This is a genomic window from Pseudomonas sp. P116 (assembly GCF_020149425.1).
GTDB classification, from domain to species: Bacteria; Pseudomonadota; Gammaproteobacteria; order Pseudomonadales; family Pseudomonadaceae; genus Aquipseudomonas; species Aquipseudomonas anatoliensis.
Genome location: NZ_JACVHB010000004.1, coordinates 345459 through 400954, shown reverse-complemented (window position 1 = coordinate 400954; position 55496 = coordinate 345459). Strand labels below are relative to the sequence as shown.

Here is a 55496-nt window from a genome sequence, read left to right as displayed (position 1 = left end):
TTCGAGCACGCTGCGCAGGACATTCAGATCAACGCTGTCCATCAGGCTTGTGCCTTCTGCCAGCCCTGCAACTGATAACGCACCGGCAGGTTGCGGATGCGTTTGCCGGTAGCGGCGAAGATCGCATTGCACAGTGCCGGCGCAATTGGCGGTACGCCCGGCTCACCGACGCCGCCCAACGGCACATCGCCCGGTGGTGTGACCAGATGCACGGCAACTTCCTTCGGCGCCAGCGACATGCGCGCCACTTCGTACATATGGAAATTGTCCTGCTGGACCTTGCCGTCCTTGAAGCTGATTTCACCCAGCACGGCATTGCTCAGGCCCATCACGCAAGCGCCTTCGAACTGCGAGCGGATACGTTCAGGATTGATCTGCGGCCCGCAATCCACGGCGATGTCGGCCTTGTGCACGATCAGCGTGCCATCGTCCTTGACCTCGACTTCAATCACCGCCGCCACGTAAGTGACGAAACTGTAATGCACCGCCAGCCCCAGGCCACGACCCTTTGGCAGTTGACGACCCCAACCGGCTGCCTTGGCCGCGGTTTCCAGCACTGCGCGCATACGACCGGTGTCGATCGGATAACGCTCAGGGGATTCGCCGTAGTTCCACTCTTCGCTCAAGGTGCGCGGGTCGATCTGCCGGTCCGGGCCAAGCAGCTTGATCTGATATTTGAGTGGATCCACACCGGCCTTGTGCGCCAGTTCATCGACGAAACTCTGGATCGCGAAACCATGAGGAATGTTCGACACCGAGCGATACCAGCCGACCCGCGTGTGCACCCTCGCTTCCGGGTTTTCCAGACGCACATTGGGAATTGCGTAGGCCATGTTGGTGAAGCCCATGCCCAGTTCGAACGCCGCTTCATGGTTCATGCCCGGCGCAAACAGCGCGGTGATGCTCGGCGCCACGGTGCGATGCAACCAGCCGGACGGCATGCCGTCCTTGCCCACGCCCGCCTTCAGGTATTCGGCGGACACGGTATGGAAATACGAGTTGTGCACGTCGTCCTCGCGCGTCCACTGCACCCGCACTGCCTTGCCAGGAAACTCCTTGGCGAGGATGGCCGCTTCAATGACGAAGTCCGGTTTCGACTTGCGCCCGAAACCACCACCCAGCAGCGTCACATTGACGGTGACGTTATCGAATGGCAGCCCCAGGCGCTCGGCGATGCGCTCACGCGTCACCTGCGGTGCCTGACTCGGCGCCCACGCCTCGCAAACGCCGTTGTTGAAACGGGCGATGGCCACCATCGGCTCCATCGGTGCCTGCGCCAGATGCGGCAAATAATAAGAGGCTTCCAAGGTGCTGGCAGCACTGCTCAGCGCCTTGTCGATATCGCCGGTGTTGCGCACCACTTTGCCGGGCTTCAGCGACGCCGCTTCCAGCTCCTTGCGATAAGCGATCGAGTCGTAACTGGCGTTCGGGCCGTCGTCCCACTCGATCTTCAGCGCCTCGCGGCCCTTGATTGCCGCCCAGGTGTTGCTGGCAACCACGGCAACACCGCCCAACGGTTGAAACTCCGAAGGCAGTGGACGGCCTTCGATCTGCATGACTTTTATCACGCCGGGCACTTTCAGCGCCGCGCTGTCATCCACGGATTTGACCTTGCCGCCGTACACCGCTGGACGGGCGATGGTCGCGTACAGCATGCCGTCGAAATGCACGTCGGCGCCGTATACCGCGCGGCCTTTGACGATGTCGTCACCGTCGATGGCTTTGGTACCTTCCTTGCCGATGTAGCGAAATTCCGACGGCTGCTTGAGGCGCAGACTGTCGCGCGCCGGTACCCCCAACGCACTGGCCGCAGCGGCGAGCTCGCCATAACCCAGCTCACGCCCGGACGGCTTGTGAATGACTTTGTGCAATTGCGCATGACATTCGCCCACCGGCACTTTCCATTGCGCAGCCGCCGCTTGCTCAAGCATCGTACGGGCTGCCGCGCCGCAACGGCGCATCGGCTCGTACCAGTGACGCATGCTGCGCGAACCGTCGGTGTCCTGATTGCCGAAACGCACTTCATCGCCCGGCGCCTGCTGCACTTTGACGTGCGCCCAATCAGCTTCCAGTTCGTCGGCGACAACCATGGTCAGACTGGTGCGCACGCCCTGGCCCATCTCGGAGCGGTTGCACACGACAGTCACCGTGCCGTCGCTGGCGATGCTGACGTAGACCTTCGGATCATCGATCCAGCCGTTGGGCATGCCATCGGCACCGAACTGTTTCGGCTTGTCTTCGGCGAACGCATCCTGCCAACCCCAGCTCGCCGCCAGCACCAATGCACCAGTGGCGGTTGCGCCTTTAAGGAAGCCACGGCGACTGAGATTGCTCAGAGCGAAATCATTCGGCAGGCGACTCATGCCTTGGCCTCCTTCAGGTGGGTGGAAGCCTGGCGAATTGCGGTTTTGATCCGGTTATAGGTGCCGCAGCGGCAAATGTTGCCGACCATGGCCTCTTCGATCTGCTCGTCGCTCGGGTTTGGATTGGTTTTGAGCAACGCCGTGGCCGACATGATCTGCCCGCCCTGACAAAAACCGCACTGGGCCACGGCGCTGTCGAGCCAGGCTTGCTGGACGACTTGCCCGACCGGGTCAGCGTGCAGGTTGTCGATAGTGGTGACGTTCTGGCCGACTACCGAGCCGATCGGCGTGATGCAACTGCGCGCCGGCAAACCATCGATATGAATGGTGCACGCGCCGCACAGGCCCATGCCGCAACCGAATTTGGTGCCGTTGTAACCGGCGACATCACGAATCGCCCACAACAGCGGCATGTCTTCGGTGACATCGAGTGGATGGTCTTGGCCATTGAGTTTCAGGGTAATCATGGGCACGCCCGCATATTTTTGGAGGTTATGGGGTCGAGCAATCTGCCGCCGGAAAGTCAGCGGTGGGTTCGCGCAGATCGACTCAGGCTAATGGGCTCTCTTGTGCCGACGGGAAGGTCTGCACCGGGCATTTGGTGGAGCAAATGAACAGCATCGTTAGCTCGCTAAGTTAAGCCAGCATTAACAAAAAAGCCCTGCACTTTTTAATCAGTGCAGGGCTTTGGATGACGCTCAGCAAGCGTAGCTTCAATAGCGGTTGGGCTCCATTTCCAGTTCGACATTGAAACGTTCGCTAATGTCTTTCTGAATACGCTGCGCCAAGTCGAGCAACTGCAGGCCGGTCGCCGCGCCGTAGTTGACCAGCACCAGCGCCTGCAATTTATGCACGCCGGCATCGGCCTCACGAAACCCCTTCCAGCCGGCGCGTTCGATCAGCCAACCGGCGGCGAGTTTCATCTGCCCGTCCGGTTGGGCGTAGGCCACCAGATCCGGATGCTGCGCCTTGATCTGCGCCACCAGCGCTGCCGGTACCAACGGATTCTTGAAGAAGCTGCCGGCATTGCCGAGCACCGCCGGGTCCGGCAGTTTTTCGCTGCGGATGCTGCAGATTGCGCGGCTGACGTCAGTGGGCGTCGGTTGCTCGATGCCCTGTTCGGTCAGGCGCTGACGCACCGGGCCGTATTCCAGATGCAGATGCGCGACGCGGTCGAGCGTAAAACGCACGCGCAGAATCAGCCAACGCCCCGGTTGCTGCTTGAACACACTGTCACGGTAGGCAAAGTTGCATTCTTCCAGACTGAAGTCGCGCAGTTCGCCCGTCTGGCGATCCAGCGCGGTGAGCCCGGCGAATACATCCTTGATCTCGACGCCGTAGGCACCGATGTTTTGCATCGGCGCAGCGCCAACGGTGCCAGGGATCAGGCTGAGATTTTCCAGTCCGGAAAAACCCTGCGCCAACGTGTGCTGCACAAAGGGATGCCACGGCTCGCCCGCTTCGGCTTCGATCACCACGCGACTGCCGTCATCGCTGATCACGCGGATACCGCGCGTGGCCATGCGCAGCACCAGCGCCTTAATGTCAGCGGTCAGCAGCAAGTTGCTGCCGCCACCGATTACCAGCAAAGGCACATCGTGAGACTCGGCATACGCCAGCGCTTCGCGGACATCGGCGTCGCAGTGGGCTTCGGCGAACAGCTGCGCGTGAACGTCCACGCCAAAACTGTTGAACGGTTTCAGGGAAACCCGGGATTGCACCAGCAGACTCATAACCGGCCCTTCACTTCGATCAGCAGTTGGTCACAGGCCGCTTCGATCAGATCCAGCACCTGCTCGAAGCCCTGGTCGCCGTCGTAATACGGATCCGGCACTTCATCGACGACACCGGCATAACGACGCAGGAAAAGATCCAGCTCGGCCTTGCCAGTGGACGGTTGCAGCGCCTTGAGGTTGCGCAGGTTGCTGTTGTCCATGGCCAGGATCAAATCGTAACTGGCGAAATCGGCACGGCTGACTTGCTGCGCGCGTTGCGCCGACAAATCATATCCGCGCACCTTGGCCGCAGCCTGGCTGCGTTTGTCCGGCGAGTTGCCAACGTGCCAGTCACCGGTGCCGGCGGAGGCCACTTCGACCTGATCCGCAAGCCCCGCTTCACGCAGCTTGCGGCGCAACACGCCTTCGGCGGTGGGTGACCGGCAAATGTTGCCCAGGCACACGAACAAAACCCGCATCAGGCCTCCAGCAGGCGACGAACGCGCTCGAGGTCTTCGACTGTGTCAACGCCGGTTGGCGGCGCGATCAGTGCGTCGGCGACATGAATGCGCACGCCGTGCCACAGGGCACGCAGTTGCTCCAGCGATTCAGTGTTTTCCAGCCAGCACGGGCCCCAACTGACGAAGTCCTGGAGGAACCCGGCGCGGTAGGCATAAATGCCGATGTGGCGACGATAAGGCACGCCATCAGGCAACTGCTCGCGGCTCTTGGCAAACGCATCGCGGGCCCACGGCAAGGTTGCACGGCTGAAGGTCAGCGCCAAGCCATTAAGGTCGCTGACGACCTTGACCACGTTCGGGTTGAACAGGGTTTCCACGTCTTCGATCGGCTCGGCCAGCGTGGCCATGCGCGCTTCAGTGTGGGCCGCGAGGTTGGCGGCGACCTGATCGATCACGCTTGGCGGAATCAGCGGCTCGTCGCCCTGCACGTTGACCACGATCGCGTCAGGCTCAAGGCCCAGTTTCGCCGCGACTTCGGCCAGACGATCGGTGCCGGAGTTGTGATCTTCACGGGTCAGCACCACTTCGGCGCCAAAGCTTTTGCAGGCCTCGACGATGCGCGGATCGTCGGTTGCCACTACCACACGAGTGGCGCTGCTCTTGCTCGCCTGTTCCCAGACGTGCTGGATCATCGGCTTGCCGGCAATGTCCAGCAGCGGTTTACCCGGCAGCCGGGTCGACGCGTAACGCGACGGAATGACAACGGTGAAGGCAGTGGTCATTTATCCAGACGCTCATCGGTGGTCAGGGTGCGGGCTTCACTTTCGAGCATGACCGGGATGCCGTCACGGATCGGGTACGCCAGGCCGGCGCCCTTGCTGATCAGTTCGGTCTTGTCGGCGCTGAGCTTGAGCGGGCCTTTGCAGATAGGGCACGCGAGGATGTCGAGCAATTTGGTGTCCATGAACATTCCCTGGATAAAAGAGTTAAGGCAAAAGACGATCCGGCATCAGGCGCATCAGCTGTGTGTCGAACCAGGCCACGAAGGCCGGCGACGGCACGGCATCGACCGCCAGATACCACCAGTCGGCAGCCGCGAAGGCACGGCACTTCACCGCGTCCTTTTCAGTCATCACCAACGGCAATGACGGTGTGAAATTCAAGGCCTGCACGCTGTACTCGGCGTGGTCGGCAAACGCATGAGGGACTGGTCGCCAGTCTAGCGCTTCGAGGGTATTGAAGAAACGTTGCGGATTACCGATCCCGGCCACTGCATGCAGCGCCTGACCGCCCGAAAAATGATCGAGCGGCTTGCGTTCGCCACTGCGCAGATTGATCAGCGCGGTGGGTTGCAGGCGGAAAGCGAAACCGTCGTCGCGGTCCTCGGTGGCACCGTTGAACAGCACACCGTCAACGCTTTGCAGACGTTCGATCGGCTCGCGCAACGGACCTGCCGGCAAGCAGCGTTTATTGCCCAGGCCACGAGCGGCGTCGATCAGCACCAGTTCCAGATCCCGCGCCAGGCGGTAGTGCTGCATGCCGTCGTCGGAGAGGATCAGATCCAGCGGTTCACTGGCGCACAAGGCTCTGACGGCGGCGCTGCGATTGGGGTCGATCATCAGCGGCACGCCGGTTCGTTGCACGATCAGCAATGGTTCGTCGCCAGCAATGTCGGCGCTTTGATCGGCCTCGACTCGCCAGGGCAACTGCGGCGGTTTGGCGCCGTAACCACGACTGACCACGCCGACGCGCAAACCGCTGCGGCGACAATGTTCGATCAACCAGAGGATCATCGGCGTCTTGCCGGTGCCGCCAACCGTGATGTTGCCCACCACAATCAATGGCACCGGCGGCTGATAGATTTCGCCTTCACCGTCGAGAAAACGCTGGCGCTTGCCGATGACGACGCGCCGATAAAGCATTTCCAGCGGCCGCAACAGCGTCAGGGCCGGGTGCCCCTGATACCACGCGGCAAGCAAACGATCGGACAGGCTCATCAGGATTTAGGCGCCGCCTCGACCGTGGTCATGCGCAGATGGCTGAAACCGAGCTTGCCGGCCGCGTCCATGGCAGTGATCACTGATTGATGCTGAGCCTTGCCATCGGCACTGATCGACAACGGCATGTTGGTATCGCCGTTGGATTCCTTCTGCATGGCTTCCATCAACGTCGCCAGATCGTTTTTCGGCAGAATCTTGTTATTCACCGAAAACACGCCTTCGGCGCTGATGGCGATATCCAGTTGCTTGAGTTGCTGATCTTCGGCCGGCGAGCCGCTGACCGCTTCCGGCAGATCCACGCGCAATTGGGTTTCGCGAGTAAATGTGGTGGTCACGACGAAAAACAGCAGGAGGATGAACACCACGTCGATCAGCGACGCGAGGTTGATGTCTACGGTTTCCCGGGGTTTGCGACGGAATTTCACGCGCGGCCCTCAGCCAGGTCGACGTCACGGTCGCCCTGCACCACTTCAACCAGTTTGATCGCTTCCTGCTCCATGCCCACCACCAGTTCATCGATGCGGCGTTGCAGGAAACGGTGGAAGAACACGGCCGGAATACCGACCATCAGACCCGCAGCCGTGGTAATCAGCGCTTTGGAGATACCACCGGCCAGAACCGAGGCGTTGGTGGTCATGCCGGAACCGGTGAACGCGCTGAAAATGTCGATCATGCCGAGCACGGTGCCGAGCAAACCCAGCAACGGTGCCATGGCGGCGATGGTGCCGAGTGCATTGATGTAGCGTTCGAGCTCGTGAATGACCCGGGCGGCGGCCTCTTCGATGCACTCTTTCATGATCTCGCGACCATGCTTGGAGTTGGCCAGGCCTGCGGCGAGGATTTCCCCCAGCGGCGAATTGGCGCGCAATTCCTTGAGTTTTTCTTTATTGAGCTGCTTGTCCTTGATCCAGACCCAGACCTGGCCCAACAAGTGCTCGGGGGTGACGCGACTGGCGCGCAGGGTCCACAGGCGCTCGGCGACAATCGCCATGGCCGCGATGGAACTCAGAATGATCGGCAGCATCATCCAGCCGCCGGATTTGACCAATTCCCACACAGTGACAGTCCCCTCGAAAAAGTGCGCCACTTTACCATACCGGTTCGCGATTAAGACCCGCCGCTCCGACGACCGTGATGTCGCCTTCACGCTTGCCCCGTTCAATGGGAGGACAGCGGCGGTTCACGCCAGAAACGCGGGTACTGGCGCATTGTCCACGGTGGTTTGAACGTGCCCAGTTGCAGATGAATGGCACCTTGCTCGGCGCTGTCGTAGATACGCAGGCCCTGCTGTCGATAACGCGCCATGACAATCGGATGCGGATGGCCGAACGAGTTGCCCTGGCCAAGGGATATCAAGACGGCATTGGGTTTCAACGCTTTGAGCAGTGCCATCGACGATGAACTGCGGCTGCCGTGGTGCGGGGCTTGCAGCCATTGCGTTGCTACGTTCAGAGGGCTTTGCAGCAAGACTCTTTCAGCGTGTGTATCAATATCGCCGGTCAGCAGCAGGCGCTCGCCATTGGCCTCGATCTGCAACACGCAGGAGCGCTGATTGCTGTCGTGAGCGTCCGCCCATTGCCAGAGTTGAAAACTGACACCGTCCCACTGCCATTGCTGGCCACTTTCACACGCCTGCGCGTTGAGTTCGGCTGGCAGCCCCGGCGGATCGCCGCTGATGACTTGCTTCACCTGCAAACGGCGCGCAACGGCCAAAGCACCACCGGCATGATCGGCGTCGGCATGGCTGAGCAGCATCAGGTCCAGTGTCTCGACATTCAGTTTGCGCAAGGCCGGCAGGACAACACGCTCGCCAAGATCGAAATCGCGAAACCGCGGCCCGGCATCGTAGAGCAGCGCGTGATGACGAGTACGGATCAGAATCGCCAGGCCTTGGCCGACATCGAGTTGCCAGACATCGGCCAGTCCGGCGTCCAGCCGCTCCCGTGGCGGCACGACCAGAATCAACAATAATGGCCAGCCCAACGGACGCAGGGGCACGCCCCGCGGTAGCAACAACAGCACGGCACCGAGGCTGCCGATAGCCAACGCCCACGCGGGAAGCGACGGCGTAATCCACGCCGGCCACTGTCCGGCGATCAGCGCCAGGCCTTGGAACAGCCAGTCGATCAAACCGCCCGCCAGCCACAACAGCCCTTCGCCGACATACGGCACTGGCAACAACAGCGTCCCGAGCAATGCCGGGGGCAGTACCACCAGACTGACCCAAGGCACCGCCAGCAAATTCGCCAACGGCCCACTGAGGCTGATCGGCAGATTCAGCGCCAACAACATCGGGCAGAGACCAATCGCGATCAACCATTGCGCCCGCGTCCAGGTCTGCCACCAGCGCCATGCCCCGAGACGCCCGCCAAAGGTGAAGATCAGCACCGCCACCGCCGCGAAGGACAACCAGAAACCGGGGCGCAGACTGGCCAGCGGATCCAGCAACAGCACGCCATTGAACGCCAGCAACAGTGGCCACCAGGCGCCGAGATGGCGAAAGCGCAGACGCCACAACAGTACCAGCCCGACCATCACGCAGGCCCGTCGCACCGGCACATCAAATCCGGCGAGTAACCCGTAACCGAGTGCCGCGGCGAAGGCCAGGCCACAGGCCCAAGGCAGCCACGGCCACCGCAGCGGCCACAGACCATATCGGGCCAGCCCGGCGACCAGCAAGTACATCACCGCCGCCAGCATTCCAATGTGCTGGCCGGAAATCACCAGCAAATGCACGGTGCCGGTGTCCTGCAAAATCTGCCAATCCTCGCGACTCAGGCCCGAGCCATCGCCCAGCACCAGCGCCGCCAGCGCCCCACCCCGGCCCTGCGCGTCGACCGCCAGCAAGCGCTGACGAATGCTGTCGCGCCACGCCCATCGCGCTTCGCCAAGACGCTGACCCTCCTTGATCGTGCCCGTGGCACCGATGCGTTGTACGAGTAGCCAGGCTTCGTAATCAAAGGCGTCCGCATTGAGTAACCCGTTTGGGCGCTTGAGCTTGACCGCCAGGCGCCAGCGTTCGCCACTGCTGACCGGCGGCCCGGCGTACCAGGCCAGGCGCATCAGTGACGGCAGTTTGCCGTGGCGCGAATGGGCGTCCGCCAATTCGAAACGAACCACGCCGTCGCTGTTTTGCGGCAACCCGACTACCCGCCCTTCGAGCCAACGGGTTTCGCCATCCAGAGCCACCGGCAAGCGATCCTGCAACGCCCAATGCGCGCTGACGCAAGCCCAGGTGAAACCAAAAAGCAGAAAAGCCAATGGGTAGCTGCGAAACGGCAGCAGCATCAAAGCCACGACCGCCAGCAACACCATCAACCAGACCGGCGGTAACGCCGGCATAAATATCGCAGCAAGCAAACCGACTGCCAGCGCCATCATCCCTGTGCGCATAAGCCCGTCCTTGAGAGTCCCGAACTTAGGCATAGCGGGTATTTGGCACGACCGCCGTCAACAATTGTCACAAAGTCTGAATGGGCCGTTCATGGAATCCAGACATACTTGCCGCCTTAACCGACCGAGAAGCCTTATGCCCCGGCGCTTATTCAAACGTTACATGCCCGACCCGACGAGCATCAGGGAACACAAATCCTTACGCTTTCTCGGCAAGTTGCTGCATGACCCAAACCTCTGGCACCTCAATCGCCACTCGGTGGCCCGAGCGATGGCGGTTGGGCTGTTCGCCGCTTTCCTGCCGATTCCCGCTCAGATGCTGGTTGCCGCGGCACTGGCCGTGGTAGTGCGAGGCAACATGCCGATTGCCGTCAGCCTGGTGTGGCTGACCAATCCGATCACCATGCCGGCGGTGTTTTTCTGCACCTATCAGACCGGCGCCTGGTTGATGGACGTGCCGGCGCGGCACTTGCCGGATGAGCTGACCTGGGAATGGATCAGCGGTGAACTGTCGACGCTGTGGCAACCGTTTTTGCTGGGCTCGGTCGTGGTCGGACTGGTGCTTGGCGTCATCGCCTATTTCGGCGTGATGATGTACTGGCGCTGGTGGGTGTCCAGGCAATGGGCGCGGCGCAAGAAAAAACGCATGTCCTGAATGCAAAACGGCCTCCGCAATGGAGGCCGTTTTTTGTGTTGCCTGAACTGACAACAATCCCACTGTAGGAGCTGCCGAAGGCTGCGATCCTTTGATCTTGCATTTAAAAGCCAGATCAAAAGATCGCAGCCTTCGGCAGCTCCTACATGTGCGTATTACGTGCGCATCCCGCGCCCACTCACCAGCAACCGCGCACAGCCGATATACAGCACCACCGTCGCCACCAGCATGAACGTGATCGCGATGCCGATGCGGATATCCGACACTCCGAGAATGCCGTAACGGAACGCATTGACCATGTGCAACACCGGGTTAGCCATCGACACGGTCTGCCAGAACGGCGGCAGCAGGGTGATCGAGTAAAACACGCCACCCAGATACGTCAGGGGTGTCAGCACGAAGGTCGGGATGATCGAAATATCATCGAAGTTGCGCGCAAACACGGCGTTGATGAAGCCCAGCAGCGAGAAAATCGTCGCCGTCAGCACCACCACCAGAATGGTCACACCCAGGTGATGCACCTGCAAATCAGTAAAGAACAGCGACAGGATGGTCACGATCACCCCGACCATCAAACCGCGCAGCACGCCGCCGCAGGTGTAGCCGATCAAGATCGTGTGCGGCGAAACCGGCGAAACCATCAGCTCTTCAATCGAGCGCTGGAATTTGCTGCCGAAGAAGCTCGAGACCACGTTGCCATAGGAGTTGGTGATCACCGACATCATGATCAGCCCCGGCACGATGTACTCCATATAAGTGAAGCCGCCCATCTCGCCGATCTGCCGACCGATCAGATTGCCGAAGATCACGAAGTACAAAACCATGGTGATCGCCGGCGGCAGCAGCGTCTGCGGCCAGATCCGCGTGAAGCGTTTGACCTCGCGGTAAACGATGGTCTGGAGGGCGACGAGGTTTGGACGTAACTCGGAACTCATACCGCCACCTTCGACAGATTTTTCTCCACCAGGGACACGAACAACTCCTCGAGGCGATTGGTTTTGTTACGCAGGCTCAGCACTTCGATGTTCTGCAACGCCAATTGGCCGAACAGCGCGGTAATGCCCATCGATTTGTCGACCTGGACTTCCAGCGTGTGCGCATCCACCAGACGAGCCGGATAGCCGACCAGTTGCGGTGCGGCAGCCAGATCACCTTTGAGGTCGAGCAGGAAGGTTTCCACATGCAACTGACCGAGCAGCTGACGCATGCTGGTGTTCTCGACAATGGTGCCGTGGTCGATGATGCCGATGTTGCGGCACAGTTGCTCGGCCTCTTCCAGATAGTGCGTGGTGAGGATGATGGTGATGCCTTTCTCATTCAGTTCGGTGAGGAACGTCCACATCGAACGGCGCAGCTCGATGTCGACCCCGGCAGTCGGTTCGTCAAGGATCAGCAGACGCGGCTCATGCACCAGCGCGCGGGCAATCATCAGCCGCCGCTTCATGCCGCCGGACAGCGAACGCGACGGCACATCGCGCTTGTCCCACAGACCGAGCTGGGTCAGGTACTGCTCGGCGCGTTCCTTGGCGATCTTCGCCGGAATGCCGTAGTAACCGGCCTGGGTCACGACGATGTCGAAAGTCTTTTCGAACTGGTTGAAGTTGAATTCCTGGGGCACCACGCCAATCGAGCGCTTGAGCTGCGCAGGATTCTTGTCCAGGTCATGACCGAAGATATTCACCGTGCCGCTGGTCTTGTTCACCAGGGTCGAAAGAATGCCGATGGTCGTGGATTTGCCGGCGCCGTTAGGGCCGAGCAAGGCGAAAAAGTCACCTTCGGCGACGTCCAGATCGATACCACTCAAGGCCTGGAACCCGTTGCCGTAGGTTTTGGTTAGCTGCCGGATGGACAGAGCGGAACTCATATCTGATTTACGCACCATGGTGAAGGGAAGAAAGACTGAATAAGGGCACGCGACGGCGAATTCAACCGCGGCGCAAGAGCGCAATGGTGCGTGCCGCCGCCGCACAAGTACAGTCAAGTGTGTCGATAGTAGGTATTAAGTCAACGCGGTCATAACTGCTTTGCGGTACGCCGGACGCTGCTTCAGGCGCTCGTACCAGGCTTGCAGATGAGGCTGCGGCGCACGCTCGATGGGCATCTCGAACCAGGCATAAATGAAACTGCCGAGCGGGATATCGCCCATGCCGATTTCGTCACCGGACAAGTAAGCTTGGTCGGCGAGGGCCTGATCGGCCATGGCCAGCAACTCGGTGCATTCCTTGATTGCGGCGCGAATGGCTGGCCAGTCCTGCTGCTCGGCCGGGGTGCGCACCACGCCCCAGAACACGGTGCGGAAGGGGCCGGCAAAACTCGAAGTGGTCCAGTCCATCCACTTGTCGGCGACAGCGCGGGCTCGCGGATCGGCGGAGTACCACGCGCTGTTCGGTGCATGTTTTGCCAGCAGATAACGGACGATGACGTTGGATTCCCACAGCACGAAACCGTCATCTTCGATCACCGGCACCCGACCATTCGGGTTCATCGCCCGATACTCGGGCGTGTCGACGACGCCAAATGCGCCACCGGCATCAATCGCCTCGTAAGCCAGGCCCAATTCCTCGGCAGCCCACAGTGGCTTCCTGACATTCGATGAGTTTTTCCGTCCCCAGATCTTCAGCATGACCGCCTCTTTGCACATGAGTGGGCAGGCAGCATACGCCGGATCAGAGACGGCTTACATCACTGTGCATGTCACCCAACAGTTGCGGCTGATGATCGCCGAACAGGTGCGGATAGCATTTTTCCAGGTGTTCGAAGAAGAAGGTTTCCGGCACATCAGTGAACTGGCCATGATCGACCAGATACTCCATCAGTTGCGCGCCGTCACGGTTGAACGGGTGGAAAACACTGTCATTGATGCCGTCGAATTCCAGCGGTGCGACGTTGAACATCTCGCAGAGTTGCTGGTTGAACGCCGGGGTCGCCTTGACCCAGCGACCGTTCAGAAACAGCTCCGTGTAGCCGTGCATGGCGAACACATCGCTTTTCAGCAATTCAAGCAAACGCGGGGTCGACAGGTGATTTCTGACATCGGCCAGCCCGATGCGCGCAGGAATACCGCAATGGCGTGCGCAACCGGCAAGCAGCGTGGCTTTGGGTACGCAATAGCTCTCCCCCGCTGCCAGCGCATAGCTGCCGCACAAAGTTTGCGGGTCACGGCTGAAGGTGTAGGGGTTGTAACGCACTGCCTCGCGCACGGCGTAATAAAGGCTGATCGCCTGCTCACGCGGATCGCGGCTGACACCACGATGTCGTTCGGCGAACTCCACCACCGCCGGGTGGTCACTATCGATGAAGCGGCCGGAACTCAGATACTCGCGCATGACGACAGATCTCCTGGGTGAGCCTCGAGTCTAGCGACAGCTCAAGCACAGAGATAACGACGTTTCGGCCAAACTTGGACGCAAAGGCGCGGAATAAGCGAACGATTTCCCACACGTGTTGCCCACCGAACCTACGAAAACCATCCGGGGTTTCCCACGATTTCAATCACCTTGCTCTGACCACCCGGTTTCGCAGATGCCGTCTAAGCTGTGGAGGGTCGATTTGCCTTGGTTCACGGAGGACTGAAATATGCTGTTGTTGTGGATACTGGTTTTGATCATTGGTGTGGCGTACCTCGCCCACCGGCGCATCGCCCCGCTGCCCGCGCTGGGCATCGTTGCCGTCTACCTTTTGGCAATGGGGATTTTCGGCCACGCGCCAGGCTTGCTGCTGCTGGTGCTCTGGGTCGTATTGGCGGTCGTTGCAGCACCTTTGCTGTTGCCCGATCTGCGCCGCAAGCATTTCAGCGCGCCGCTGTTCAACTGGTTCCAGAAAACCCTGCCGCCGATGTCGCAGACCGAACGCGACGCGATCGATGCTGGCACCGTTTGGTGGGATGGCGAGCTGTTCAGTGGTCGTCCGGACTGGGACAAATTGCTGGCCTATCCCAAGGTTCAATTGAGCGAAGAAGAACAGGCGTTCATTGATGGCCCGACCGAAGAACTCTGCGCAATGGTCACGGACTGGCAGATCGGCCAGTCGATGGACCTGCCGCCAGAAGCCTGGACGCACATCAAGGAGCACGGCTTCTTCGCCCTGATTATTCCCAAGGAATTCGGCGGCAAAGGCTTTTCGGCTTATGCCCACTCGCAAGTGGCCATGAAACTCGCCACGCGCAGCGGCGACCTCGCTTCCACCGTGATGGTGCCCAACTCCCTCGGCCCGGCCGAATTGCTGCTGCATTACGGCACCGATGAACAACGTAATCACTACTTGCCACGGTTGGCCCGTGGCGACGACATTCCTTGCTTCGCCCTCACCGGACCACTGGCCGGTTCCGACGCTGGCGCGATGCCCGACACCGGGATCATCTGCAAAGGCCAATGGGAAGGCGAGGAAGTTCTCGGTCTGCGCCTGAACTGGGAAAAGCGCTACATCACCCTCGGCCCGGTAGCCACCCTGCTCGGCCTCGCGTTCAAGGCTTATGACCCGGATCACCTGCTGGGCGACAAGACCGACCTCGGTATCAGCCTGGCGCTTATCCCAACCGACACGGCGGGCGTGGAAATCGGTCGTCGTCACCTGCCACTTGGCGCCGCGTTCATGAACGGGCCGAACTCGGGCAAAGACGTGTTCATCCCGCTGGACTTCCTCATCGGCGGTCAGGAAATGCTCGGCAAAGGCTGGATGATGCTGATGAACTGCCTGTCGGTCGGCCGTTCTATCTCGCTGCCGGCAGTGGGCACCGGCGCAGCCAAGTTCACCAGCCTGGTAACCGGCCAGTACGCGCAGATTCGTGAGCAATTCAACGTGCCGCTGTCGGCATTCGAAGGTATTCAGGAAGCGCTGGCGCGCATCGGCGGTAACGCGTGGATGATGGACGCCGCGCGGATGCTCACCGCCAACGCGGTGGATCTGGGCGAGAAACCTTCGGTGCTGTCAGCGATCCTCAAGTATCACCTCACCGAACGCGGTCGCGAATGCATCAGCCACGCCATGGATGTACACGGCGGCAAAGCGATCATCATGGGCCCGAACAATTACCTGGGACGCAGCTGGAACGGTGCACCGATCTTCATCACTGTGGAAGGCGCGAACATTCTCTCGCGCAACCTGATGATCTTCGGCCAGGGTGCGATTCGCTGCCATACGTTCGTGCTCAAGGAAATGGCTCTGGCGGGTCGCGAGGACAAGGATCAGGCACTGAAAGAATTCGATGGCCTGCTGCTCAAACACATCGGCTTCGCCGTGAGCAATGCCGCCAGTACGCTGGTTCTGAACCTGGGCTTCGGTCATTTCGAAAAAGCACCGGGCGACAAGATCAGTCAGGGCTACTTCCGTGCACTCAATCGTCAGGCGGCTGCGTTCGCCATGCTCGCCGACTTCAGCATGATGCTGCTGGGCGGCGAACTGAAACGTCGCGAACGCCTGTCGGCACGTCTGGGTGATGTATTGAGCAATCTGTATCTGGCTTCCGCTGCGCTCAAGCGTTATCACGATCTGGATTCGCCGGCCTACATGGAGCCGTTGTTCAGATGGGCCATGGAAGAAAGCCTCGGCCAGTCGGAACGAGCGCTGGATGAACTGCTGAGCAACTTCCCGAACAAGGTCTTCGGCTGCCTGTTGCGCGTGATCGTGTTCCCGTTCGGTCGTCGTCATAAAGGCCCGTCGGACAAACTCGGTGCCGAAGTGGCAGGTGTCATCGGCCGCGCCAAAGGTGATCCGGCGCTGGAAGAACTGCTTGCCGGCTGCTATCGCCCGCAATCGGCGGACGATGCTGTCGGTGCGCTGCAACACGCCAGCGATCTGCTGAATGCCGCGCAGCCACTGCACAAAAAACTGCACACTTCGTTGAAAAGCGGCCAGGTCAAACCGGTGGCGGGCGAACACGCCATTGATGCGGCGCTGGAAGCAGGTGTGTTGCAACCGCTTGAAGCGCAGAGCCTGCGCGATGCCGAAGCAGCACGGCGCAAGGTGATCGATGTCGATGACTTCGACAAAGAGGAACTGGAGCTGGCAGAGGGCAAAGTGCGCTGATCGCCGCAACCGCCTGACCGTTACCCGTGAAAAAAGGGCGCAGGAGCTTTATACTCCTGCGCCCGTTTTGCTCTTGAGGACTTATCTCGTGTCCAACGTCGTTGCCGATCATCTTGTGTTACTCGACCATCTGCGCAGTATTCTGGTCGCCGTAGGTGAGGCCGAACAGGTTCCCGAAGAAAGCCATGCCTTGTTCCTGGAGCGCTTCGACGAATTGCTCGCTTCACTGCCGATCGAACCGATCGAAAGCCAATACCTGGGCCAGGACATCCTGACTCAAGTGATCAGCCGTTATCCGCAAATTGCCCACCTGATCCCGCGCGATCTGCTGTGGTTCTTTGCTGGCGATTGCCTGCACTACCTGTCCGATGAAGAGATCGACATGTATCAGGCTCTGGAAGAACGTCGCTTCGAGGCTGAACAGAACGATGAGCCGTTCGACTGGAATCAGGAAAAACAGCTGATGGCGATGTCTGCTCAGGACAGCAAGCACTGATTTTTATCTGCTGAAGATCAAAAGATCGCAGCCTTCGGCAGCGCCTACAGGAGAATACGTTCCCATGTAGGAGCTGCCGAAGGCTGCGATCTTTTGCTTTTACGCTACAACAATCCCTCGCTTTCCGGTAACTCATACGCCATCGCTGCGTTAACCACCCCACCCGGCTTCCCCGGCTTGCTCAAGGTCGGCTCTTTCTCCAGACACTCCACCAGATAGTCGATAAACACCCGCAACTTCGGCGGCAGGTAGCGCGTTGGCGAATGCAGCAACCACAGCCCACCATGGTATGAAGCCAGGAACGCCCAGTCTGGCAGCACCTGCACCACCAACTTCTGCTCCAGCGCATAGCGCGCGGTGAAATACGGCAGGCTGCCTATACCGATGTGCTTTAACACCGCACCCAAGCGCACGCCGGTGTGATTGGCGGCATAGCGACCGCGCACCCCCACCGTCACTGCTTTGGTGCCCTTTTTGAATTTCCAGCGCGCATCGCTTGGGGTTTCGCCCAGATAAATGCAGCTGTGATTGAGCAAATCGTGGGGATGCGTTGGCGTACCGTGCTCGGCCAGGTATTGCGGGGAAGCGCAGAGCAAATGATCGATGGTCAGCAGTTGCCGCCCGACCAGCCCGGCCGGTGGCCGATCCGTGATGCGGATCGCCAGATCGACATGATCGTCAATCAGATCGACCTGCCGGTCTTCCAGCAACAACTCTACATCGACCTTGGGATAACGCCGCAGAAACTCGGGCATGTGCGGATGAATCACGAAACGCCCCACCGCCTTCGGCACACTGACGCGTATCAGGCCCTCGGCTTCATGGGTGAACTGGCCGCTGATCTCCATCACCGATTTGGCGGCGCTGACCATCTCCTGACAACGCTTGAACACCTCTTCCCCGCCGTCACTCAGCCGCAATTTGCGCGTGGTGCGCTGTAACAACCGCGTAGCCAACGCCTTTTCCAGCCGAGAAATGCTGCGACTGACCGCCGACGGAGATGAACCGAGCTGGCGCGCGGCCTCAGAAAAGCTGCCGGTCTCCACGACCTTGACGAAAATCGCCATTTCGCCGAGCAGTGGTAGCGGGAGATTGATGCTCACAGCGCACAAGTCCTTTGATGTTTGAACGGATTATCACGTTATTGCACGATTCATATAATAAAAATAGAAACTTTAATCAGGGCATGGAATATGACGCTTCGCCTCTTTTTCCATAGTGATGACCTCAAGGCCAATGTGGAAGTCCTCGACTGCACGCCCCAAGAGAACGAATTCGCAGTAGTGCTGCGCGCCACTTTGTTTCATCCGCAAGGTGGCGGCCAGCCATGTGACACCGGCTGGATTGGCGAGAGTCTGGTGCTGCGCGTGGTGCAGGAACCGGATCGAATCATCCACTTCGTCGACCGACCGGTACCGCTCGGCATGACCTGTATCCGCGTCGACGAACAGCGCCGTGGCTTCAATACCCGCATGCATTCGGCCGGTCATTTGATCGGGCATTTCGTTCAGGCTCTGGGCTGGACGCCGATCAAGGCGCACCACTGGCCAGACGAAGGACGCGTGCAATTCAAGCCGGGCGATGCCGCGCAGGAGGTCGACGCGCAATCCGTTCAACTCGGTATCGATCAATGGGTCGAACACGATCTGCCACGCCTGACGTCACTGCGCGAAGGCGCGCGGGAAATCGGTTTTGGTGAGCTGCCAGCCTATGGCTGCGGCGGCACCCACGTACGTAGCCTGAAGGATCTGGGCACAGTCACGATCGCGTCCCTTTCACAGAAGAAAGGCACGCTGTCCGTCCACTACAGCGTGGATTGAGCATTTCGGCCGCTGCTCTGCGCAGTGGCCGGCGCGGGGGAACCGCACGCGCGGATTCCGTTGACTATCGATAGATGGACCTAAAGAAAATGATGCTAGACGTCGAGCGTCTCGATGAGACGTGCATAAAAAAACTGGCCAACGAAGAAGTCCTCGCCATCCGCCTCAGAGGCTTTTTGCCCGAGCCGCTGGCGATCCGGATTGGCGACAAGATTCTTGCACCAGGCTTTGAGGGATACATCAACGCACCGAGTATCGGCCGCATCGGCATGGCGTTTTATGAAGCGGAAAACCAGCCGCTACTGATCGAGGATTATTTCGAACGGGCCACCAGCAACATCGCCGAACTGCGTCAGCGCTGTGCGCCCTACTCGTCGCCGGTCGACACACTGCGCTGCATGCTCGACGAATCCTGGCCCGCCGGCGCACATCTGGAAAACCTCTACGGACGCAAAATGTATGTCGGCCTTTCGCGCGTGGTGAAACCCGGCGTGTGCTTCCTGGCCCACCACGACATTTTCGCCAAGGACGCGCCGGAGAGTTTTCAGGCCCGCAGCCTCGAGGCGCAATTTGCCTGCAACGTATACCTGAACATGCCGACCGAGGGCGGCGCGTTGCAAATGTGGGATGACGACATTACGCCGGATCAATTCGACGAAATGCGCGGCGAAAGTTACGGCATCGATCCGGCACTGCTCGGCCCGCCCACCCTCGAAGTGCGACCCGAGCCCGGCGATTTCATCATGTTCAATTCGCGCTGTATGCACTCGGTAACGCCGGGCGTGACCGATCCGCGCTTGAGCCTTTCCTTCTTTGTCGGCTACCGCGGCAATGCTTCACCCCTGACTTTCTGGAGCTGAGATGTTATCGAACTACCTGGGCGAGTTTCTGGCGCTGGCCACCATTCACTTTCTGGCCGTGGTCGCTCCCGGACCGGATTTCGCGGTTACCATTCGCCAGAGTGTGCGTTTTGGCCGACTGGTGGGAATTTGCACGGCACTGGGTATCGGCGCAGGCATTTCCGTACATGTGCTGTACACCTTGCTGGGCGTCGGCGCATTGATGCACACCACCCCGTGGCTGTTGACGGTCGCCAAGGTGATTGGCGGTGCCTACATTTTGTATCTGGGTGTCAGCCTGCTGCGCAGCAAGCCGAAATCGACACTCGAGGGTGACAAAATCGCCGATGAGCCCGTCGCCGAACAAACGCTGTTCAAAGCCTTCAGTACCGGTTTTCTGACTAATGCCACCAACCCCAAAGCCACGCTGTTCTTCCTCGCGATATTCACCACCATCATCAGCGCCAGCACACCGCTGGAGATTCAAGCGCTTTACGGTGTGTGGATGTGTTTTGTGAATGCGCTGTGGTTCGTGATCGTCGCGCTGTTTTTCTCAAGCAACAAAGTGCGGTTGTTGTTCATGCGCATGGGGCACTGGTTCGAACGTACCATGGGTGTCGTGCTGATTCTGTTTGCCGGTCGACTGATGCTGTCCTGGTAATTCGCCCACGCAACGCAAAAGGCCCACCGACTTTCATCGATGGGCCTTTTTTTGTCTGCGTGATACTTGAGAAGAAGAATCCATAAAACGCGCATACAAAAACGCCGCTCATCACTGAGCGGCGTTTTTGTGAAATTGGAGCGGGAAACGAGACGTGTACTAGGACAGTAAGTCGTTGTTTCCCAATCACTTTCTTCGTTGGGCTGGCCAGCGAAGACCTCAATTGTAGCCTTGTTTTTCGTCCTCGGCAACAAATTCGTCCAAAGAGTTCCACAGACGTCCAAAGAGCTGCACTCAGCACACCAGACCCACGATCGGTACATCGTCGTAGGCAACTCCCTCGAACTCATCATCCACGCCCGGTCGTCTGCCCCGCATCCATCACCGCGAAGACGATCAGGCAGATGGTTCTGGTGATGGCACAGCTCGGATGCCACCTAGGAACGCCTGCACCACAACTCACAGGCGACCTTCTGGTCAAGCTCCTTTGAAAGAACGCGCATGCTGGCCACCGCGTTTCCGCACACGATTCTTTGTCGATATATCAGGATGACGGGGCAAGCATGACAGGCGCCGGTTTGCTGCGTCCGACTGGACATTCGAGGACGATTGCGGCCCCCTCACGCTTCCTGAGACCGCTGGCATATCAGGTCATACCTAGACGGTTTTGCAGAAACCGTAACTTCTCACGACCCTGATAGCGTGAGCGTCGCTGTCGAGCCTACGTCCCGATGCTCGACCTTCTGATCGATGATTTTTGCACATCGAACACACGACGACTACCAGTTGCGCGAACTGGTGAGAAGTATTCAAACCACATGACGAAGCGGCCTTCGGGACCCACTTCCTACACAAGCGACAGGCCGACCATGAGGTCGGCGACAAAGGAGTCGGTCATGTAGTTCTTCTCCTGGAAGGAGACGGAGCATGCACGAGAACAAGAATGATGCACCAACATCAAAGGTGTTCTATCGCCCGATCGAAGCGTCCATCCGCTGGGCCGGGCTGCTGCGATACGAGCAGGTGATCCTGGCTTCGATTTCGTCGCCAAGGCGCCTGCCGCAGTCGTTGGACTGTCCACGTTGTGACGAGCTGCGGCTTTGCACCGAACGCATCTTCGACGGCATCCTCAATGGAGAACTGCCCTTCGGACGGAACGGCATCACGACGCGCGATTCCGCGCTGATCGACTCCCCTGATCTGACGGTGCGCCACGTCGATCTGAAGCGCTGGATGCGCCAGCACTATCCCGAGCAACGACCGTGCTTCCTTTTCTCCCGGAGCGAGCGCATCGCCCATCCCTTCATCTCGGTGGAAACTGGGCAGGCGATGCTAGTCGAGCGCCTGGCCCTGAAGTCCACCTTGGACCAGTACAAACGCCAACTGCATGAGCTGCAGGAAAAGCACGGAGCGCTTCTCAAGCAGATGGCGCCCTCTGCTGGCGCACAGTGCCTGATCAGTGATCGCGCCGAAGCCACCTACCTGAACATCATCGGCAGCATGCTGGACCTGATGCTCGGCCAGTCGCCTTCCGGCGTTCCGTACTCCAGCTTCAAGACGCAGGAGGCGGTGGTCAGCGCGTTGGTCGCCCATCACAGCGGCGCAATGGGGATCGCGGAGCGGACGCTAAACGGCAAGTTCGCCACGGCCAGACGCCGGCTGCGTAGCGCAACAGTCTGAGGTTTTCCATCTTGTATGTGCAATCGCGGAGATTGCATTTGCAATGTCTTTTCCCATCCATGTCTATTGAATGGAGGTCACGCCAACAAACGCCACTGAGCGTTCAGGAGTGACCGCCATGTCGCAAACACCTGCACTGCCCGCAAGCGAGCGCCGCATCCTGCGGCTTGATGAAGTCGAAACCAAGTCGGGTTTCAAACGCGCCCACATCTACAACCTGATGCGCAAAGGCCTGTTCCCGAAGGCGCTGCGCCTGGGCGTGCGCGCGGTCGGTTGGGACTCCATCGAGATCGATCAGTGGATCGCCGAGCGCGTCAACAACCGGGCCTGACCCGTTCTCCAGCGGACTTCCCATCCTCACACGGAGAACGCCATGCAGGTCGTATCCATCATTTCAACCAAAGGTGGCGTCGGCAAGACCACCACGGCCGCGAACCTCGGCGGGCTTGCCGCGGACGCGGGGCTGCGTGTACTGCTGCTCGACCTCGACGTGCAGCCCACCTTGTCCTCGTACTACGAGCTAGGCCACCGCGCACCTGGTGGCATCTACGAGTTGCTGGCCTTCAACGAGCGCGACCTCGGGCTGCTTGTGTCCCGCACGAACATCGAGGGCCTGGACTTGGTGCTCTCCAACGACCACCGAGGCGAGCTGAACACTTTGCTGCTGCACACGCCGGATGGGCGCCTACGGTTGCGCCATCTCTTGCCGGTCCTGGCGCCTCTCTATGACCTGGTGCTGATCGACACCCAAGGTGCGCGCTCGGTGCTGCTGGAGATGGCGGTGCTCGCCTCCAACCTCGCGCTGTCGCCCGTGACCCCGGAAATTCTCGCGGCGCGCGAGCTGCGGCGCGGCACCATGCAGTTGCTCGAAGACATTGCGCCCTACCGGCACCTGGGCATCGAGCCTCCACCTCTGCATCTGCTCATCAATCGCGTCCACCCTGTGTCAGCCAATGCACGGCTGATCCAGCAGGCCCTGCGCGATCTTTTCCAGGACCACGCCGGCATCCGCGTGCTGGCCACCGACGTGCCGGCCATCGAGGCGTATCCGCGTGCAGCTACGCGCGGATTGCCAGTGCATCGGGTCGAATACCGCCAGCCGCCGGGCAGAGTCGCCCTCGCCGCGCTCGACACCATGCGCGGCCTCGCAGACGAACTATTTCCGCAATGGCGGCACCGATTTGCCATGGTGTCCGGCCGTCCGCCACACCCTCTTGATGCCGGGAGGTCCCATGGCGAACGCACATGAGCTAGCCCGAGGCCACAAGCGGCTTCGCGCCCTGATCGAGTTCGCGGTTGGCGAAGGTTGGCACGTCAAACGCACGCCTGGCGGCCACCTCAAGTTCACCAAGCCTGGCTGCGCCGCGATCTACACCAGCTCGACGGCAAGCGACCACCGGGCGACCCTGAATGCCCGTGCGCAAATCCGCCGCGCCGAGCGCGAGGCCCGATACCAAGCGCAGGGAGGCGGCCATGGCTGAGATCACCTCCCAGCAGATGGCTGGCAAGCTGCTCGCGGCCGGGTTCGAGCGCAGCGGCCCGTCAGCCTCGACCTTGAGCGACCCGATCGCCGACACCCCCATGGTCGTGACCCTAGATCAGTTGCGCCCCTACGACCACGATCCCAGGAAAAAACGCAACCCGGCCTACGAGGAAATCAAGGCGTCCATCCGCGAGCGCGGTCTGGACGCAGCGCCGGCCATCACTCGCCGACCAGGTGAGTCCCACTACATCATCCGCAACGGTGGAAATACTCGGCTGGCGATCCTGCGCGAACTATGGTCAGAGACCAAGGACGAGCGGTTTTTCCGTGTATCGTGCCTGTTCCGGCCGTGGCCCAGCCGCGGCGAAGTCGTCATGTTGACCGGCCACTTGGCCGAGAACGAATTGCGCGGGGGCCTCACGTTCATCGAGCGCGCCCTCGGCGTCGAGAAGGCGCGCGAGTTCTACGAGCAAGAAAGCGGCACCACCTTGAGCCAGTCCGAGCTGGCCCGCCGCCTCGCCGCCGATGGCTTCCCGGTACAACAGTCGCACATCAGCCGCATGAACGACGCGGTGCAGTATCTCCTGCCCGCGATCCCCACCGTGCTCTATGGCGGTCTCGGTCGCCATCAGGTCGAACGCCTGTCGGTCATGCGCAAAGCCTGCATGCTCGCGTGGGAGCGCTACGCCAAGGGTCGCCCACTGGTTCAGGACTTCGACGAATTTTTCCAGGAAGTGCTGTCGCAATTCGACGTCCAGGCCGACGAGTTCTCCGCGCAGCGTGTACAGGACGAGCTGATCGGCCAGATGGCCGAGATGCTGGGTGTCGATTACGACGTGCTCGCCCTGGACATGACCGAATCCGAGAGCCGGCAGCGCGCCTTGGTCAGCGACCCAACGCCGCCATCGACGCCGCCTGCGTTGCCGGAGCCGGGAACCATCGCGCGCCCACCTGCCAACACTGCGCCACCCATCGCAGGGGCTGCATCCGCAGCGCCGCCTGCAGGCCGACCTGCGGCAACGCCTTCGACGCGCGAGAGCGACACGGATGCCAGCCAGGCAAGTCCGGCCAACCCTGCGGTGGGTGGCGATCTGCTTCGGGAGCACATCGTCTCGCCGGCACCGACGACCGAACGGCTCCAGTCCATTCAGCGCATGGTCGCCGACCAGTTGGGTGATGCGCTGCCGCTCGACTTCTCGGCGAGTGTCTTGCAGTCCATCCCTGTGCAGGCTGGCGGGCTCTATCCGATCTCCGATGTCTGGTACATCGATCCCGGCGTGGACACAGCCGAGCGCCTGCGCATCCACATCGCACAGTTCGCCCGCGAAATCGCGGGCGAGGCAGACCTGGACGAGTGCATTGATGACCGTGCAGAGGGTATCGGTTTCGTCTGCCGGGCCCGCACCCAAAGCTCGGCACCGCTGGGCCGTGCCGTCCTCGCGCTGTTAGCGTGCCTGGCCGGTCAGCGGCCCGCCGACGTCGGCCTGCACGACGGGCAAATCGTCATCGAACTGCCGGCGCTGCTGCACGGCCAGGGTGATGCGGCCCAGCGATTGAGCGATACCTCGCTGGTCAAGCTGTTCCGGCTGCTGCGGCTGGCCCGGCGCCTGCTCGACCTTGAAGCCGGCGCTGAAGGCGTTGGAATGTGAGCGAGGGAGGCCAGCATGTCCGCACCACACCCACTCAACCAGGCCGTCATCGCCCAGGCCCTCTATGACCTGCGCAATGGGCAACTGCGCCGGTGCAAACTGATGGGGTTTGGCGAGGAAGAACTGGACGCCCTCAAGCATCCCGCGCTGATCAGCGTGCTCGCCAACGCTAACGTCTCCTGGTGCTCGGTGACGGTCAACCGCGAAGTGCTCCGGCGACTGCTCAAGCAGGCGCAGGACGTGGAGAAGGAAATCGCCACGGTCGATCGCATGCTCAGGCTGGGCGCGAGCACCGAGATGGTCAGTCGGTTCTATGGCCTGACCCACCAGGAGGTGGCGCTTCGCCGCGAAATCCTCGGCCTGCCGAAGCGCAAGGGCCGCCACCCCGTGCTGGACGAGAAACAGGACACGGAGCTGTGGCGGCAATGGAAGGCCGTGACCGGCAGCAGGAATGTCGATCTCGAAGACGAAACCTCCATCCTCGACGCTACCATGGACTTGGCCGAAGGCATGTCGCTGCCTCTGTCGGTGGTCTGGGCCTCGATCAAGAGCTGGGTCGATCAGGGATTGGGTTGAGCCATGGCCGTGGACGACACCGCACCACGCCGTGGCCCCGTCGCACTCGCGGATCTGTTCGATGCTGCCCTGAAAGACCTCGCGCCCAAGCCCAGCCCCAGTGCGCCAGCACCCGTGCCTACGCCGACGCCCGCCACGTCAGGCGATGCCTTCCTCTTCAGCGGCAACCGGCACGAGACCGTGCCGCGGCGGCTGTTCCTCGACCGTCGCCTGACGCCGCTGGAGCGCAACGCCTGGCAGGTGTTCCGGCTGATGCTCAACGACGACGGCATGACAGCCTTCCCGACGTATGAGCAGCTTCGACCCTGGCTGGCGTCGATGCCCTGCGCCGGGCAGGCCTCGCATGAAACCGTGGCCCGAGCGTTGACGCTGTTGCGCCTCACCCGATGGTTGAGCCTGGTACGGCGACGGCGTGACCCCAAGACCGGCCGCATCCTCGGCAACCTCTACGTTCTGCACGATGAACCACTGACGCCCTTCGAGGCCATGCAGCTCGACGCCGACTACCTGGCACTGGTCAGCCAGTCCCTCGGCCATTCGGCCAAGGCTGTCCAGATGGTCGGTCTGAACACCCTCAAGGAGATCGCGGAAGATCCGATGCTCTCCGGACGCACACTGCCGTCGCGGCTACAGGTCCTGGCCGAACGCCTCGCCAGCCAAGGCATCACGGCCGCCGAAAGTTATCCACAGGAGGATGCCGCCCACGATTCCGAAGAAGGAGCATCGAGCCTTCTTCGGAATGCGGACGACCCGTCTTCGGAATCCGAAGCAGGGGCGAAACCCGCGCCAGACGCCTCTCTTCGGAATCCGAAGCAGGCCCGTACAGTACGTAGTAGTCGTATTAATGAAGTACGTACTACCGCGCAGGCGCGCGCGCTGGGCGATCTGCAATGGCCCAAGCGCTTCACGGAACTGAAGGCAGAGCAGCAGACAGGTGCCAGGGTGGCATTGCAGCAGGTCGATGCCGCGCTGAGACAGGCCGTGCTGGACGACTGGGCCGCACGATGCAGCAGTCATGGCATCCGCAATCCTGCGGGGTATCTGTTCGGCATCATCCAGCGCGCCATCCATGGCGAGTTCAATGCCTGGGCCAAGAAAGACGCGCCATCGGCACCCGTCCCGCCAAACGAGCGGCCACCAGCAGCACCGCCACCTCAGCCGCAGGGTAAGCCAGTGCCGCCGGAAGTCGCCAAGCAGCACATCGAGCGGCTACGCAATCTGCTCGCCAGCAAGTGAGCCGGCATGCAAGTCGGTGAAAGTAGATGCCCATGGCCGCCAATAGAGCTATCCCCTGGGGATAGTTCCGCTGCTGGGCACAACGCCAAGTTGTCGCAGGCCTGGGATCGACCATCTGCCGCAGCATCGGTGTTGCCTACCCTGATCCCGGCGTGCAGCGTTCGTTGACGCTCCATGGAGCTATCCCCTGGGGATAGCTCGCGCCGCATGCAACCGCCGCGCCCTAAACCGGGGCCCGCCGGGATTCGGATTCTTGACTGACTGCCTTCCGCTTCCTGCCGAAGCTGGCCGCTCCTTTTCCAACAACGAGCGGACACCATGGCAACCAATGAACCTCTGCAACTGAATCTCGGCTCCCTGCGCAGCGCGATGTCGCTGACCCTGCACACCCATCACGCTTCCCGCATCTGGCACGGCCGCGCCGCCGCCGAGGGGCGACCGGGCATCGTCGGCCTGAACGGCTACATCGCCCAGATGAACAAGATGCGGCGGGGCTCGGAGCAGGACGACCCGTACTCGGACTGGTGGATGCTGCGCATCGAGGACAAGCTCGACCAAACCAAGGTCACGCTGCAATCGCTGCGCGAGCAGGTGGACCAGGCGCTGGCGAGCGTGCCACCGGCGCTCAGCCTGGGCGAAAACCTCAACGTGCAGCCGGTCAAGCTCCCGCTCTTCGTCAACGCGCAGCTCGGCTTTGCCGCGGTCTATCTCCTGGCCGACTACGACGACATCGCCCGCAAGCTGATCCTCGCCCACCACACCGCGCTCATCGACCGCAGCACCTTGGAACGCTGGCTCAACGAGGGCGCGCACGCGCTGCGCAGCCTGTTCTCGCTGGCCCAGCAGTATCGCTACTCGGGCTGCACCCGCGACGATTTCGCGGCGAAGAACGCCGCTGCGCGAGTCGCGCTGGAGAAGTACGGCGAACTGCCGCAGGAGGTGCTGGAGGGGACACGCCGCTCGAAGTTTGCGCCACCCGTCGTGCGCCGTGGCCTGCAACAGCGCGGCGACGGTCCTGCCACAGCGCCTCCGCCCAGCGACGAAGCCGCCACCGCAGAGCCGCCCGAAGCGTCAGCCGGCGAGGACGAGCCCGCATGAACGATCTGAACCAACCGACCCGCTACTTCCGGGGCCTGCAACAGGGTGCCTTCATGCGGCTGGAACACGCGGCCTCTCTAAAAGGCCTTTTAAAGCCTTTTAAGGGTAAAGGGGACTTCGAGGCCTGGGCCAGCCAGTGCTTCGCCATGCGCGACGAGTTGATTGCCCTGGCACAGCGACAGGTGCTGGAGCAAGCATGCGGGCACCCCTTCCACCTTCTGCCCATCGAACTGGCCCAACAGACCACTGGCGCAGGAACCGTCTTCTTGCGCTGGCGCAGGCACGACAGGTCGGCCATGGGCGTGGCGCTGTGGCGGGAGCTGATCGCCAGCAGCAGCACACCCGTCAACCTGCTGGCCGACCTGCACGCGATCGAGCTGCAGCGCATCACGTTGAACATGCAGATCAGCCTGCTGCACACCTTGGGCAGGCAGGCGCAGGAATGCGCCAGCAAGGCCGCCGAGGCGGACGACGCCTACCTGCACCGGCTCACGTCCGTTCCTGCCGCAATGCGCGATCGGTGATTGCGCCGGGCATCCCAGCACGCGCCCGGCGCCGACGAGGCACGGGTATTTCAACCACCACGGAGATCACACCATGAGCACGCATTTTTCTGGCGAAGGCAACATCGGCTCGCCACCGGAGTACCGCGAATTCCCCAACGGCAATGACGAACCCAGCCGCTTGCTGCGCCTGAACGTCTATTTCGACAACCCCGTACCCAAGAAGGATGGCACCTTCGAGGACCGCGGCGGCTTCTGGGCGCCGGTGGAAATCTGGCACCGCGACGCCGAGCACTGGAAGGACCTGTACCAGAAAGGTATGCGCGTGCTGGTCATCGGCCGCATGGAGCGCGAGCCTTGGACGGACAACGAAGATCAGCCGCGCGAGACCTGGCAGATCAACGCGCGCAGCGTCGGCATCCTGCCGTACCGCATCGAGTCCGTGGCCCTCAGTCCGAAGCCGCAGGAGGCAGAACCGAAGCCACAGGCTGCCCAGGAATCGACCGCGCCGAAGGAGGCGAAGCGCAGGAAGTGAACCGGCATGGAGGGCGGCCGCCGTAGTGCTTCGCCGCCCTCCATGCACCCCGCAAGCTATCCCCTGGGGATAGCTCCATCAACGTCCATCGACTTCCACGCGCTCCCGCAAATCGCGGCTACTGGTCCGCACACCTGCGGCCACGCGCCATCCCCGCCCGAGCCATTCCATCGGCGTGAAAGCGGTCGCCGGCGCATGCGGCTTGTTTGCTGCTACCCCAGGTGGCGCTCGGCATCCTCGATTCCAGCAACTCCATGAACAACGGGAATCGGGATGGACGGACATGCGGCTGTTCTTGTGCGAGAAGCCCTCCCAGGGCAAAGACATTGGCCGAATTCTCGGTGCCACGCAGCGCGGTGAAGGCTGCCTCAACGGTTCCGGCGTCACCGTCACCTGGTGCATCGGCCATCTCGTCGAAGCGGCAGCCCCCGAGGTCTATGACGCGGCGCTCAAGCGCTGGTCGCTGGAGCAGTTGCCCATCATTCCTCAGCACTGGCGGGTCGAGGTCAAACCTAAAACCGCCACGCAGTTCAAAGTCGTCAAGGCGCTTCTGGCTAAGGCGACCCAGCTTGTCATCGCCACAGATGCCGACCGCGAGGGCGAGTTGATCGCCCGCGAGATCATCGACCTGTGCGGCTACCGCGGTCCCATCGAACGGCTGTGGTTGTCGGCGCTCAACGATGCGTCCATCCGCGCGGCACTCGGCAAGCTCCGGCCATCGGCCGAGACGCTGCCGATGTACTACTCGGCGCTGGCGCGCTCTCGGGCGGATTGGCTCGTCGGCATGAACCTCAGCCGCTTGTTCACGGTGCTGGGACGGCAGGCCGGCTACGACGGCGTGCTGTCGGTAGGCCGCGTCCAGACCCCCACGCTCAAACTGGTCGTGGACCGCGACCGCGAGATCACCGCCTTCGTGTCCGTGCCGTACTGGGCCATCGACGTGTCCCTGTCCGCCGGTGGCCAGACTTTCGCCGCGCAGTGGGTTCCCCCGAAAGCATGCACCGACGACGCCGGCCGCTGCCTGCAGCAGCCCATCGCGCAGCACGCCGCGCAGCAGATCCGCGCCGCGGACAGCGCCCAGGTGGTGGCGGTCGAAACCGAGCGCGTGCGGGAAGGCCCGCCGCTGCCGTTCGACCTGGGGACCTTGCAGGAGGTGTGTTCCAGGCAGCTTGGGCTCGATGTGCAGGAGACCTTAGACATTGCTCAGGCCCTATACGAGACGCACAAGGCCACGACGTACCCGCGCTCCGATTCGGGCTACCTGCCCGAAAGCATGTTCGCCGAGGTGCCAACGGTCCTCGACAGCCTGGTCAAGACCGATCCCTTGCTGCGACCGATCATGGACCAGCTCAACCGCACTCAACGCTCACGCGCCTGGAACGACGCGAAGGTGTCTGCTCACCACGGCATCATCCCGACGCTCGAACCGGCGAACCTCTCGACCATGAGTGAGAAGGAACTGGCAGTGTATCGGCTGATCCGGGCGCATTACCTGGCGCAATTCCTTCCTCACCACGAGTTCGACCGCAATGTGGCGAACCTCTCCTGCGGCCAGCAGACGCTGGCGGCCACCGGCAAGCAGGTCGTCGTCAAGGGGTGGCGCCTGGTGCTGGCCGAACCGCAATCCGAGGAGGATGGCGACCCTGCGGCGCGCAGCCAGGTACTGCCCGCGCTGCGCGAGGGCCTGGCATGTCAGGTGGCCGACGTCGATCTGAAGGCGCTCAAGACGCTGCCCCCTCGGCCCTATACGCAGGGCGAGTTGGTCAAGTCCATGAAGGGCGTCGCCAAACTGGTCTCGGACCCGCGCCTGAAACAGAAGCTCAAGGATACGGTCGGCATCGGCACCGAAGCGACGCGGGCCAACATCATCAGTGGCCTGCTGACGCGGGGCTACCTCGTGAAGAAGGGCCGCGCCATCCGTGCCTCGGATGCGGCCTTCACCCTGATCGACACGGTGCCCACAGCGATTGCCGACCCAGGGACAACCGCCGTCTGGGAACAGGCGCTGGACATGATCGAAGCTGGACAGCTCACGCTGGACGTATTCATCGGCAAGCAGGCTGCATGGATCTCACAGTTGATCGCGCAGTACGGCAGCACGTCCCTGTCCATCAAGGTTCCCCACGGACCGCCTTGCCCACAGTGCGGCGCACCGACGCGCCAGCGCACCGGCAAGAGCGGCCCATTCTGGTCGTGCAGTCGCTACCCCGACTGCAAAGGCACGCTGCCGGTCGAATCCGGCACGTCCAAGCGTGGTGCCTCGCGCCCGCGCCGCAGCGGCCGCAAAGGCTCCTGACCGACCCCGTTCCCCGTGAACCGTGCCCGCCATCGGCGGCGCGGCCTGTGTTCCGCACGCCCTGCGGGACGCCCAGCGCGCAACGCCTTCTTGTCCGTGTGCGCGTCCCGCTTGGTCATCCCCGGCCGCGGGACCTGAAGGTAGCTTCTCCGCGAACCGCCTCCTGCGCGTTCTGCTGATCTGCATTTCTCCCGCCTCTGCGAAGGGTCCCCCGGTGGCTTGCCAAGCTGCGCGAGCCACCCGGAGACCCTTCGTGGTCAGCGGTATTCGGTGCCGGTGCCCGCCGGCGCAAAAACGGGCTCCCTTTGTGCGCGGATGTGCGCCAGACGATGCCGGCGCGAACCACGACATGCGCCGGGTGTGATTGCTGATGAGCAGACGGTTCTAGCGACGACCGGGCCTGCACCAGCCCACGGGTGGTTCTGTCCTCCCGAGCCGAAGGCCGCAGGGCCTTCGGCGCCTTTCTCCTGCCTATCAACGTCCCGGCCCGCCCCGGGCCACACGAACAGGAGACCCGACATGAACCCGCAACCTTGCACCCTTCGCGGTGCGCCCCAGGCCGCGCCACTGCTGTACGGCAGCGTGTGCAGCGGCATCGAGGCCGTGAGCCTCGCATGGCAACCCCTCGGCCTCAAAGCCGCGTGGTTCGCCGAGATCGAGCCGTTCCCGAGCGCCGTGCTCGCCCACCGTTACCCCCATGTGCCCAACCTGGGCGACATGACCGCGATCGCCCGTCAGGTGCGCGCCGGCACCGTGCCGGCGCCCGACATCCTGGTCGGCGGCACGCCGTGCCAGTCGTTCAGCGTTGCCGGCGCGCGCCAGGGGTTGAACGACCCGCGCGGCGCCTTGACCCTTGCCTATGTGGAGCTTGCAAATGCCATCGACCAAACCCGCCACCAAGACCGCCGCCCGCCGGCAACGCTCGTCTGGGAAAACGTCCCCGGCGTCCTCAACGACCGCAGCAATGCCTTCGGGCATTTCCTGGGCGCACTGGCCGGAGAAAGCCGTGCGCTCCAGCCGCCAGGGGAAAAATGGGCGCACGCTGGTTGTGTGTCTGGACCCCGCCGCCGCATCGCCTGGCGCGTGCTCGACGCTCAATATTTCGGTGTCGCCCAACGCCGCAAGCGCGTGTTTCTTGTGGCATGTGGTGGTGATGACCTCGATCCCTCCGAAGTACTTTTTGAGCGCACAGGCCTGCGCGGGGATTCTTCTGCGGGCCGCGCGCCGTGGCAAGAAGCTGCCCGCGCTGCTGGACCGGGTGCTGCAGCAGCAGGCGGATACGCAGGATTCGCTGGACTGAACCAGCCCTACGGCAAGGTCACGACGACGTTCGGATTCAGCGGCGGCATTGGCCCCGTCGATGTTGCGGCATGCCTGATGGCCGCGGGTCCCAAGCACGACATCCGCACCGAGACGTTCATGGTGCAGTCCATCGCCGGCAGCATCGCCCACACCCTCGACACCGCCAACAACGGCAAGGGCAGCAGCGAGGACGGTACGGGAAAGGGCGTGCCGATCATCGCCTTCACCGCCCAGGGCAGCGGCGCGGACGCCACGATCGACCTGACGCCGACGCTGCGTGCCGGCGGGCATCGCAACAGCCATGCGAACGCAGGCGTCGTGCCCGCCATCGCCTTCGCGCAGAACAACCGCGGCGAAGTGCGCTTCGAGTCGGGCCATGGACAGGTGTCTTGCACCGTCCTGTCCAACGGCAAGCCGGGCTACGGTGTGCCGATGGTGGCCTGCGTTGCCCTGCGGGGACGGACGCAGGGTCTTGCTGCCGAACTGGGCGGAAGCGTTGCGGCGGCGTTGCGTACCAGCGGCGGCGGCGCAGACAAGCCCCATGTCCTGGCCCCCGACTTCGAGGCACATTTCCGCTACGACTGGAATGAATCCGGTGCAGCGGACTGGTCGCAATGGCGGGTGCGGCGGCTGATGCCCATGGAGTGCGAGCGGCTGCAGGGCATGCCCGACGACTACACGCTGATCCCGTATCGCGGCAAGCCTGCCGCAGACGCTCCGCGCTACAAGGCGATTGGCAACTCCATGGCCGTCCCGTGCATGGCTTGGCTGGGCAACCGGCTGGTGCAGTGCCTGCACAAGACGGACTCGACCGCTTCGGATTGATCGACGACGCAGCCTGCCGGCCGCGCCATTCTCCCCCTGCATTGCCGATGTATCGGCAGCAGCCCGCAGCCAGGGTGTCAAGGCTGCCGTGGGTTCCGCCCACGCCACCCACCAGTTCGCTTCGGCATCTCACCGGCGAACGCTGCCCACCGGGGCATCGATGCCTCCTTTCTCCAACCCACGGGATGGTCGCCACGTCCCGTCAGGGGCATGTCGCCACCCGGTCGATTTCAGGACTTCCCATGGACACCATCACCAAGCAAGACCGCATCACGCTGAAGAACCTCAAGGTCGCCGACTTCGCCAGCGAGGAAACGCTGTGCTTCACCGCGACCATCGTGTTCGACGGCACTCCCATCGCCGAGGCCCGCAACGACGGGCATGGCGGCTCGACATTCCTCCGCGCGCTCAACGGCAAGACGACGCTGCTGGCTCAGGCCGAAGCCTTTGCCAAGGGCTTGCCGCCTGCGCCGCTCGATCTAGGCCAGGAGGGTGAAGACCCTCATTACATCGACATGACGCTCGACTTCCTGGTCGATGAACTGGCCGATGCCATGCACGCGGAGCGCAAGGTGCGAGCCGCCTTCAACCGCGACATCGGCAACAAGGTGCTGTTCATCAAGGACGGCAAACTGCTGTTCATCAAAGGCATCAAGCTCAAGGCTATCGCCGACCGCAAGGCGTACTTCGCTTCGCTGCGCACCAGGCAGGCCCAGCCCATCGTCATCCTCGCCGAGCTTCCGCCCGAGCGGGCATTCGACCTGTGGAAGCAGCATGTCCTGGGCGACAAGCCCGATTGACCCAGCGCCACCGCACCCTCCTGACAGCCCCGTACTCGATGCGGGGCTTTTCTTTTCCTGTGCTCATCAATCGGGGCTGGGCCGAATGCCGTTTTCCAACTGACGCGGCGCAGCCCTCGCACGAAGCTGCCTGCATGTTCGCTGATTCGTCAGCACATGCCAGCAGCCAGGGTTCCAGGCTGCCGCGGGTCTCTCCCGCGTCACCCACCAGTCCGCATCGCATCAATTCTGCGGATGAGCGTCCCCGTGACGCTGATGCTTTTTATCAACCGCGTGCGGGAGCTGCCATCCCGTGAGGGACAAGGCCCCGCTTTTCCAAGGAGCCCGTCCATGTCCCAGCAAGCCTCTTTCGGCCAGTTGGCCCTGACCTACTGCGGCAAGTTCCTGCCGCTCGAAGTCTTGCAAAGCGCCGCCGGCCACTACATCGGCACGCGCGATACCGAAGGTCCCGTTTCGCGGGAATCCCGCGAGTACTTCCGCAGCTATGCCGCGGCTCAACGCGCCCTCGAAAGAGGCGGCTGGTCCCAGCTCGCCATTCCCTGATCCAACTGGAGAAATCACGTCATGAACCAGCTACTGCCGCGGGAAGTCGTCGATCAGATCATGCGGGAAGAGCAGCATTTCGCTGCCGCGCCCCAAGCCTTCTTCGAGGCCTGGAAGCGCGGTGTCGAGATTGCTGGTCCCGAGTGGTTCGGCGACGGCACCCGTGAAGGCCTGAACCAGGCCAAGACCAAGTGGGATTTGCGTCCCGACATGCTGCGGCTCAACGATGCCCTCGGCGTCCTGAGCAGCGGCGAACGCATGTTCCTGTCCGCCATGGTCAGCTTCTACAACGCGCGCGAGGGCGGTGCCATGCTCAAGCGCTGCCGCTTCCACGGGCTGTCGGACTTCGACGGTCTCGATCTGGAACGCCGCAAGGTCATCGCCGACCTGCTGGTGAACTACAGCGGTTGGTGAGCCGGTCTCCGGCACGCCACTGTCCTCTCGATCCCCCCGTGAGGGACATGCGCCCATAAGGCCATGTCCCTCAATTTTTCTTCCCCATCGCCCGACGCCAACGGCCTTGGGCTATTCCCTGCGGACGCCATCGTCCGCATGGGCTGGCTCCGCTCTTCTCGAAAGGAGCCAGCATGGCAAACAACTACTACGAAGGCACGGGCGTTCTCGTGCTCAACCGCGTTACTCCCGTCATCAAGGCACTGTTCGGTGCTTTCGCGCTCGACGAAAACCATCCCGGCAATGGGCAGGCCTACATCGCCCAGATCGCCGAAACCAATGATCCACGCTGGACAGATGTGCTGGACGGTCTGGAAAACCTGGCCACACAACTCGGCATCCCCATGCCCGACGACGAAGAGTTGTCGATTCCGCCTCTGCTTGAACGGCTGGCCGCGCACTTCGGTGCTGACCAGGACGGGGAGCTGGAGAACCTGATCGAGCACCACCAATTCGAGGACGGCGCCGACCTGGAAGCCCTGCTTCTGATCGCTACCCGCTTCGATGACGGCCATAACCTGACCGCCATCCAGTTTGAGGGCTGCTGGTATTGCAGCAAGCCAAGGCTATTCGAGTTCGGCGGCAACGGCTGCTACCTGAGCCGTGAGGTCCAGGTCTTCAGAACGTCCTCGCAGGCGCTTCAACTCGGCGATCAACTGCGCAACACCATCCTGGCCGCCGACATCGAAGAGGCCTCAGCGTTGATCGCGCTGGAGGCCGCCAACCTGCTTGCCGGCATCACCGATGAGCAATTTCGCCTAAATGTGCGCCATCGCATCGCCGAACGGCTGGTTCAGACGCCAACGATCAGCGCCGACTGACGCATTTTCCACTTTCAACCAACCGGGTCCAATTCCCGGTGGCGGAGATTGGCCCCAATATTCAAATCTGGAGAGTTCCCATGTCCCAGAAACCCAATCCCTTTCTCCGCGGCTACTGGAATCTGAAAATCGTCCGCACGCTGTGCATCGGCTACGACGACGGAAGCCCGCATGTCTGGCGAATCATCCACGCGAGTCAAAAGCACTTTTCCGACGAGGAACTGATTTCATCCTCGTGCATCGTCACCAGCGATTTCGCCGTGGTCAGGAATGGTCCCGAACCCGTGAGTGCCGAGGTGCTGGCCGAATGCGATACCGCAGAAGGTGTCAGCGGCGAAGGTGTAATCGGTGCCGTGGTCTATGCCATCCATGGCGACGACTTCGACGGTCGCCCCATCCACGTCGGCGACGCCTATTCGGCAGAGGCAGCGCGGGAAGTCGTACAGCGCCTGAGTTTCGAGACCGGCTACTACAGCCGGTGCTGGGAAATCAGCAGCGCACACATCAGCCAAGAAACCGGCCAATACCTCGCCAACCTGGCAGACCTCGCTACGCCGGAGGCATTCCTGTTCATCGCGTTCCGGGTTCCGTACAGCCCGGCGATCGGCATCAAGCTGATCTCCACTCCCTGGACGGACAAGAACCTGGACCACGCCGAGGGCATCAGTGCGGAGCAGCTTCGCCAGGAGCACCGAAGCAAGGGTATGCCGGATGACCTGGCGAACGTCATTGAACTGGCTGGCCAGGCCGACGTGCGCATCCTGATTCTCGACGCCGACGCACCCGTGCTGTTGGGCCTGCCGTTGGCCGAATCCTAGCAGCCGCTCGACGCAACATCCTTCCTCTTTGTTCTCCCCCATACCGGCCCGTCTCCCTCCCGGAGCCGGGCTGGTCCATTTTCATAGGAGCAACCTCATGTTCCCCGACCTCATCTCGCGCACGCCAGACTTCGAGCACCAGCTCGGCGCCTGCGTCAATGCCATGGGCCAGGACGACGCCATCGGCCAGATCCTGGTATTCGAGCGCATGAGCGGCACGCTGCACATGCGCCATATCGCCAGCGCCGACCTGGTGGACACCGACATTGACGACTACGAAATGGTCGTCTTCGACGGTGGCAACACCAGCGGCGATACATGGAAGCATGTCTTCTTCCCACGTCAGCGCGAGCACTACTTCGTGTACGAAGCCTGACCCAACCAAGCCCCTTTTCGAGGGGCTTTTTCTTGTCCGCAGCGCAGGAAAGCGGGTGCGACGCTGTGCGATTTCTTGCAGGCAGGCCGCCCATTCCAGAGCCATCCTTGCTCCATGTTCGTCGGCGTTGCCGACACATGCCCTGGCAGCCGAGACCTTCAAGGCTGCAAGTGCGGGAAACCGTGCTGGTCGTTTCTTCCTATGGACGTACCCCGTCCGTTCACGCCACCCACAAGGGACCTCTCCCTTGCGGGCGGGGAATCCCTTGTTCTTCCTCAAGGAGATTCCCATGGACCGTTCCCTCATCAAATCCATGATGCCTTCGCTTGTCGCGGGCCATGTCCCTCGCAACGTGCGTTCGTTCAAATACCGCGTATTCGATGATCAGCCGCAGTCCTCGACGTTGGGCTTCGCCATTGACCCTCAGCCCTTCAACGGCAAGGTAGTCTCCGCGACCGACGATGCCATCGTCGTCAAGCTCAAGCCTTCCGAGTTCGCCGTGCTCGATCCCAACCTGGTGACCACCGTTCCCAGCGAGGGCGCCAAGGTCCATGTCCAACCCTACGCCCGGCGACGTTTCGACGGGCTTCGCGCGGACACCCCGGAAGTCGTCACCGAGAAGACTTCGGATGGCACGCCTTACACCATCACGAGGCATATCCTTGGCAAAGCACCCGCCAAGCTGCCCATTCCCGAGCCGCAGTGCATGGAGCTGGGCCAACTCATCGAGCAGTTGGAGGAGATGCCCGCGCCCGACGGGTTCCGGTGCATCACCCACATGCTGGTCGATGCAGGTGCCCGCGACTTCGCCTGGGTCGATCCCAAGCCCTCCAGGATCATCGAGACCCCGCCGGCGATCAGCTTCACGGTCTCAACCACCAAGTTCGAGGGTCAGGTGACGATCCTCTACGACCGTGGCGGCGACACCTACGTGGTGGAGCTGCACCGCGACGGTGAGTTGGTCGATAGGCACGACGAGGTGTATTTCGACATGCTCGGTGAAGTGCTGGAGCGGCTCATCGACGACGGGCGCTGGCGCCTGATCGACGTGAGCGTGATCGACGCCAAAGCCTTTCGGCAACGTCAGGCGGTTCCAGCCTGACGTGCCAGACAGGAAGCCTAGCGGCACGACTGATCAGTCCACAGCCTACCGGCGACTGCCCCACAAGCCTTCCATCCGTTTCGGTGGAGGGCTTTTTTCTTCATCCATACAGGAGATTTCAACCATGTCACTGCGATTCAGAGGCTCCGACCTGCGCCCCGTGCTTGCCGAAGCCATCGCCAACCAATGCCGCGTCGCCCTGGCCAAGGACCAGGGCGTGTACTTCCTCGCCGAGCGCGGAGAGCGCCGCCCCGATGGCCGCGTGAAGCTGCTGGCCTATGCCGTCGGCTGCAACCCGGATACCGACCCGTTCGATGACTGGTGGGAACTGGCACGCGCCGAGCTTGGCGGCGACGACTTCGGCGAGTTCTTCGACCCGAAAGACAGCGTTTTCACTCGCATTCTGCAAAGCTCAGATGATCTGGAGCTGTCCGCCACCGCTACGTATCTGTCGCTGGCGGCGGTGGAATCGGCGTAGTCCAAAAATGTCCGCATACCCCTTGAAGCCCCCATTTCGGGGGCTTTCTTTTGGGCGGAACTGGGCAGCCTGGAAAAAATGGGAAGCGCCCGGATGCCGATTGATTGCTGTCGCGCGCGCGAGGCCCGGCCATGCTGACCCCATGCCTGCTGACGTTGTCAGCGACATGCCAAGCAACCATCGGTCTTCAAGGTTGCGTCGCAGTTCCCACTGCGTGACCGAGCCAGCTCGCACCGCATCCATCCGCGAGCGGCCACCAGTCTCTGGTGGCGGATGCTTTCGCCTTATCGACCCACCGCGGGGTTACGCACCTTTCCCCGCATGCGTGGGGCTGGTGTGTCTCCGCTTCTTCCCTATGGAGATTCACCATGAACACCACGTCCAACGAGAAATCGTATTTCGACCTCCACACCTCGGGCATCGGCTACATCCAGCGTGTCCGTGAAGTGCCTGTCCGGGGCGGCCGCCGTGCGCAGCCTTTCCTGGCATGCACCGTTGCCGCGCTGGTCGGCCCCGCCAGGGACCCCAGCTACCGCTACTTCGACGTCAAGGTCTCGGGTGCCGAGGCCAAGAACCTCGTCCAGCGCTACATCGGCGTTGACGATCCCAAGCAGCGCCCGCTGGTGCGCTTCCGCCTCGGCGACCTGTGGGGCGATGCGTACATCCGCGACAAGGGCGAGCGCAAGGGTGAAGCCGCCGCGTCCCTCAAGGCGCGACTGCTCAAGGCCGAGCCGCTTGACCGGGCCGAACTGGCTTCCATCAAGCAGCACGAGCTGATCACCCGCGGCATCGGCTACCTCAGCCGTCCGAAGGACGTCACCCCCAAGGATGGCGATCCGTTCCTGTCGTGCTGCGTCGCGGCTCTGGCCGGGCCTGTCGGTGAACCGGACTATCGGTACTTCGACACCATCGTCGCCACCCCTGAAGCCGAGCACCTGGTTCGCCGGTGCGTGCAGGCCATCGAAGGGGACCGCAAGGTGCTGATCGCCTTCAAGTTGAACGACATGAAGATCGATCCGTACATCCGCACCAAGGGTGAGCGCGCCGGGGAGCCGGGAGCGAGCCTGGAATCGACGCTGATCCACATCGGTCTGATCAAGATCGACGGCACCCAGGTCTATCCGACGAGCCAGGCGCAAGCCGAGGCGTCGCAGGCCGAGGACGCACCCGCGCCCGAAGCCGAGGACGCCGCCGACACCGCTGCCGACCAGCCTATCGAGCCCGCCGAGCGCGAGCCCGCAGGTGAAGTCGAAGAGCAGGAGCCGGCATTGGCTGCTTCGTTCTGATCCGGCATGGCCCCTCACGGGGCCTTGCCTTTTTCCTATTCCTCAAGGAGAAGCATCATGGCAGTCACATCGGCACCCGAGAAATCGGCCACTCCCATCATCGTCCCGGGCCAGCTCGCGCTGCGCACCATTCATGGCCGCAACGGAAAGTTCAATGTTGGCAAGCTCGAATGCCAACTCGGAAAATTCACGATTAAAGACGCGGAGTTGGAGCAATACCCCGAGGGCAAGTATCAAGGGGAGTTCGTCCTTCGCTACATCTTCCTCAAAGGCTATCCGATCAGCGACGGCAGCATGCGTTTCGAGATGCGCGCCAACCTGGACGGTATGACACTTTTCGGCATCGACAAGCTGAGCAAGGCCGAAGCACATAGCTTCGCCCCGCAGGAAGTCGATCCGCTCGATGAAGATCAAGGGACACAGCCTGCGACAACGCCGGCCAAACCCGCCAAGGCATCCAGGTCCGCCAAACCTGCACCCGTGCAGACGTCCGCGGACCCGCTGGTCGATACCACGCCCTTCGGCGTGGACGCGCCGCCTGCTGCGGCTGCTGCCCCCGGCAGCACCGAGGATGGCGACGCCGCGCTGTTCGGCCTGTTGTGGCCGCTGGGCGAGTCTGTGAAGCTGGATTCGACCATCGACCGCCGCGCCCTGCGCGCCCAGATCGCCCGCCTGGGCGAACTGGGCTACGCGCTGGACTTCAAGACGCAGGAGTGGAGCCGCCAGGCCGAACTGCAACCTGCGTGATTGCAGACACCGCATCCGCGGTGTTCTTCATCCACCCGCTGGGGTTCCTTCCCCATGCGGGGGTGGCCTCGGCTTTCTTCTGGAGGTCTCCATCATGTCCACCATCACTTGCGATACACCCCGTTCCGCGCTGGACGAAACCGCGTGGCGCGCCGTTTGCAAGACGGCCGCCGAGCATGCCCAACGTGGTTGCGGCCTGTCCTGGGATCACTGGGTCACGCTTTTCAGCTCGGAGATCGACGCGCAAGCCAGTCGATTGCCGGAAAGCCAGCGCGTTCATGCGCTGGAAATCGCGACCCAGGAATGGGACTACGCAACACCTGCCGAACGGCAGGAAACCCAGGACTGGCTCGCTGAAAACGGCTGCTGTTCGCATGGGATCACGCTGGGTTGCTGCCCGGCCGGTTGCGGTTCCTAGCCCGCACTGCATTCCATCGCCGCACACGCGGCATTCCATCACCCGCTGGGGGTTCTTCCCCACGGGGAGGCCTCTGGCTCTACTTCTTCAGGAGGCCTCTCATGGGCTGGTATTTCTCTCCCCAATCGCGGTCTGAACTGATCGCCGAACTGATCGCACCGCAGGAGACCGAGCGCGCCAGCGTGAAGGTCATCGCCCACACGCTGCGCGGCAACGTCCTCTGGTCCGTCGCGGAAGTGACGGCCAGGGCCGAAGGCGTGCATCGTGATCTCGCGCCGGGCCAGTCCCTGCGCTACATCCGCTGCGATCTTCTGGAGCGCAGCGGCAACCAGTGGGGCTACAAGCCGCTGGACGAGTCCATGCACCCGTACTACTACTCGTGCCCGCTGTCCTATCTGGACCTCGCACCGGAGCAGTCCGCCGACTGGCGTGCAGGCGTTCGCGCCTACCACGCGCGGCGTCGTACACCCACGGTTGCCACGGCACCCGCCGCGGCACTATTGGCCTGAGCCAGGAGGAACCAACATGGACCCGATCCTGGCTGCGCTCCCCGCCTCGCTGTTAAAGCTCGTTGAAGGCAGTTTGTCCAACGACGAAGTTTCCTCCGACGAGGAAATGCTGGCGTACTTCATCGACAACGGCCTCACCGAGGAGCAGGCACGGCAGGCGCTGACCTATCGCGACCAGTACCTCAACAACATCTACCTGGACGGCTTCACGCCGATCACCGCGGTGGACGAGGCGCTTCACTTCAACCCGCACACCCGGCAGTTCGAGCCGGACTGAGCGGTTTTCTTCCACCCCCCCCGGGGCAGTACCTGCCCCGACGGGCGGTGCTGTTCCCGCTCATCCGAGGACACCACCATGCCCGCAAACACTTCTTCCACGCTGTACCGCATCGACGAATGCCCGGACGTGATGGCCGACGCCTGCGTTGGCGATGACCAGGGCAACCTGATCTTCCTGTCCATCTGGGCACGCGACACCGCCGTCCAGCAATTCCTCGCTCGCCTGACCCTCGGGCGCGACGAGCAGGGACTGGACCAGTTCCACGTCATCACCGACCAGGGCGGCAGCGTCCCGGTGTTCATCGGCAACGTCGATCGCCTGGAAAAGCGCATGACCCGCGCCTACCGGCGAACGCTGTTCGGTTCGCTGTCCAACGTGTGGCTGTTCGACCGGCGCTGCGTCAAGCCCGACAAGGCCAACGCCAGCGCATTGGCACTGCTGCCGCGCGACAGCGCCCACCGGCTTGACCGCCTGTGGATGCTGGTGCGGGACACCTGCCCGTTGCCGCTACTCGACCACTGGCGCGAGACCGTGCTGGAACTGCTGCAAAGCCGCGAGATGCTGGCCCGCCTTCCGTTCGCCCTCGGGCCGCTGGAAGGCCATCGGCTCGCCATCGACGTGCCGGCGCTGACCCTGGCGCTGGGCTCCCTGATCCGCAGTGACGCGCTCACCGCCTATCCCTATCCGACCAAGATTTGGACGCCGGAAGCGGTAGCGGCTTGACCCCCTCGGAGGCACGTCTCGGCGTGCTTCCGTCTTTCATCCCCGCCAACCAGGAGACTTCCATGGCCCTCATGTTCCCGCGGCTCGCCCGCAATTTCGCCAAGAACGGGTACTACCCGACCGACGAACCCACGCTCGAAAGAGCCCTCAACGCACTGATGCCCAGCGACGGGCCGATGTGCATCCTTGATCCCTGCGCCGGCGAAGGCGTGGCGATCGCCGAAGCCGCCTATGCCCTCGGGCGTGACCAGGCCAAGGCATTCGCGGTCGAGTTCGACGCGGAGCGGGCACGCCATGCCCGAGGCTTGGTCGATCACTGCCTGCACGCGGACCTGATGGACACGATGGTCTCCAAACAGTCCTTCGGGTTGCTCTGGCTCAACCCGCCGTATGGCGACCTGTCCAAGGACGTCAACGGCAACATCGGCTATCAAGGTCAGGGACGTGCCCGCCTCGAAAAGCTGTTCTATCAGCGTTCGCTGTCGCTGCTGCAGTACGGCGGCATGCTGGTCTTCATCGTCCCCGGCTACGTGCTCGACGCGGAGCTGGTTGGTTGGCTGACACGCCACTACACCGATCTGCGGATCTACCGAGCGGTGGAAACGCAGTTCAAGCAGGTGGTGATCTTTGGCCGAAGGGTGCGCCAGCGCGAGCAGGCCCCCGATGGCGTCAAGGCCGTGCGCAACTTGCTGCTGCAGGTTGGGCTTGGCGAAGTCGAAGCCGAGGAACTGCCGAGCGAATGGCCGTTCCTGCCGTACATCGTCCCCGCCAGTCCGGTCGAGCCGGAGCATTTCTTCCGCGTGACGATGGAGCCGGAGCAGTTCGCCGATGAGGTCGGTCGGCTGCAAGGCCTCTGGCCGTCGCTGGACACGCACCTGGGGGCCGCGCAGCAGTCGCTGCGTCCACCGGCGCGAGCCTTGTCCCACTGGCATCTCGCCCTGGCCTTGGCAGCGGGCGCGATCTCCGGCGTTGTGCGCTCCCAGACGGGGCGCGTGCTCGTCGTCAAAGGTGACACCCACAAGGACAAAACGCTCCAGCGGGAATTCACCGAACGCGAAGACGGCTCCATCGCCGAGACCCGCATCCTCACCGACAAGTTTGTGCCCGTCATCCGCGCGTGGGACATGACGCCTGGCTCCGCGACACGGGGCGAGGTGTTGACCATCCGCTGATCCACCGGACGCGCTGCCGTCCTGCTGTACCACATCGAAGGAGAAACACCATGTTCCCGAATCCGTTCAAGCGGCCAGCGCCGCACAAGCAACCGTTGTTCGCACCGAGTACGTTGAAGTTGAGCGAGAAGGTGCATTGGCTGGCCCGAAGAGGCCTGATCGACCCCTTAGCCTATGTCCAGCGCCATGTGCGCGGGGACTGGGGCGAGATCGATGAGGCCACACGCCAAGCCAACGACGTGGCGATCCAACAGGACAACCTGATGATCTCGCAGTTCAGGATCACGCCGGACCTGGCGCTAATCGTCAAGACCAGCGAGGACCACCAGACCACGGTGATCCAGCTTCCCGAAGAGCGGGACCTGATCTGACGTCCCCACATCGTCATCCTCATTCTCCTGACGGAGCCACTTCACTCCGGCAGGGGTGTCGTGGCTCAATGACTCATCAAGGAGGAGCCCATGGCATCACATCGCATCGAAACCTACTGTCAGAACCTGGCGTTCCCCATCGGGGCGCTTATCTTCAGCAAAGGCATTGACCGCCTGGTCCGCTCGGGTCGCCTCGACCCGATCCCGTACTTCAGGCGCCACACCCGTGGCGACTGGGGCGACGTCAACGTCCAGCAATGGCAGGCCAACAGCACCGCGCTTCAATCAGGCGCATCGCTGGCATCGCACTACGTGATCCATCCGGGGCTGGCCATTCGCATCGTTACCGACGCGGAGCGCCACGCCACCGTCATCGTTCTGCCGTCCGAGGACTGAGCACGGTTCAGCCGCTGGCCACCCAGGCCAGCACCTTCAACCACCGTCGGCCACGCGTCGATTTACTTCCCACCACGGGGCATGCCACTGCCCCGCTGGGGGTGGTGCATGCCCCTTTTTCTTTGGAGCATCACCATGTCCCTCGATCTCGAAACCAATGCCGCTGAAGCCGCGCCCGTACAGGGCGAACTGCTCGACGCGGAATCTTCCCCTCTGACCCTGAGCCTTCAGGATTTCGTCGGCGAGTTCGGCGACGAACTGCTCGACGCCCTCAACAGCGCCAACCCGCCGGTCTATACCGGCCAACCGCAAGCACATCGCCAGCTCATCGTCGCCAGCCTCAAGCGCAAGCTGTTCCAGGCCCAGGCCGAAGTCGTCCACGCCGCCGCGGAGCTGCTGATTGACCGTGGCGAGCGCGCCGCGATCGTCAATGGCGAGATGGGCTGCGGCAAGACGACCGTCGGCATCGCCACGGCCGCTGTGCTCAACGCCGAAGGCTACCGCCGGACCTTGGTTCTCTCGCCCCCGCACCTTGTTTACAAGTGGCGGCGCGAGATCCAGGAGACAGTAGCGGGCGCGAAGGTCTGGGTGCTCAACGGCCCCGATACCTTGGTCAAGCTCATCAAGCTGCGCGAGCAGTTGGGTGTGCAGCCGACCGGCCAGGAGTTCTTTGTCCTGGGGCGCGTCAGGATGCGGATGGGGTTCCACTGGAAGCCTGTCTTCACCCAGCGGCGCACCCGCCACGGCGACGTGGCGGCCTGCCCGGACTGCGGCACGGTCATCACCGACCTCGACGGCGAGCCGGTCAACCCGGTCGCGCTCGAAGCCGAGGAGTACCGCAGGAAGTGCAGCCATTGCGCAGCGCCCCTGTGGACGCTGATCCGCCCACGCAGCCTGTCCGGCAGCGACCAGTCCTCGGCCGTGCTGAAAGCCTTGAAGCGCATCCCGACCATCGGGGCAGTCACCGCGCAGAAGCTGATGCAGAAGTTCGGAGACGGCTTCCTGGCCTCGATGCTCGGCGACAACATCCATGAGTTCATCAACCTCATGGACGGCAACGGCGAGCTGGTGTTTTCCGACCGTCAGGCCACCCGCATGGAACGTGCGATGGCCAACATGGAGTTCGGCTTTGGCGAAGGCGGCTACCAGCCGTCCGAGTTCATCAAACGCTACCTGCCGCAAGGCACGTTCGACCTGCTCATCGCCGATGAGGCGCACGAGTACAAGAACGGCGGCAGTGCCCAAGGCCAGGCCATGGGCGTGCTGGCAGCGAAGGCTCGCAAGACCTTGCTGCTGACTGGCACGCTGATGGGCGGCTACGGGGACGACCTGTTCTACCTGCTGTTCCGAGCCCTTCCGGGGCGGATGATCGAAGACGGCTACCGCCCGACCACGAGCGGCAGCATGACCTCGGCCGCGATGGCGTTCATGCGCGATCACGGGGTCTTGAAGGACATCTACTCCGAGAGCACCGGCACGGCGCACAAGACGGCCAAGGGCACCAAGGTATCGGTGCGCACGGTCAAGGCCCCGGGCTTCGGCCCCAAGGGCGTCTTGCGCTGCATCCTGCCGTTCACGATCTTCCTCAAGCTCAAGGACATCGGCGGCAACATCCTGCCGCCGTATGACGAGGAGTTCCGCGAAGTCGCGATGGACACGGCGCAAGCCGCGGCCTACCGCGATCTGGCGGGTCGGCTGACCGCGGAGCTGAAACAGGCTCTTGCACGACGCGATACGACCTTGCTGGGTGTGGTGCTCAACGTGCTACTGGCCTGGCCAGATTGCTGCTTCCGGTCGGAGACCGTGGTGCATCCGCGCACGCGCAACACCTTGGCGTTCGTCCCGGCTCAGTTCAACGAGTTCGAGATCAGCCCCAAGGAGCGTGAGCTGATCGACATCTGCAAAGAGGAGAAGGCGCAGGGCCGCAAGGTGCTGGCCTACACGGTCTATACCGGCACGCGCGACACGACCAGCCGGTTGAAGGTGCTGCTGGAGCAGGAAGGCTTCAAGGTGGCGGTGCTGCGCGCAAGCGTGGATGCCAGCCGCCGCGAGGACTGGATCGCCGAACAACTGGACCGTGGCATCGATGTGCTCATCACCAACCCCGAGCTGGTTAAAACGGGACTGGACCTGTTGGAGTTTCCGACGATCGTGTTCATGCAGTCGGGCTACAACGTGTACTCGCTGCAGCAGGCGGCACGCCGCTCCTGGCGCATCGGGCAGAAGCAACCCGTGCGCGTGATCTACCTTGGCTACGCCGGCTCCTCGCAGATGACCTGCCTCGAACTGATGGCCAAGAAGATCATGGTCTCGCAGTCCACCTCGGGCGACGTGCCCGAATCAGGGTTGGACGTCCTGAACCAGGATGGTGATTCGGTCGAGGTCGCACTGGCCCGGCAACTGGTCGCCGCCTGATCCCCACGCCAACGCTGGCCTAACGCCGCCGGCTTTCCGCTGTTCCCACCTTGCAGCCACGTCCACGGTCTCCGTGGGCGTGGCTGCGCTTTTTCGATCCCAAGGAGATTTCCATGAACACCAATACCCAAGCAACGACCAAAGTCGTCAGTGCTCGCCTCACGCTGGACGTGACTTACCTGCTCAACGGCGAGGCCGAATCGGAAATGCTGGCACGGCTGCGCAGCATGTGCGAATACGCCATCGATGAGGGTCTGCTGACCGGCGAGACCGCCGCGGAAGTGGATAAGTGGTCGATCGATGTGTCCGAGCAGCCCTCGGAAGCTGAGAGTGACACCCTGGTAACCGAGATCGCCTCCTTCATGCGGCAGCGCATCGAAGACGGCAATCTGAACGCTGAAGACATCCCCGTGCGCCTGGCGCGCTACGGCCTGATGGCTCCCGAGGCATTCGCCGACGAGATGCGCGAGCGCATGGGTATGGCCGACGAAGAACCCGAGAGTCAGGCTGTCATCCCTCCGACCGAGCCTGCTGAAGGCGGCGAGATCGAGATGCAAGTCGCTGTCGCCTGCGTCGATGCTTCCGGCACCCCCAACATGCCGGTCTTCAAGGTCAGAACCACCCAGGAGGAATACGACCAGGGTGCCCACTACCACAAAGCCAAGGATCTGGCCGAAGAAGCCCGGTACGAAGGGCCGTTCGTCTGCTTCGACGCTGCCGAATATGGCCCCATCCTGTCGGCCGCCCGCGAACTGGGTCTTGTCCCGCAGGTCGTCGTGGTCGATATGACCGACGGCCAGATCCACTCCATCCGCTGCGACACCGGCGAGATCAAAGTCGTCTGCTACGACACCAGCGATACCGACGAGTACTCGGTGGCGATGGCGGACCGGCCGCTCGGCGAGAACGGCCAACTCGTGCGCTGCTGGGCGCATGCCCAACTGGCACAGGTCGATCCTGGCCTGAAGCTGGCTCGGGGTTGATTCGGCAGGGTCCGACCTGCGCTCTCATTGGCCCCTTCGGGGGCCTTTTTCTTTGGAGGGAGGCTGTCGGAAAATCGGACGGGGCGTGATTCGCATTGTTTGCTGCCGCGCACGACCCCAGCGGCGATGGTGAGGGCTCGATGTTTCAGGACGCCGAGCTATGTGCCCCTCTCCACCCTGGTTTCACCATCCCGAACGCCGCCTGCTGACGGGATTTCTCGGCCTGCTTTGGTCGGTACTGGCTGGCGGCTGCGCGACAACGACTGCGCCGCACGCACCCGATGCCTTCGAGGAAGTCTCGACCGCGCCCGAACCCGAAGCGCCCGAGTACATCCCCGTTGTGCGCTATGGGCGCTACACGTTGGTCGAGCTGGCCCCCACGGCGGCGCAGCGCGACCTGCTGTTGCAGACCATCGATGTTTCGATGCCGGCGGATGCCCGCGTCACGGTCGGCGATGGGCTGCGGCACGTGCTCAAGCGCAGCGGCTACAGCCTGTGTCAAACGGCACATGCCGTGATCGAGTTGTATGCGCTGCCGCTGCCGGCGGCGCACCTGCATCTCGGTCCCATGACCTTGCGCGACGCGCTGATCACCCTAGCTGGTCCGGCCTGGGAACTGCACGCGGATGACCGCGCACGACAAATTTGCTTCGAGCGGCCCGGCGACAGCATGGCCGTCGAATCCATGCCTGAACCGGCCGCCGCCGATGCGGTGCAGACCTTCCCACTGATGCCCTCCATTCCAGGCGGCCAGCCATGAACACTCCCCAATCCTCGCGGCGCCCGGCTGCCGCCGTGGTGGCGCAAAGCCTGCTCTGGCTCTGGCTGCTCGGTCTCAGCGTCATCGTGGCCCTCGGCTACCAGGCGATGAGCGACCAGGCCGACGAGGAACGGCTCGACTCCCGTTTGCAACGCCTCGAAGCGCAGGCGGTGGCCTTGGCCGAGACCATCGGAACCATCCAGCAGCGTCCGCAGGTCGCAACGGCGGCGGACCTCAAAGACACCCGCCAAATCCTGGAAGCACGCGCTTCCCAAGTTGAGAAGACATTGAGCAGCTACGCAGCAGCCGACGACCTTCAGGCGCTGCGCGCGGAGATCGAGCAGATCAAGACGCGTCAGACCGCCGCGCGTGCAGCAACACCCGCCCAGCCGCGCACATCGAGCAAGCCCGCCGCCAAGCCTGAACCGCCGCCACTGCCGTTCCGCATCGTCGGCGCCGAACTGCGCGCCGGCCAGCTCAGTGTGTCCGTCGCGCCGAGCAGCGGGGACTTCACGCCCGACCAGCTTCAGGTGCTGTTGCCCGGTGATGCGGTCGGTCCATGGCGCTTGCAGGCAATCGATGGCAGCGCTGCGGTGTTCCAAGCCGGCGAACAGATCCGTCGCGTGGCGATTCCCTGATCGGAGCACACGACATGAAGCCGTCGATCATCCTTTCCGCACTCCTACTGGCTTCAGTCCAGTGGCCCGCGTGGGCGCAACAGCCAGCCACAGCTCCAGCCCGCAATGCGCAGAGCCAGGAGCGCCCGCTGGCCGCCCGCGTCCTGGACGACCGAGTAGCAAGCAACTGGGGGCTCCAACCCCAGGAATGGGCGCGTTACCGCGAGCTGATGGATGGGCCGCTGGGCATCTACTCGCCAAACCTGGACCCGCTGTCTGCCCTAGGCATCGAGGCACGCACCGACGAAGAACGGCGGCGCTATGCAGAGCTGCAGGTGCAAGTCGAGGCTCGCCGCGTCGAGAAGCTGCTCGCCTACCAACGTGCCTACGACGAAGCCTGGCAGCGCCTGAACCCCGGCATGCAGCGCGTGAACCTGCCCGACGACGGGCCGGGCACCGGCACCGCGCGCGGCAGCGGTCGCATGGCGGTGTTCGTCAAGGACGGCTGCGCGGCCTGTGGGCAGCTCGTGCAGCGGCTGCAATCCTCGGGTGCCGAGTTCGACCTGTATATGGTGGGCAGCCGCCAGGACGACGCACGCATCCGCGACTGGGCCAAGCGCGCGCAGATCGACCCGGCGCGCGTGCGCAGCGGCAGCATTACCCTCAACCACGACGGCGGCCGCTGGCTGTCGCTGGGCCTGCCCGGTGACTTGCCCGCGGCTGTGCGCGAGGTGAACGGCCAATGGCAGCGCCAGCCGTAGCGGCCACCTCCTTCTCGCAGCTCTTGTGCGCACTGGTGCTCGCTACCGGCCTGTGCGCCTGCGCCGTCCATGCCCAGGAGATTCCGCCACCTGCCTACCAGCTCGCCGCCCAGCAGGCGGGCATCCCCTCGACCGTGCTCTACGCCGTGGCCTTGCAGGAGAGCGGCGTTCGACGCAACGGGCGCATCGTGCCGTGGCCGTGGTCCCTCAATGTCGCCGGCCAGTCGCGCCGCTTCGCCACGCGCGCCGACGCCTGCTCGGGCTTGCAACAGGCAATGCGTACCACGCCCCACACGCGCATCGATGCAGGCCTGGTCCAGATCAACCTCGGCTACCACAAGCATCGCTTCACCAGCGCGTGCGACCTGCTGGACCCGTATCGAAACCTCGCCATCGCCGCTGAAATCCTGAACGAGCAGCACACGTCCGGCGAAGACTGGCTGCTCGCGATCGGCCGCTACCACCGTCCTGCGGGCGGCGAGCCCGCCGCCCGCTACCGGCGCAGCGTGTCGCGCCATCTCGCGCGTGTGCAGGGCGCACATCCAAACGCCGCGGTGCTCGCCGCGCGCCAGGAGACTTCCCCATGACAAAATCCCATCTGGCCCTGCGGGGCCTGCTTGTGCTGCTGGCAGGTCTGCCGCTGGCATCGCGTGCCGGCGATCCGCTGATCGTGGTCGAAGATCGCGGTGGCACGTCGGCGCTGCCGTACTACGAGGCCCTCAACCTCCAGGCGCGCGCCGATGTCCCGGGCCGGCCGCCCATTCCGACGCCACAGGTTCCCGCCACACCCGCGGACGAGGCAGCGATGCTGCCGGTGCGTAGCGCCAAGCTCACGCCCGGCACCGTCGCGCGGCGCGTGATCGAAGCGCCCGGCCTGCGGCCGTTCGTGGTCATCGGCGACGACGACGCCTCCCGGGCCTGGCTGCAGCGCCGCGGCGTCGCTTTGCGCGAACGCGGCGCGGTCGGCCTCGTGGTCAATGTCGAGACCGCGCAGGGCCTGGCACGGTTGCGTGCCCTGGTGCCGGGCGTGCCGCTCGCGCCCGTAGCCGGAGACGACCTGGCCGATCGCCTGGGGCTGCGGCACTACCCGGCGCTGATCACGGCCACCGGCATCGAGCAATGAAGCCATGTCGGGGAAACAGCCGGTCGAGGTTCTGCTACGCCCAGCGGTGGAGCTATACACCGTCGCGGCGTGTGCAGGCGCCGCGTTTCTGTGCCTGGTGGCCCCATGGTCGCTCGCGCTGAGCCCGTCGATGGGCGTCGGCAGCGCGCTGGCTTTCGGCGCTTACGGCGCGATCCGCTATCGCGATGCCCGCGTGATCCTGCGCTACCGACGCAACATCCGCCGCCTGTCGCGCTACGTGATGACGAGCAAGGACGTGCCCGTCAGCCAGCAGCGGCTTTTCATCGGGCGCGGGTTCCTGTGGGAACAAAAACACACCCATAGGCTGATGCAGACGTACCGGCCGGAGTTCCGCCGATACGTCGAGCCGACGCCTGCCTACCGGCTGGCACGGCGACTGGAGGAGCGGCTGGAGTTCGCGCCGTTCCCGCTATCCCGGCTGTCCGCGCTCACGGGCTGGGATGCTCCTTTCAACCCGGTGCGTCCGCTGCCGCCTGTGGGCGGCCTGCCACGCCTGCACGGCATCGAACCGGACGAGGTGGACGTCAGCCTTCCGCTCGGCGAGCGTGTCGGGCACTCGCTGGTGCTGGGCACCACGCGCGTGGGCAAGACGCGACTGGCCGAGTTGTTCGTGACCCAGGACATCCGCCGCAAGAGCGCTGCCGGCGAGCACGAAGTCGTGATCGTCATCGACCCCAAAGGGGATGCGGACCTCTTGAAGCGCATGTATGTCGAGGCCAAGCGCGCCGGCCGTGAAGGCGAGTTTTACATCTTCCACTTGGGCTGGCCGGAGATCAGCGCCCGCTACAACGCGGTGGGCCGATTCGGTCGCATCTCGGAAGTCGCCACCCGTATCGCAGGGCAACTCTCCGGTGAAGGCAATAGCGCGGCCTTCAGGGAGTTCGCGTGGCGCTTCGTCAACATCATTGCTCGTGCCCTGGTGGAACTGGGACAGCGCCCGGACTACATGCTGATCCAGCGGCACGTCATCAACATCGACGCGCTGTTTATCGAGTACGCCCAGCACTACTTCGCCAAGACCGAGCCCAAGGCCTGGGAGGTGATCGTCCAGATCGAGGCCAAGCTCAACGAGAAGAACATCCCGCGCAACATGATCGGGCGAGAGAAGCGCGTGGTTGCGCTGGAGCAGTATCTCTCCCAGGCGCGCAACTACGACCCGGTGCTCGACGGACTGCGCTCGGCAGTTCGGTACGACAAGACCTACTTCGACAAGATCGTCGCGTCATTGCTGCCGTTGTTGGAAAAGCTAACCAGCGGCAAGATCGCGCAGCTCCTGGCACCGAACTATTCCGACCTGGCCGACCCGCGCCCGATCTTCGATTGGATGCAAGTCATCAGGAAGCGCGCCATCGTCTATGTGGGACTGGACGCGCTGTCCGACGCCGAGGTTGCCGCAGCGGTCGGCAACTCCATGTTCTCCGACCTGGTTTCGGTCGCGGGCCATATCTACAAGCACGGAATCGACGATGGCCTGCCAGACGCCTCGGCTGGCGCGCGCGTACCGATCAACGTCCATGCGGATGAATTCAATGAACTCATGGGTGACGAATTCGTGCCGCTTATCAACAAAGGCGGCGGCGCCGGGCTGCAAGTCACCGCGTACACGCAGACCCTCTCGGACATCGAGGCCCGCATCGGCAATCGCGCGAAAGCTGGCCAGGTGATCGGCAACTTCAACAACCTGTTCATGCTGCGCGTGCGCGAGACTGCCACTGCCGAACTGCTGACGCGGCAGTTGCCGAAGGTCGAGGTCTATACCACTACCATCGTCTCCGGGGCAACCGACAGTTCGGACATCCGCGGCGCGACGGATTTCACGTCGAACACCCAGGACCGCATCAGCATGTCCAGCGTGCCGATGATCGAGCCATCGCACGTAGTCGGCCTGCCAAAAGGCCAATGCTTCGCGCTGCTGCAGGGCGGCCAGCTTTGGAAGGTTCGCATGCCGCTGCCGCTACCAGACCCGGATGAAGTGATGCCGACGGACCTGCAACAACTGGCAGGGTACATGCGCCAGAGCTACAGCGAGGCTACGCAGTGGTGGGAGTTCACCAGTTCCCCGGCCTTGCAGGATGCGGCCTTGCCCGATGACCTGCTGGATGATGCTGCTCCAGCCGAGCCTGCTGCGGTGGCCACCGACACCGACCACAGTGGCGACGAGGCCGCGCCGTGAAGGACGCCGCCTCGACCGCGCAGCGGGAGCAGAATCAGCGCCAGGGCCTGATCGTCGGCACCATCACCTTGCCGTTTCGCTTGCTTGGAGTGCTGATCGGCTCGCTGCTGTTCTCGATCGTGGTGGAGTGCGTCGGCATGCACCTGTTCTGGAAGGACCAGGGCTGGCGCCATTCCCAGCAGATGTTGCAGTACGAGCTTGGGCATCTGTCCAACCACTTCACGCGCAGCGTGGTCGTGCAGGAGCCGGGGCGCACGGCGCACGAGTTGGTGGATACAGGCTACGAATGGGTGTTTGTTCGCTCCGGGCTGCTGGCGCGCATGAGCCAGACCGCCGAGCGCGTCCGCGCGCCCAGCCACGAGCAGGCGCGCAACTTCCGCTACTACATCAGCCAAGCCTATGTCTGGGCCGAGAGCTACCTGATCGCCGCGGCCTTCACGACGCTGACCTTCCTAGTGCGCCTGCTGGTCCTGGTGCTCACGCTGCCACTGATCTTCACGGCTGCTTTCGTCGGTCTGATTGACGGTCTGGTGCGACGTGACGTGCGCAGGTTCGGCGCGGGCCGCGAATCCGGGTTCATCTACCACCGCGCGAAAGCCAGCCTTATGCCCCTGGCCGTGCTGCCGTGGATCACGTACCTGGCACTGCCGATCTCGGTGCATCCATTGCTGATCCTGTTGCCGAGCGCCGCCTTGCTGGGACTGGCCGTGAGCCTGACTGCGGGCAGCTTCAAGAAGTACCTCTAGCCGATCAATCCGGTCATCCGCAGGTTCCTATTGTTTGCGGCCTGAAACAGCCCTGATCTCCACGATCTAGCCATTGCTGATCACACAGGAATGGCGCGATGTTGGCTCCGATCTGGCTGCGCGCCGCGCATCGCGGCGTGCCCACTTTTCTCGTGACGGCCCTTGTGTTGGGCCAGTCCTCGATGGCCTTGGCCGAGTCCCCAGCGCAGCGTCAGGAGCTGGTCGCAGCGCTGCGCCAACTCGACGCGCTGGAGCGCACGGTCGCCGACAGCGCCGCGCATGCCCCCATCCAGCCGGGCGAGCGCTACCACTTCGACTACCCGAGGCTGCTGGCTGACCTGGCGCGCGTGCGCGCCGGCATCCAGGCCCATCTCACACCGTCGCGCGCCCAGCCGCGCGACCCGTCCGAATTGGCCGGCGACTACCGCACGGAGCGGGTCGTCCCGCCATCACCGCCGACGACCGCGGAGGGCAAGCCATGAACGGCGCCCAGGTCTCGGCATTTCAAGCCAACAGCGGCATCGCACCTTCAGCGATGGCGACCGTCCTGGTCGGCGTCGTGTTCGCGGTCCTGCTCGTCTGGGGCGTCTGGGCCATGCGAACGGCCTACGTGGGGTGGTCCGAGAGCCGCCTCAACCAGCGCCAGTTCCTCGGCGTCTGCATCCGATTCGTCGCGATGTACCTCGTCCTGACTTTCTTCCTCCTCTCCTGACCTGAAAGGCATGACCATGCAAAACCGCATCCTCAATTCCCGTCTTGCCCAGCGCGCCGCCGTGGCCCTGGGCGCCGCTGCGCTGCCCGTGCTGTCGTTCGCGCAGGGTCTGCCGCAATTGGAGAACCCGACCCGCGGCACGGGCAACGGCATCATGGAAACGATCCGCAACTACGGCTACGACATCATCATGCTCGTAGCCCTGCTGGTGGTGGCGTCGATGTTCATCGGCGTGTGCTACCACGCTTACGGGACCTACGCGGAAATCCACACAGGCCGCAA

Annotated in this window: 63 protein-coding genes (2 of these 63 cut by a window edge); 47 read left to right on the top strand and 16 right to left on the bottom strand. The window is 62.9% G+C overall.

Translation table 11 applies throughout. The annotated features are described in order from the left end of the window. The 11 genes from ICA15_RS16220 to ICA15_RS16170 form a co-directional block, all read right to left on the bottom strand. On the bottom strand, positions 1 to 42 hold the 5' portion of the coding sequence (locus ICA15_RS16220) for an XdhC family protein (RefSeq protein WP_210554032.1). 939 nt of this gene lie to the left of the window's left edge; the window shows 42 of its 981 coding nt (coding positions 1-42); its start codon is at positions 40 to 42; its stop codon lies beyond the left edge, outside the window. Next, a complete protein-coding gene (locus tag ICA15_RS16215; protein ID WP_210554033.1) occupies positions 42 to 2363 on the bottom strand; it encodes a xanthine dehydrogenase family protein molybdopterin-binding subunit in 2322 nt (773 codons plus the stop codon). The genes ICA15_RS16220 and ICA15_RS16215 overlap by 1 nt, the downstream gene beginning before the upstream one ends. Beyond that, the gene (locus tag ICA15_RS16210; RefSeq protein WP_123466814.1) at positions 2360 to 2830 is read right to left on the bottom strand and encodes a (2Fe-2S)-binding protein; all 471 of its coding nucleotides are present in this window, start codon (positions 2828 to 2830) and stop codon (positions 2360 to 2362) included. Before ICA15_RS16210 ends, ICA15_RS16215 begins: the two co-directional genes overlap by 4 nt. Positions 2831 to 3076: 246 nt before the next feature. Beyond that, complete coding sequence (murB, locus tag ICA15_RS16205; protein ID WP_210554034.1) at positions 3077 to 4096, bottom strand: UDP-N-acetylmuramate dehydrogenase; 1020 nt, start codon at positions 4094 to 4096, stop codon at positions 3077 to 3079. Beyond that, a complete protein-coding gene (locus tag ICA15_RS16200) occupies positions 4093 to 4557 on the bottom strand; it encodes a low molecular weight protein-tyrosine-phosphatase (RefSeq protein WP_150616026.1) in 465 nt (154 codons plus the stop codon). The genes murB and ICA15_RS16200 overlap by 4 nt, the downstream gene beginning before the upstream one ends. Continuing rightward, a complete protein-coding gene (gene kdsB / locus ICA15_RS16195; protein WP_150616027.1) occupies positions 4557 to 5321 on the bottom strand; it encodes a 3-deoxy-manno-octulosonate cytidylyltransferase in 765 nt (254 codons plus the stop codon). Before kdsB ends, ICA15_RS16200 begins: the two co-directional genes overlap by 1 nt. Continuing rightward, the gene (locus ICA15_RS16190; protein WP_003174668.1) at positions 5318 to 5503 is read right to left on the bottom strand and encodes a Trm112 family protein; all 186 of its coding nucleotides are present in this window, start codon (positions 5501 to 5503) and stop codon (positions 5318 to 5320) included. Before ICA15_RS16190 ends, kdsB begins: the two co-directional genes overlap by 4 nt. Positions 5504 to 5525: 22 nt before the next feature. Continuing rightward, positions 5526 to 6536 carry a tetraacyldisaccharide 4'-kinase gene (gene lpxK, locus ICA15_RS16185; protein ID WP_210554035.1) on the bottom strand — a complete coding sequence of 337 codons (1011 nt, stop codon included), beginning with the start codon at positions 6534 to 6536 and terminating at the stop codon, positions 5526 to 5528. Further along, on the bottom strand, positions 6536 to 6964 hold the full coding sequence (locus ICA15_RS16180; protein ID WP_150605215.1) for an ExbD/TolR family protein: 429 nt from the start codon (positions 6962 to 6964) through the stop codon (positions 6536 to 6538). The genes lpxK and ICA15_RS16180 overlap by 1 nt, the downstream gene beginning before the upstream one ends. Next, positions 6961 to 7596 (bottom strand): MotA/TolQ/ExbB proton channel family protein, encoded by a 636-nt coding sequence (locus ICA15_RS16175; protein ID WP_042560451.1) that lies wholly within the window; start codon positions 7594 to 7596, stop codon positions 6961 to 6963. Before ICA15_RS16175 ends, ICA15_RS16180 begins: the two co-directional genes overlap by 4 nt. Positions 7597 to 7697: 101 nt before the next feature. Further along, the gene (locus tag ICA15_RS16170; RefSeq protein ID WP_210554036.1) at positions 7698 to 9932 is read right to left on the bottom strand and encodes a DNA internalization-related competence protein ComEC/Rec2; all 2235 of its coding nucleotides are present in this window, start codon (positions 9930 to 9932) and stop codon (positions 7698 to 7700) included. Between the two features lie 136 nt (positions 9933 to 10068). Here ICA15_RS16170 and ICA15_RS16165 point away from each other — a divergent pair, with 136 nt between their 5' ends. Next, entirely contained in the window at positions 10069 to 10587 is a 519-nt protein-coding gene (locus ICA15_RS16165; RefSeq protein ID WP_150616030.1) for a DUF2062 domain-containing protein, read from the top strand. Between the two features lie 155 nt (positions 10588 to 10742). Here the strand turns inward: ICA15_RS16165 and ICA15_RS16160 are convergent, their stop codons facing one another. The 4 genes from ICA15_RS16160 to ICA15_RS16145 all read right to left on the bottom strand — a co-directional run bounded on the left by ICA15_RS16160 (position 10743) and on the right by ICA15_RS16145 (position 13913). Next, on the bottom strand, positions 10743 to 11522 hold the full coding sequence (locus ICA15_RS16160) for an ABC transporter permease (protein WP_150605213.1): 780 nt from the start codon (positions 11520 to 11522) through the stop codon (positions 10743 to 10745). Beyond that, the gene (locus tag ICA15_RS16155) at positions 11519 to 12451 is read right to left on the bottom strand and encodes an ABC transporter ATP-binding protein (RefSeq protein WP_150605212.1); all 933 of its coding nucleotides are present in this window, start codon (positions 12449 to 12451) and stop codon (positions 11519 to 11521) included. Before ICA15_RS16155 ends, ICA15_RS16160 begins: the two co-directional genes overlap by 4 nt. A 135-nt stretch (positions 12452 to 12586) precedes the next feature. Further along, positions 12587 to 13210, bottom strand: coding sequence for a glutathione S-transferase family protein (locus tag ICA15_RS16150; RefSeq protein ID WP_210554037.1), 624 nt, complete (start codon positions 13208 to 13210; stop codon positions 12587 to 12589). Positions 13211 to 13253: 43 nt separating this feature from the next. Then, positions 13254 to 13913 carry a transglutaminase-like domain-containing protein gene (locus ICA15_RS16145; protein WP_210554038.1) on the bottom strand — a complete coding sequence of 220 codons (660 nt, stop codon included), beginning with the start codon at positions 13911 to 13913 and terminating at the stop codon, positions 13254 to 13256. A gap of 250 nt (positions 13914 to 14163) precedes the next feature. Here ICA15_RS16145 and ICA15_RS16140 point away from each other — a divergent pair, with 250 nt between their 5' ends. Together ICA15_RS16140 and ICA15_RS16135 are read left to right on the top strand one after the other, a co-directional pair. Beyond that, entirely contained in the window at positions 14164 to 16611 is a 2448-nt protein-coding gene (locus ICA15_RS16140) for an acyl-CoA dehydrogenase (protein ID WP_210554039.1), read from the top strand. A gap of 88 nt (positions 16612 to 16699) precedes the next feature. Then, the gene (locus tag ICA15_RS16135) at positions 16700 to 17107 is read left to right on the top strand and encodes a PA2817 family protein (protein ID WP_150605208.1); all 408 of its coding nucleotides are present in this window, start codon (positions 16700 to 16702) and stop codon (positions 17105 to 17107) included. Positions 17108 to 17211: 104 nt separating this feature from the next. Here ICA15_RS16135 and ICA15_RS16130 read toward each other — a convergent pair whose 3' ends face one another. Then, positions 17212 to 18210: a LysR family transcriptional regulator gene (locus tag ICA15_RS16130; protein ID WP_210554040.1), complete on the bottom strand. Its 999-nt coding sequence runs from the start codon at positions 18208 to 18210 to the stop codon at positions 17212 to 17214. A gap of 90 nt (positions 18211 to 18300) precedes the next feature. On the opposite strand from ICA15_RS16130, the gene ICA15_RS16125 reads away from it, so the two are divergent. From ICA15_RS16125 to ICA15_RS15910, 44 genes are all read left to right on the top strand, one after another. Then, positions 18301 to 18927 carry an alanyl-tRNA editing protein gene (locus tag ICA15_RS16125; protein ID WP_150605206.1) on the top strand — a complete coding sequence of 209 codons (627 nt, stop codon included), beginning with the start codon at positions 18301 to 18303 and terminating at the stop codon, positions 18925 to 18927. A gap of 89 nt (positions 18928 to 19016) precedes the next feature. Next, the gene (locus ICA15_RS16120; RefSeq protein WP_210554041.1) at positions 19017 to 19787 is read left to right on the top strand and encodes a 2OG-Fe(II) oxygenase; all 771 of its coding nucleotides are present in this window, start codon (positions 19017 to 19019) and stop codon (positions 19785 to 19787) included. A 1-nt stretch (position 19788) separates the two neighbouring features. After that, positions 19789 to 20427 (top strand): LysE family translocator, encoded by a 639-nt coding sequence (locus ICA15_RS16115; RefSeq protein ID WP_150605204.1) that lies wholly within the window; start codon positions 19789 to 19791, stop codon positions 20425 to 20427. Between the two features lie 927 nt (positions 20428 to 21354). After that, positions 21355 to 22107 carry a hypothetical protein gene (locus ICA15_RS16110; RefSeq protein WP_028690967.1) on the top strand — a complete coding sequence of 251 codons (753 nt, stop codon included), beginning with the start codon at positions 21355 to 21357 and terminating at the stop codon, positions 22105 to 22107. 118 nt (positions 22108 to 22225) lie between these two features. After that, positions 22226 to 22438 (top strand): AlpA family transcriptional regulator, encoded by a 213-nt coding sequence (locus tag ICA15_RS16105; RefSeq protein WP_009459729.1) that lies wholly within the window; start codon positions 22226 to 22228, stop codon positions 22436 to 22438. A 42-nt stretch (positions 22439 to 22480) separates the two neighbouring features. Then, entirely contained in the window at positions 22481 to 23356 is an 876-nt protein-coding gene (locus ICA15_RS16100; RefSeq protein ID WP_028690966.1) for a ParA family protein, read from the top strand. Further along, the gene (locus tag ICA15_RS16095) at positions 23340 to 23588 is read left to right on the top strand and encodes a hypothetical protein (RefSeq protein WP_019726333.1); all 249 of its coding nucleotides are present in this window, start codon (positions 23340 to 23342) and stop codon (positions 23586 to 23588) included. Before ICA15_RS16100 ends, ICA15_RS16095 begins: the two co-directional genes overlap by 17 nt. Continuing rightward, positions 23581 to 25239, top strand: coding sequence for a ParB family protein (locus tag ICA15_RS16090; RefSeq protein ID WP_028690965.1), 1659 nt, complete (start codon positions 23581 to 23583; stop codon positions 25237 to 25239). Before ICA15_RS16095 ends, ICA15_RS16090 begins: the two co-directional genes overlap by 8 nt. A 15-nt stretch (positions 25240 to 25254) precedes the next feature. Continuing rightward, positions 25255 to 25815 (top strand): DUF2857 domain-containing protein, encoded by a 561-nt coding sequence (locus tag ICA15_RS16085; protein ID WP_023093474.1) that lies wholly within the window; start codon positions 25255 to 25257, stop codon positions 25813 to 25815. Positions 25816 to 25818: 3 nt separating this feature from the next. Beyond that, a complete protein-coding gene (locus ICA15_RS16080) occupies positions 25819 to 27051 on the top strand; it encodes an STY4528 family pathogenicity island replication protein (RefSeq protein ID WP_028690964.1) in 1233 nt (410 codons plus the stop codon). A gap of 318 nt (positions 27052 to 27369) precedes the next feature. After that, positions 27370 to 28149, top strand: coding sequence for a PFL_4669 family integrating conjugative element protein (locus tag ICA15_RS16075; RefSeq protein ID WP_028690963.1), 780 nt, complete (start codon positions 27370 to 27372; stop codon positions 28147 to 28149). Next, positions 28146 to 28673 (top strand): DUF3158 family protein, encoded by a 528-nt coding sequence (locus tag ICA15_RS16070; RefSeq protein ID WP_028690962.1) that lies wholly within the window; start codon positions 28146 to 28148, stop codon positions 28671 to 28673. Before ICA15_RS16075 ends, ICA15_RS16070 begins: the two co-directional genes overlap by 4 nt. Positions 28674 to 28746: 73 nt before the next feature. Further along, positions 28747 to 29187, top strand: a complete 441-nt coding sequence (locus tag ICA15_RS16065; RefSeq protein ID WP_028690961.1) for a single-stranded DNA-binding protein — start codon at positions 28747 to 28749, stop codon at positions 29185 to 29187. A 283-nt stretch (positions 29188 to 29470) separates the two neighbouring features. Continuing rightward, the gene (locus ICA15_RS16060; RefSeq protein WP_202758158.1) at positions 29471 to 31483 is read left to right on the top strand and encodes a DNA topoisomerase III; all 2013 of its coding nucleotides are present in this window, start codon (positions 29471 to 29473) and stop codon (positions 31481 to 31483) included. A gap of 519 nt (positions 31484 to 32002) precedes the next feature. Continuing rightward, positions 32003 to 33610, top strand: coding sequence for a DNA cytosine methyltransferase (locus tag ICA15_RS16055; RefSeq protein ID WP_023103930.1), 1608 nt, complete (start codon positions 32003 to 32005; stop codon positions 33608 to 33610). A 242-nt stretch (positions 33611 to 33852) separates the two neighbouring features. Beyond that, positions 33853 to 34410, top strand: a complete 558-nt coding sequence (locus tag ICA15_RS16050; protein ID WP_023103929.1) for a hypothetical protein — start codon at positions 33853 to 33855, stop codon at positions 34408 to 34410. 330 nt (positions 34411 to 34740) lie between these two features. After that, on the top strand, positions 34741 to 34953 hold the full coding sequence (locus tag ICA15_RS16045) for a hypothetical protein (protein WP_003290186.1): 213 nt from the start codon (positions 34741 to 34743) through the stop codon (positions 34951 to 34953). 21 nt (positions 34954 to 34974) lie between these two features. Continuing rightward, entirely contained in the window at positions 34975 to 35367 is a 393-nt protein-coding gene (locus tag ICA15_RS16040; protein ID WP_017512401.1) for a hypothetical protein, read from the top strand. A gap of 173 nt (positions 35368 to 35540) precedes the next feature. After that, a complete protein-coding gene (locus ICA15_RS16035) occupies positions 35541 to 36227 on the top strand; it encodes a hypothetical protein (RefSeq protein WP_017512402.1) in 687 nt (228 codons plus the stop codon). A gap of 80 nt (positions 36228 to 36307) precedes the next feature. Further along, positions 36308 to 37045: a hypothetical protein gene (locus tag ICA15_RS16030; protein ID WP_017512403.1), complete on the top strand. Its 738-nt coding sequence runs from the start codon at positions 36308 to 36310 to the stop codon at positions 37043 to 37045. Positions 37046 to 37142: 97 nt separating this feature from the next. After that, on the top strand, positions 37143 to 37421 hold the full coding sequence (locus ICA15_RS16025; RefSeq protein ID WP_009459701.1) for a hypothetical protein: 279 nt from the start codon (positions 37143 to 37145) through the stop codon (positions 37419 to 37421). A 289-nt stretch (positions 37422 to 37710) separates the two neighbouring features. Then, positions 37711 to 38523 (top strand): hypothetical protein, encoded by an 813-nt coding sequence (locus ICA15_RS16020; protein ID WP_023103925.1) that lies wholly within the window; start codon positions 37711 to 37713, stop codon positions 38521 to 38523. 124 nt (positions 38524 to 38647) lie between these two features. Beyond that, positions 38648 to 39001, top strand: a complete 354-nt coding sequence (locus ICA15_RS16015) for a DUF3085 domain-containing protein (RefSeq protein WP_009459699.1) — start codon at positions 38648 to 38650, stop codon at positions 38999 to 39001. Between the two features lie 368 nt (positions 39002 to 39369). Next, a complete protein-coding gene (locus ICA15_RS16010) occupies positions 39370 to 40287 on the top strand; it encodes a DUF3577 domain-containing protein (RefSeq protein WP_023103924.1) in 918 nt (305 codons plus the stop codon). Between the two features lie 57 nt (positions 40288 to 40344). Further along, positions 40345 to 41034 (top strand): DUF3275 family protein, encoded by a 690-nt coding sequence (locus ICA15_RS16005; protein ID WP_023103923.1) that lies wholly within the window; start codon positions 40345 to 40347, stop codon positions 41032 to 41034. Positions 41035 to 41128: 94 nt separating this feature from the next. Further along, on the top strand, positions 41129 to 41452 hold the full coding sequence (locus ICA15_RS16000) for a hypothetical protein (protein WP_023103922.1): 324 nt from the start codon (positions 41129 to 41131) through the stop codon (positions 41450 to 41452). A 101-nt stretch (positions 41453 to 41553) separates the two neighbouring features. Next, positions 41554 to 41961, top strand: coding sequence for a hypothetical protein (locus ICA15_RS15995; protein WP_023103921.1), 408 nt, complete (start codon positions 41554 to 41556; stop codon positions 41959 to 41961). Positions 41962 to 41977: 16 nt separating this feature from the next. After that, complete coding sequence (locus ICA15_RS15990; protein ID WP_023103920.1) at positions 41978 to 42238, top strand: hypothetical protein; 261 nt, start codon at positions 41978 to 41980, stop codon at positions 42236 to 42238. 78 nt (positions 42239 to 42316) lie between these two features. Beyond that, a complete protein-coding gene (locus ICA15_RS15985; RefSeq protein ID WP_023103919.1) occupies positions 42317 to 42964 on the top strand; it encodes a hypothetical protein in 648 nt (215 codons plus the stop codon). Between the two features lie 38 nt (positions 42965 to 43002). Next, complete coding sequence (locus tag ICA15_RS15980) at positions 43003 to 44136, top strand: DUF6094 domain-containing protein (protein ID WP_254912518.1); 1134 nt, start codon at positions 43003 to 43005, stop codon at positions 44134 to 44136. A 50-nt stretch (positions 44137 to 44186) separates the two neighbouring features. After that, positions 44187 to 44507 (top strand): hypothetical protein, encoded by a 321-nt coding sequence (locus ICA15_RS15975; RefSeq protein WP_023103917.1) that lies wholly within the window; start codon positions 44187 to 44189, stop codon positions 44505 to 44507. A gap of 90 nt (positions 44508 to 44597) precedes the next feature. Further along, entirely contained in the window at positions 44598 to 44903 is a 306-nt protein-coding gene (locus ICA15_RS15970) for a hypothetical protein (protein ID WP_023103916.1), read from the top strand. Positions 44904 to 45038: 135 nt separating this feature from the next. Continuing rightward, a complete protein-coding gene (locus ICA15_RS15965) occupies positions 45039 to 47318 on the top strand; it encodes a helicase-related protein (RefSeq protein ID WP_028690958.1) in 2280 nt (759 codons plus the stop codon). Between the two features lie 113 nt (positions 47319 to 47431). Continuing rightward, a complete protein-coding gene (locus ICA15_RS15960) occupies positions 47432 to 48301 on the top strand; it encodes a hypothetical protein (RefSeq protein ID WP_028690957.1) in 870 nt (289 codons plus the stop codon). A gap of 160 nt (positions 48302 to 48461) precedes the next feature. Beyond that, positions 48462 to 49061 (top strand): PilL N-terminal domain-containing protein, encoded by a 600-nt coding sequence (locus ICA15_RS15955; RefSeq protein WP_028690956.1) that lies wholly within the window; start codon positions 48462 to 48464, stop codon positions 49059 to 49061. Beyond that, positions 49058 to 49699 (top strand): hypothetical protein, encoded by a 642-nt coding sequence (locus ICA15_RS15950; RefSeq protein ID WP_023103912.1) that lies wholly within the window; start codon positions 49058 to 49060, stop codon positions 49697 to 49699. The genes ICA15_RS15955 and ICA15_RS15950 overlap by 4 nt, the downstream gene beginning before the upstream one ends. A 14-nt stretch (positions 49700 to 49713) precedes the next feature. Then, complete coding sequence (locus tag ICA15_RS15945) at positions 49714 to 50439, top strand: TIGR03759 family integrating conjugative element protein (protein ID WP_023103911.1); 726 nt, start codon at positions 49714 to 49716, stop codon at positions 50437 to 50439. Then, entirely contained in the window at positions 50421 to 51026 is a 606-nt protein-coding gene (locus ICA15_RS15940) for a transglycosylase SLT domain-containing protein (RefSeq protein WP_028690955.1), read from the top strand. Before ICA15_RS15945 ends, ICA15_RS15940 begins: the two co-directional genes overlap by 19 nt. Beyond that, positions 51023 to 51562 carry an integrating conjugative element protein gene (locus ICA15_RS15935; protein WP_017515759.1) on the top strand — a complete coding sequence of 180 codons (540 nt, stop codon included), beginning with the start codon at positions 51023 to 51025 and terminating at the stop codon, positions 51560 to 51562. The genes ICA15_RS15940 and ICA15_RS15935 overlap by 4 nt, the downstream gene beginning before the upstream one ends. 4 nt (positions 51563 to 51566) lie before the next feature. Further along, positions 51567 to 53756, top strand: a complete 2190-nt coding sequence (traD, locus tag ICA15_RS15930) for a type IV conjugative transfer system coupling protein TraD (RefSeq protein ID WP_023103909.1) — start codon at positions 51567 to 51569, stop codon at positions 53754 to 53756. Continuing rightward, positions 53753 to 54502 carry a TIGR03747 family integrating conjugative element membrane protein gene (locus ICA15_RS15925; RefSeq protein ID WP_023103908.1) on the top strand — a complete coding sequence of 250 codons (750 nt, stop codon included), beginning with the start codon at positions 53753 to 53755 and terminating at the stop codon, positions 54500 to 54502. Before traD ends, ICA15_RS15925 begins: the two co-directional genes overlap by 4 nt. Before the next feature lie 98 nt (positions 54503 to 54600). Continuing rightward, a complete protein-coding gene (locus ICA15_RS15920) occupies positions 54601 to 54984 on the top strand; it encodes an RAQPRD family integrative conjugative element protein (protein WP_023465080.1) in 384 nt (127 codons plus the stop codon). Beyond that, on the top strand, positions 54981 to 55214 hold the full coding sequence (locus ICA15_RS15915; RefSeq protein WP_009459672.1) for a TIGR03758 family integrating conjugative element protein: 234 nt from the start codon (positions 54981 to 54983) through the stop codon (positions 55212 to 55214). Before ICA15_RS15920 ends, ICA15_RS15915 begins: the two co-directional genes overlap by 4 nt. A gap of 16 nt (positions 55215 to 55230) precedes the next feature. Then, positions 55231 to 55496 carry the 5' portion of a TIGR03745 family integrating conjugative element membrane protein gene (locus tag ICA15_RS15910; RefSeq protein ID WP_023103906.1) on the top strand. Its footprint extends 94 nt past the window's final position, so only the first 266 of its 360 coding nucleotides appear in the window; it begins with the start codon at positions 55231 to 55233; the stop codon falls past the right edge of the window.

Bases quoted from the DNA above. Each gene is read 5' to 3' on its own strand.
- ICA15_RS16215 (WP_210554033.1), bottom strand. From the start codon at position 2,363: ATGAGTCGCCTGCCGAATGATTTCGCTCTGAGCAATCTCAGTCGCCGT.
- ICA15_RS16210 (WP_123466814.1), bottom strand. From the start codon at position 2,830: ATGATTACCCTGAAACTCAATGGCCAAGACCATCCACTCGATGTCACC.
- murB (WP_210554034.1), bottom strand. From the start codon at position 4,096: ATGAGTCTGCTGGTGCAATCCCGGGTTTCCCTGAAACCGTTCAACAGT.
- ICA15_RS16200 (WP_150616026.1), bottom strand. From the start codon at position 4,557: ATGCGGGTTTTGTTCGTGTGCCTGGGCAACATTTGCCGGTCACCCACC.
- kdsB (WP_150616027.1), bottom strand. From the start codon at position 5,321: ATGACCACTGCCTTCACCGTTGTCATTCCGTCGCGTTACGCGTCGACC.
- ICA15_RS16190 (WP_003174668.1), bottom strand. From the start codon at position 5,503: ATGGACACCAAATTGCTCGACATCCTCGCGTGCCCTATCTGCAAAGGC.
- lpxK (WP_210554035.1), bottom strand. From the start codon at position 6,536: ATGAGCCTGTCCGATCGTTTGCTTGCCGCGTGGTATCAGGGGCACCCG.
- ICA15_RS16170 (WP_210554036.1), bottom strand. From the start codon at position 9,932: ATGCGCACAGGGATGATGGCGCTGGCAGTCGGTTTGCTTGCTGCGATA.
- ICA15_RS16165 (WP_150616030.1), top strand. From the start codon at position 10,069: ATGCCCCGGCGCTTATTCAAACGTTACATGCCCGACCCGACGAGCATC.
- ICA15_RS16160 (WP_150605213.1), bottom strand. From the start codon at position 11,522: ATGAGTTCCGAGTTACGTCCAAACCTCGTCGCCCTCCAGACCATCGTT.
- ICA15_RS16155 (WP_150605212.1), bottom strand. From the start codon at position 12,451: ATGAGTTCCGCTCTGTCCATCCGGCAGCTAACCAAAACCTACGGCAAC.
- ICA15_RS16150 (WP_210554037.1), bottom strand. From the start codon at position 13,210: ATGCTGAAGATCTGGGGACGGAAAAACTCATCGAATGTCAGGAAGCCA.
- ICA15_RS16145 (WP_210554038.1), bottom strand. From the start codon at position 13,913: ATGCGCGAGTATCTGAGTTCCGGCCGCTTCATCGATAGTGACCACCCG.
- ICA15_RS16140 (WP_210554039.1), top strand. From the start codon at position 14,164: ATGCTGTTGTTGTGGATACTGGTTTTGATCATTGGTGTGGCGTACCTC.
- ICA15_RS16125 (WP_150605206.1), top strand. From the start codon at position 18,301: ATGACGCTTCGCCTCTTTTTCCATAGTGATGACCTCAAGGCCAATGTG.
- ICA15_RS16120 (WP_210554041.1), top strand. From the start codon at position 19,017: ATGATGCTAGACGTCGAGCGTCTCGATGAGACGTGCATAAAAAAACTG.
- ICA15_RS16115 (WP_150605204.1), top strand. From the start codon at position 19,789: ATGTTATCGAACTACCTGGGCGAGTTTCTGGCGCTGGCCACCATTCAC.
- ICA15_RS16110 (WP_028690967.1), top strand. From the start codon at position 21,355: ATGCACGAGAACAAGAATGATGCACCAACATCAAAGGTGTTCTATCGC.
- ICA15_RS16105 (WP_009459729.1), top strand. From the start codon at position 22,226: ATGTCGCAAACACCTGCACTGCCCGCAAGCGAGCGCCGCATCCTGCGG.
- ICA15_RS16100 (WP_028690966.1), top strand. From the start codon at position 22,481: ATGCAGGTCGTATCCATCATTTCAACCAAAGGTGGCGTCGGCAAGACC.
- ICA15_RS16095 (WP_019726333.1), top strand. From the start codon at position 23,340: ATGGCGAACGCACATGAGCTAGCCCGAGGCCACAAGCGGCTTCGCGCC.
- ICA15_RS16090 (WP_028690965.1), top strand. From the start codon at position 23,581: ATGGCTGAGATCACCTCCCAGCAGATGGCTGGCAAGCTGCTCGCGGCC.
- ICA15_RS16085 (WP_023093474.1), top strand. From the start codon at position 25,255: ATGTCCGCACCACACCCACTCAACCAGGCCGTCATCGCCCAGGCCCTC.
- ICA15_RS16080 (WP_028690964.1), top strand. From the start codon at position 25,819: ATGGCCGTGGACGACACCGCACCACGCCGTGGCCCCGTCGCACTCGCG.
- ICA15_RS16075 (WP_028690963.1), top strand. From the start codon at position 27,370: ATGGCAACCAATGAACCTCTGCAACTGAATCTCGGCTCCCTGCGCAGC.
- ICA15_RS16070 (WP_028690962.1), top strand. From the start codon at position 28,146: ATGAACGATCTGAACCAACCGACCCGCTACTTCCGGGGCCTGCAACAG.
- ICA15_RS16065 (WP_028690961.1), top strand. From the start codon at position 28,747: ATGAGCACGCATTTTTCTGGCGAAGGCAACATCGGCTCGCCACCGGAG.
- ICA15_RS16060 (WP_202758158.1), top strand. From the start codon at position 29,471: ATGCGGCTGTTCTTGTGCGAGAAGCCCTCCCAGGGCAAAGACATTGGC.
- ICA15_RS16055 (WP_023103930.1), top strand. From the start codon at position 32,003: ATGAACCCGCAACCTTGCACCCTTCGCGGTGCGCCCCAGGCCGCGCCA.
- ICA15_RS16050 (WP_023103929.1), top strand. From the start codon at position 33,853: ATGGACACCATCACCAAGCAAGACCGCATCACGCTGAAGAACCTCAAG.
- ICA15_RS16045 (WP_003290186.1), top strand. From the start codon at position 34,741: ATGTCCCAGCAAGCCTCTTTCGGCCAGTTGGCCCTGACCTACTGCGGC.
- ICA15_RS16040 (WP_017512401.1), top strand. From the start codon at position 34,975: ATGAACCAGCTACTGCCGCGGGAAGTCGTCGATCAGATCATGCGGGAA.
- ICA15_RS16035 (WP_017512402.1), top strand. From the start codon at position 35,541: ATGGCAAACAACTACTACGAAGGCACGGGCGTTCTCGTGCTCAACCGC.
- ICA15_RS16030 (WP_017512403.1), top strand. From the start codon at position 36,308: ATGTCCCAGAAACCCAATCCCTTTCTCCGCGGCTACTGGAATCTGAAA.
- ICA15_RS16025 (WP_009459701.1), top strand. From the start codon at position 37,143: ATGTTCCCCGACCTCATCTCGCGCACGCCAGACTTCGAGCACCAGCTC.
- ICA15_RS16020 (WP_023103925.1), top strand. From the start codon at position 37,711: ATGGACCGTTCCCTCATCAAATCCATGATGCCTTCGCTTGTCGCGGGC.
- ICA15_RS16015 (WP_009459699.1), top strand. From the start codon at position 38,648: ATGTCACTGCGATTCAGAGGCTCCGACCTGCGCCCCGTGCTTGCCGAA.
- ICA15_RS16010 (WP_023103924.1), top strand. From the start codon at position 39,370: ATGAACACCACGTCCAACGAGAAATCGTATTTCGACCTCCACACCTCG.
- ICA15_RS16005 (WP_023103923.1), top strand. From the start codon at position 40,345: ATGGCAGTCACATCGGCACCCGAGAAATCGGCCACTCCCATCATCGTC.
- ICA15_RS16000 (WP_023103922.1), top strand. From the start codon at position 41,129: ATGTCCACCATCACTTGCGATACACCCCGTTCCGCGCTGGACGAAACC.
- ICA15_RS15995 (WP_023103921.1), top strand. From the start codon at position 41,554: ATGGGCTGGTATTTCTCTCCCCAATCGCGGTCTGAACTGATCGCCGAA.
- ICA15_RS15990 (WP_023103920.1), top strand. From the start codon at position 41,978: ATGGACCCGATCCTGGCTGCGCTCCCCGCCTCGCTGTTAAAGCTCGTT.
- ICA15_RS15985 (WP_023103919.1), top strand. From the start codon at position 42,317: ATGCCCGCAAACACTTCTTCCACGCTGTACCGCATCGACGAATGCCCG.
- ICA15_RS15975 (WP_023103917.1), top strand. From the start codon at position 44,187: ATGTTCCCGAATCCGTTCAAGCGGCCAGCGCCGCACAAGCAACCGTTG.
- ICA15_RS15970 (WP_023103916.1), top strand. From the start codon at position 44,598: ATGGCATCACATCGCATCGAAACCTACTGTCAGAACCTGGCGTTCCCC.
- ICA15_RS15965 (WP_028690958.1), top strand. From the start codon at position 45,039: ATGTCCCTCGATCTCGAAACCAATGCCGCTGAAGCCGCGCCCGTACAG.
- ICA15_RS15960 (WP_028690957.1), top strand. From the start codon at position 47,432: ATGAACACCAATACCCAAGCAACGACCAAAGTCGTCAGTGCTCGCCTC.
- ICA15_RS15955 (WP_028690956.1), top strand. From the start codon at position 48,462: ATGTGCCCCTCTCCACCCTGGTTTCACCATCCCGAACGCCGCCTGCTG.
- ICA15_RS15950 (WP_023103912.1), top strand. From the start codon at position 49,058: ATGAACACTCCCCAATCCTCGCGGCGCCCGGCTGCCGCCGTGGTGGCG.
- ICA15_RS15945 (WP_023103911.1), top strand. From the start codon at position 49,714: ATGAAGCCGTCGATCATCCTTTCCGCACTCCTACTGGCTTCAGTCCAG.
- ICA15_RS15940 (WP_028690955.1), top strand. From the start codon at position 50,421: ATGGCAGCGCCAGCCGTAGCGGCCACCTCCTTCTCGCAGCTCTTGTGC.
- ICA15_RS15935 (WP_017515759.1), top strand. From the start codon at position 51,023: ATGACAAAATCCCATCTGGCCCTGCGGGGCCTGCTTGTGCTGCTGGCA.
- traD (WP_023103909.1), top strand. From the start codon at position 51,567: ATGTCGGGGAAACAGCCGGTCGAGGTTCTGCTACGCCCAGCGGTGGAG.
- ICA15_RS15920 (WP_023465080.1), top strand. From the start codon at position 54,601: ATGTTGGCTCCGATCTGGCTGCGCGCCGCGCATCGCGGCGTGCCCACT.
- ICA15_RS15915 (WP_009459672.1), top strand. From the start codon at position 54,981: ATGAACGGCGCCCAGGTCTCGGCATTTCAAGCCAACAGCGGCATCGCA.